This window comes from Yersinia sp. KBS0713, assembly GCF_005937895.2.
Classification (GTDB): domain Bacteria; phylum Pseudomonadota; class Gammaproteobacteria; order Enterobacterales; family Enterobacteriaceae; genus Yersinia; species Yersinia bercovieri.
On the sequence record NZ_CP042173.1, the window covers coordinates 3,103,896 to 3,161,566 of the forward strand.

The window sequence follows — 57,671 nt, forward strand, 5'->3', positions numbered from 1 at the left end:
TTGTGATTGCCCAACAATTACCCCGTCACGGCCTCACTACTGCGCGGTGACCGCAATATTCTCCTGCTGAAAACTGTCCCGTAAGCGGCGGGCGAACGCCAGGGCATGAGCGCCATCACCGTGCACGCAAACCGTATCGGCCTGCACCGCGACCCAACAGCCATCACGAGCCTGAACCTGATGACGCTGCACCATGGCTAAGGTTTGTGACAGCGCCAAATCGTCACTCTCAATGAGGGCATCGGGTTGGCTGCGCGGCACTAAGGTGCCATCGGGTTGATAGCGGCGATCAGCGAACACCTCCTGCCGCGTGACGAGACCGGCCCGCTGACCGGCGCGGATCAACTCACTGCCCGCTAGCCCGACGAGGTGCAAGGAGGAGTCGACCGCTTTCACTGCCTGAGCAATAGCATCTGCCAGCGCAGGATCAACGGCGGCCTGGTTGTACAACATGCCGTGGGGTTTTACATGCTGCATCACTCCCCCTTCCGCCTTGACGATAGCCGCCAGCGCACCCAACTGATAAATCACTTGGGCATAGACGGTTTCAACTGGGAGCTGCATCGCGGTGCGGCCAAAATTCTCGCGATCAGGGAAGCTGGGATGTGCGCCGATAGCTACGCCATATTCGATGGCCCAGCGCACTGATTGGCGCATAGTCTGCGCGTCGCCAGCATGAAAACCACAGGCGATATTGGCCGAACTGACCAACTGCAACAGCGCCTGATCATTAGCGCAGCCTTCACCTAAATCGGCATTTAAATCAATCTTCATTTGGCCTCCACGGCATCGAAACCTTTCTGCAAGCCCCACTCAATTTGTTGCAGGAAATGCTGCTGTTCTGATTTTGCCCGCAGCGCCTCTTCGACGGTACATGGCACAAAATGCACCGGTTCACCGAGTCTAATTTGCGCTAAATGGTAGAGATCAGCCTCGATCACGCAGGCAATACGCGGGTAACCACCAGTGGTCTGCGCATCCGCCATCAGCACAATCGGCTGGCCGTTATGGGGCACCTGCACCACACCGGGCAATAAGCCGTGGGACAACATTTCGCGGGAGGTTGTGCGGGCTAATTCACGGCCCGTCAGACGATAGCCCATCCGGTTACTTTGCGGGCTAAGCTGCCAGGCCTCACGCCAGAAAGCGCCCTGCGCAATATCGTCGAATTGATGATATTCCGGCCCCGGCACTGCGCGAACACGGTTACCGAACAGCAGTTGTTTGATGCCCACAGATTCACGGGGCAACCGTGTCGGCTTACCCAATGGCAGGACATCGCCCTCTTTAATCAATCGCCCTTGATAACCGCCAAAACCCGCTTTCAAATCAGTGCTGCGCGATCCCAACATCTCCGGCACATCAATGCCGCCAGAGATAGCCAGATAGCTGCGCATCCCACGGTGTGGCACACTGAGTTTGAGCTGTTGCCCCGGCTTGACCGGATAACGCCAGCCAGTCCATAGCAGTTGGTCATCAAGCCGCGCATCACAACCAGCCCCCGTCACCGCTAGCCAACCCGCCTGAGTAAATTCAGCGGCAAATTGTCCTAGGGTGATCTCCAGCCCGGCAGCATCAGCCTCATTGCCCACCAACATATTGGCCATTTTCAGCGCCGGTAAATCGAGCGCCCCGCCCTGACTGATCCCTAATCGGCGGAAACCGCCACGGCCACTGTCTTGCACCGTGGTGTAAATACCGGAACGAATAATCTTCAGCATACGCCCCCCTTTAGCGGCAGAAAGCGCACATTATCCCCTGGGCGTAGCAAGGTTGGCGGCATCTCCAGTGGGTTAAATAGTGCCAGCGAGGTGCGGCCGATAAGCTGCCAGCCGCCGGGGGTCGCCAGCGGATAGATGCCCGTTTGGCTGCCACCAATCCCGACAGAACCGGGGGCGACCACCAGCCGTGGCTCCGCGCGCCGTGGGGTAGCGAGCTGTTCCGGCATCCCACCTAAGTATGAGAAACCCGGCTGGAAACCGAGGAAGTAGACGATATAGCTCGCCCCGGCATGGCACTCGACCACCTGACGCTCAGTCATGCCGGTATGGCGCGCCACTTCAGCCAGATCAGGGCCGGCCTCGCCGCCATAGATCACCGGAATAGTGATATCGCGGGACTCAGGGAGTAATGACTCACTCTCTTCCCACCAGCGCTGGAGTTTTTCGATAGCGTCCAGCGCCCTATTTTGCGGATCGGCTAGCAATAAGGTGAGATTATTCATGCCGGGGATCGCCTCAAGGACATCCGGATGATGAATCAGTCGATCAGCCAAACCCCAAATTCGTTGCTGGCTTGCTAAGGTTACCGGCGGTTCCAGCTCCAGAACTACCGCACTTTCTCCTAGTAAATAGCATCGTGCTCGTTGCACTCACATTCCCCTGATTAATTTAGAATTTCTATTTTCATTTTCGTTGGATAACTAACAGTAATAAGTACATATTTATGCGTTAGCGCCTGGCCGCTGTCAATAGAGCCTAATTAGCCGCTAGTGGCAAATAACCACCAGGCACAGCATAAAGAGTAAAATTAACCGCTGATAACGGCAGGTTTTCTAGTTTTTTGATGCGGGTAGACAGCAGAAACTGATTTTTTTCTTATTTAGAATCAGTATCAAACGAGAAAATCTTCTTAAAAATTGCAGACTTAACACTAAGTTGCGATGAGATGACTGTTTTAAACGCGCTGAAACAGGATAAAACCTTATTCCATGAGTGGTTAACTACGCGATTAAGTGAGATAAATGCATCAATAACAGCAATGCACCGATGAAAATCATCAGTGCATTCTGCATAAGAGGGCAAAAATGAGGTCAGGCGGGGTTGGGAATATCAATAAAGATAACCTCAAGTTTATACTCTGAGGCTAACCATTCACCCAGCGCCTTGATGCCATAGCGCTCAGTGGCATGATGCCCTGCCGCATAGAAATTCACCCCCATCTCTCGGGCAATATGAATGGTTTGTTCAGAAACTTCGCCCGTTATAAATGCATCCACCCCAAACTCAGCGGCTTGCTGAATGTATCCCTGCCCGCCACCACTACACCAGGCAATACGACGGATCTCTGCTGGTGCATGATCGCCACAATGCAGCACCTCACGGTTCAAGATTTTTTCCAGACGTTCACGTAAAATCACCGCATTTAGCGGCTGTTCAAACTCGCCATAGGGCAGCAAGGGGTCAATTTCACCCAGCACCCGAATGCCGAGTAACTGCGCCAGCTGTGCGTTATTGCCCAACTCAGGGTGGGCATCCAGCGGTAAGTGGTAGCCATACAGGTTGATGTCGTGGGTAAGCAATGTTTTCAAACGGTTACGTTTCATTCCGCGCACCACCACCGGTTCGTTCTTCCAGAAGTAGCCGTGGTGCACTAAAATAGCATCCGCCTGTTGCCCCACTGCCGCATCCAGCAGTGCCTGACTGGCGGTAACACCGGTCACGATGCGCCGTACATCTTGACGCCCCTCAACCTGCAACCCATTGGGCGCATAATCCTGAAAAGCCGCCGCATTAAGTTTGTTATTGAGCTGCATTTCTAATTCAGTATTACGCATGATGTCACTCTCCTTAAAGATAAAAAATGGCTAGAACTGCTGGCGATCCCCTTGCGCCATCAAAATAAAATTCACCCCCATATCATTGCCTTGCTGCAACTCACTGGCGATGGATTGCCGTACATCCTGCCCCTGCTGGAGTGAGGGTTTTATATGGCTAATCACCACCGGCAGACCTTTTAAGGGCTGACCTTCGCCGCTCTGCTTTTCCAGATTTTTCAACTCTTTTAGCAACCATTTTGGGGTCATATGGCCGTACAGCTTGCCGTCACTTACCGCGTTCGGGTAGGAGACTTCAATAATCATCCCTTTCAGTTGCTGCTGTTTGACCTTCTCAGCCAGCTTGCGCCACACCGTATCCAGATTTTTTGACTTCTCTATCTCATCCGGGCCGGTATCGCCAAAATAGGCAAAAGCGGCATTATTACTGCTAATCAGCAGCATCGAAGAGGGCGACTTATCATGGCTCAGCGGGTACATCTCACCGGTTAAGCGCGTAAGTCCGAGGCTCACCGGCTGGGCTGGGCGCACCATTTGCATCCGGTAAGTGCCCAAACGGGTGCCACTGCCACTGTCGGTAAAATTGGGCCAGACGCGCCAGTTAAAATAGTAGTTCCTCAGCACATCAATGGTATCAGCCGAGGCATAAATGGTTTTTTTGCTGTCCTCCGGTGAACCAATAATCAGGCCGGATACATGGTCAAGATGGGCGTGGCTGATGAAATAGCTATTAATGCGTTGGCGGAAGATATAGCCCTGCCGGGTCAATGGCGCGGCCATTTCATCGGTAATATCAGGGAAACTGCCCTTCTCCAACGCCTTGGCAATGCCCGGTAACACTGAACCGGCATCCAGCGCCAAATAGAGTGGCTGGCTATCATCACGAATCAGATAGGAGGTCAGGTTGCCATCGGTGACGCCGCCATCGACGCCAAGTGCTACCACCTCAAAGCCCGCCGCAGCCAGTGAGCTATACAGGCTAAGGGATAAAACCAGCCCCGTGTTAAGCGCCATTTTGGCCCTATTATGGCGGCATAACATGGCGTTAGCCGAAGAATTTAACAAAAACATGAAGGCTCCTTGTGATTAGGCTTCCTTGCTGCCATCCCGCTTAGCGGCGTCAAATGCCGCGAGTGTCGCCAATCTAGCCAGCTTATGATCCACCAGCGGTGGTGGGTAATTCAGATGTTGCTGTTGCCGCTGCGCCCAGCGCCAGGGCTGATGAATATCACTGTCTGGCACCGCCGCCAGTTCCGGCAACCAACGGCGAATAAAGGTGCCCTCTTTATCAAAACGCTCTCCTTGCGTGGTGGGATTGAAAATACGAAAGTAGGGGGCCGCATCCGTACCCGTCGAGGCCGCCCACTGCCAGCCACCATTATTAGCTGCCAAATCGCCATCCAATAATTGAGACATAAAATAGCGCTCGCCGTGCCGCCAATCGATCAGCAGATCTTTGACCAGAAAACTGGCGCTAATCATACGCAGGCGGTTATGCATCCAGCCGGTTTCATTCAGTTGCCGCATTGCGGCATCGACAATAGGATAACCCGTCTGCCCCTGCTGCCAGGCGATTAATTGCTGTTCTGAGTGATTCCATCTTACTGCATCAGTCCAGCCAATAAAGGGATGATGCTGACATAAACGGGGATAGGCCACTAATAGATGACGATAAAACTCACGCCAGATCAACTCATTAAGCCAGGTAAAAGCCCCACTGTCACTCCTCTCCAGCAGATCAGGGCACTCGGCCCGCAGGCGGTTAAAGCATTGACGGGGTGAAACTATGCCTAGCGCTAAATAAGGAGACAAACAGCTAGTTCCGGCAATGGCGGGCCGATCACGCTGTTGCAGATAGTCCTGAACCTGCTCACGGCAGAAACTGCGCAGGCGCTGCAATGCCGCCTCCTCACCTGCCGGGAATAATGAGTTGTCGACCAAGTGCTGCGGATAATCAAATGGCTCAAGCGGCGATAATTCGACAGCGCCTGAGTTTTGCCGCGCTTGCGGTGCGGGTACACAACGGCAATCACTCATCATCAGCCGCTGAATAAAGGCGCGGCGGAACGGGGTAAATATTTTGTACATCTCATGGTTGCCGGTCTGGACGCTCCCCGGCGGCAATAGCACACTGTCATGGAAACTATGGCAAGCAATTGACTGACGATTTAGTTGCGCCGTGAATGCCTCATCCCGCCGCCGCTCGTTCAACTCATACTGTTGATTGTAAAACAGCGCATCAACTTGCTGCTGCTGACAAAAATTATCCAGCCAGGCAATAGATTCCTGAAAATCATCACACTGATGATAGTGCAGCGGTATCCCGCGACTGGCCAGTGCCCCCTGTAACAGTTGCAGATTTTGTTGCAAAAATGCCGCCTGCCGCGGTGCCATATCATGTGTCGCCCACTGCTTAGGTGTGGCGATAAATACCGCTATCACCCTGGCGTGCTCATCCTGACAGGCCGCATATAGGGCTAGATTATCAGTGACGCGTAAATCATTACGCAACCAAACCAAATGGGTAACCATGCCCTATCCTTGCGGTGAATAAAAGCTAAAGTAGTGCTGCCCGGAGAGATAATCATTCGGGAACTCAATCAGATAAGCCATTAGTTGGGTGACAGGGGTACTCAGGGGCAATTCACCCAGCCGATATTGGTCGATAAGCTGCGCCAGCGCTTGCCGCTGGGGTGAATTGAGGTGAGGCCGGAAATAGCCCTGCACATGCATGAGCACATTGGTGTGATTAGCGGTGGTGGGCTGATGAGAGAGTAAATGCAGCAATCGCTGGCGATACTCCGCAGTAAAATCAATAAGTGAAGGCCATTTATCCATTGAGGCAATAAAAGGGCCAATTTCGCGGTATTCAGGCTGCGAATGTGCCAGCAACACCAATTTGTAGCGGCTATGAAATGCCATCAACTTGCCACGGGTCATACCCGCCACACAGAGTGCATCAAGTTCATCGCGCGCATAACAATATTCACTACTGTGCACCACCTGATTGCTTTGCGGCATCCTATTCTCCATCAACCTTTGTTGTCTTGTGCCTCACTTGATTGATTTCATCATAACAGTTGTTGCCAAAGAAGCAGGGATTGGTTGATCGCGTTACTCATCTGCCCCTGGCGCAGGCAATAAAAAACCCGCGAGCATTAACTCGCGGGCTATTCACTTTACAGTACGTTTATCGTCGCAAAGCCTGCTGGCTCAGCCATCAATAAAAATCTTGTGCCGCCATTTCAGACTGTGCTAACCAGACCGGCTTATCACTGGTTTTCGCCCAGACACGGTGCAGGTAGCTGTAGAAACGGGCGCGATCTTTGCGGAAAAGCATCACTGGCAGCGCCAGTAAGCCCGCCAGAATCACGGCGCTGCGGCGCAAGAGAACCTGATGTAATGGGTATGCATTGTACATGGACATAACGATCCTCCTCTAAAAACGCCTTCGTATCATGGATGGCCAACTGTTCGCTAGGCCAATTTACCGCGAGGCGCTGAAAGTTAAATAAGATAATTGGTAACTGGACAAAATTTTACCGCATTGATTGAAACTTTACCACTCATCCGACCACTAATAGCGCATAAAAATCGATAGAAATTGTCACTTCTGTAATTTTGTTACATCAAGGTTAATTTAAAGCCACTTACTCGTTGCATTATCGTTATGCACTATCTGGTTATTAGCAATTGGCTATCACCTTTTTCAAGCTGAATAAATTACACCCACTTGATGTACTTTTTTTGACCATTTTTATACTTTTTTTACACCCCACCCCACTTTTTTATCAAGAACTTTTCGCCCAACTTCCTAAGCTGCTGTTATCAAATCGTGAGTGACCAAAACTGGGTTATCAAAACATGCGCTGTGGAGGTGTATTGTGAGTTTCAGCATCATGGGTGGTGCGCTGCTGGTTCTGCTGCTTCTGGGCTATCTGGTTTATGCCCTGTTTAATGCGGAGGACTTTTAAATGGCGGCATCAGGATTTCTGCTTATCGCCAGTTTCATGCTGGTGTTGTTGGTGCTCTCCCGTCCGTTGGGGGGCGTTTTGGCACGCCTTATCGAAGGCGAACCTTTTGCGCCATTACAAAAAATCGAGGCCGGTTTATGGCGCTGTAGTGGGGTAAAAAATGCGGAGATGAACGGCTGGCAATATGCGCTGGCGATCCTCAGCTTTAACTTGCTGGGCATTGTGCTGCTCTTTGCACTGCTTATGGCGCAAGGCTCACTGCCGCTGAATCCTGAAAAGATGCCGGGTATGTCGTGGCATCTGGCACTGAACACCGCGGTCAGCTTCGTCACCAACACCAACTGGCAAGCCTATAGCGGCGAAAATACACTCAGTTATCTGAGCCAAATGGCGGGGCTGACGGTACAAAACTTCCTCTCTGCCGCCACCGGTATTGCTGTCGCTTTTGCGCTGATTCGGGCTTTTGCCCGCCATTCTGCGGCCACACTCGGCAATGCCTGGGTCGATCTGGTGCGCATCACTCTATATGTCTTACTGCCGATTGCGCTGATCATCGCACTGATTTTTGTCAGTCAGGGCGTGTTGCAAAATCTGGATAGCTACCTGCACATCACCACCCTGGAGGGGGTAAAACAGACCTTGCCGATGGGGCCGGTGGCCTCGCAGGAAGCTATTAAGATGCTGGGGACCAATGGCGGCGGCTTCTTTGGTGCTAACTCGGCACATCCGTTTGAGAACCCAACCGTGTTCAGCAACTTTGTGCAGATGTTGGCTATTTTCCTGATCCCTTGCGCACTCTGCTTCGCCTTCGGCCAGGTGGTCGGGGATAACCGTCAGGGCCATGCGCTGATCTGGGCCATGTCGCTAATCTTTGTCGTCGCCGTGGTGGTGGTGATGTATGCCGAGCTGGCCGGTAACCCGCACTTAACTCAACTGGGTGCCAACAGCAATATCAATATGGAGGGCAAAGAGTCCCGCTTCGGTATTCTCGCCAGCAGCATGTATGCCGTGGTGACGACCGCCGCCTCTTGCGGAGCGGTTAACGCCATGCACGACTCCTTTACCGCCCTCGGTGGCATGGTGCCGATGTGGCTGATGCAGATTGGTGAGGTGGTGTTCGGCGGCGTCGGTTCAGGTTTGTACGGCATGTTGCTATTCGTGCTGCTAACCGTGTTTATTGCTGGCTTGATGATTGGCCGCACCCCTGAATATCTCGGCAAGAAAATTGACGTTTTTGATATGAAAATGACCGCGCTGGCGATTCTGGTCACCCCTGCTGTCGTGCTGCTGGGCACCGCACTGGCGCTCTGTACCGATGCCGGCCGCGCCGGGATCCTCAACCCCGGTGCCCACGGTTTTAGCGAAGTGCTCTACGCCCTCTCCTCTGCGGCCAACAACAACGGCAGCGCCTTTGCCGGCCTGAGTGTTAACACGCCGTTTTATAACCTGCTGCTCGCCGCGGCAATGTTCCTGGGGCGATTTGGGGTGATTCTGCCGGTATTGGCGATTGCCAGTTCGCTGGTGGCGAAAAAGCGCCAACCTGCGGGTAACGGCACCCTGCCGACTGCCGGGCCACTGTTTATCGGTTTGCTGGTCGGTACGGTGTTATTGGTCGGCGCATTGACCTTTATCCCTGCGCTGGCCTTAGGCCCGGTCGCTGAGCATCTGCAAATCTGGTTACCACATTGAATAGGTTACTCAAGTCAGTGATTCGGGGTCGCGAGCATCGCTACCCCCTGCGGCTTCAGTGCCAAGAGTATTGCTAAGAGAGAATAACGATGACTCACAAACAACGCGCGATTTTTGAACCAGCACTGGTTCGTACAGCGCTGCTTGATGCAATGAAGAAGCTGGACCCGCGCGTCCAGTGGCGTAATCCGGTGATGTTCGTGGTCTATCTGGGCAGTTGGCTGACCACCCTGATCTGGCTGGCGATATTGAGCGGGCAAACCGCCGGTAGCGCCACCTTTACCGGCAGTGTCGCCCTGTGGCTGTGGTTTACCGTGCTGTTTGCCAACTTTGCCGAAGCACTGGCCGAGGGGCGCAGCAAAGCGCAGGCTGAGAGTCTGCGTGGGGTGAAAAAAACCAGTTGGGCCAAAAAACTCTCGGCAGCCCGCTTTGATGCACCACATGAGAGTGTTTCTGCCGACAGTCTACGCAAGGGTGACCTGGTGCTGATCGAGGCCGGTGACACTGTGCCCTGCGATGGCGAAGTGCTGGAGGGCGGCGCATCGGTGGATGAGAGCGCCATTACCGGTGAATCTGCCCCGGTTATCCGCGAATCTGGCGGCGACTTCTCCTCCGTCACCGGCGGCACGCGCGTGCTGTCCGACTGGCTGGTGGTCGAGTGCAGTGCGAATCCGGGTGAAACCTTCCTCGACCGCATGATAGCCATGGTCGAAGGGGCAAAACGTCGCAAGACGCCAAACGAAGTGGCGCTGACCATCTTACTGATCGCGCTGACCATCGTCTTTTTACTGGCGACAGCGACACTCTATCCATTCTCCGTGTTCAGCGTCGAGGCAAACCAAGCCGGTCATCCCGTGACCATCACCGTGCTGGTGGCACTGCTGGTCTGTCTTATCCCCACCACCATTGGCGGCTTGTTATCCGCGATTGGCGTGGCGGGGATGAGCCGGATGTTGGGGGCCAACGTGATAGCCACCAGTGGGCGCGCGGTGGAAGCTGCCGGTGACGTTGATGTGCTGCTGCTGGATAAAACCGGCACCATCACTCTGGGTAATCGCCAGGCGTCAGAGTTCTTGCCCGCGCCGGGAGTCACCGAGCAGCAACTGGCGGATGCCGCGCAGCTCTCTTCGCTAGCTGACGAAACACCGGAAGGCCGCAGTATCGTGGTGCTGGCTAAACAGCGGTTTAACTTGCGTGAGCGGGACCTGCACAGCCTGAATGCCACCTTTGTGCCCTTCTCGGCGCAAACCCGCATGAGCGGTGTTAACGTGCAGGATCGGATGATCCGCAAAGGGGCGGTCGATGCAATTCGCCGCCATGTGGAGTCTAATCAGGGCCACTTCCCGCGCGCCGTGGATGATGCGGTAGAGTATGTTGCCCGCACCGGCGGTACACCGCTGGTAGTGGCGGATGGGCCACGGGTGCTGGGGGTGGTGGCGCTAAAAGATATCGTGAAAGGCGGCATTAAAGAGCGTTTTGCAGAACTGCGCAAAATGGGCATTAAAACCGTGATGATCACCGGTGATAACCGCCTGACGGCCGCCGCCATTGCCGCAGAAGCGGGCGTGGATGATTTTCTGGCAGAAGCTACGCCGGAAGCTAAATTGGCATTGATTCGTCAGTATCAGGCAGAGGGTCGGCTGGTGGCGATGACGGGCGACGGCACCAACGACGCGCCAGCACTGGCACAAGCAGATGTGGCGGTGGCGATGAACTCCGGGACTCAGGCGGCCAAAGAGGCGGGCAACATGGTGGATTTAGACTCCAACCCGACCAAGCTGATTGAGGTGGTGCATATTGGCAAACAGATGCTGATGACCCGTGGCTCCCTGACCACCTTCAGTATCGCCAACGACGTCGCCAAATATTTCGCCATCATCCCGGCGGCCTTTGCCGCGACCTATCCGCAGCTCAACGCCCTGAATGTGATGCAGTTGCACTCCCCCGCCTCGGCAATCCTGTCGGCGGTGATCTTTAACGCACTGGTGATTGTATTTCTGATCCCACTGGCGCTAAAAGGGGTCAGCTATAAGGCGATGAGTGCCGCCGCCCTGCTGCGCCGCAACCTGTGGATCTATGGTCTGGGGGGGCTGCTGGTGCCCTTTGTCGGTATCAAAGTGATCGACCTGGTGCTAACAGCATTAAATTTGGGCTAGGAAAATCACGTTTTCGTCAAGGCCACTGTCACCGTTGATGGTGGCCCGTTTTAAGCGCTAAATTGAGGTAATAAAAGATGTCATCGACCACAAATATGTCATCAATAGCCCGCCACTCATATCTACGGCCAGCCTTGGTGCTACTGCTATTACTGACACTGATCACCGGCATCGCCTACCCGCTACTGACCACCGGGCTGGCTAAATTAATGTTTTCCCAGCAAGCTAAGGGGTCGCTGGTCATGTTGGGTGATGAGGTGATAGGTTCCAGTTTGATCGGCCAGAACTTTACTCAGCCGGGTTATTTTAGCGGCCGCCCATCAGTCACCGCAGAGATGCCTTATAATCCAATGGCCTCAGGTGGCAGTAATTTGGCGATCAGCAATCCGGCGCTGGAGCAGGCTATCAGTGAGCGGGTTAAATTACAGCGTCAAGCCAATCCTACGCAAACAGGCCCAGTACCGGTTGATCTGGTCACCGCGTCTGGCAGTGGTTTGGACCCCAGTATTTCGCTGGAAGCCGCCTATTATCAAGCGCCCCGCATTGCGGCCCTGCGCCAAATGCCGCTGTCTGAGGTGAAACAATTGATTGATAGCAGCACACAGAAAGCGACACCTAATTTCTTCGGTGAATCAGTGGTCAACGTGCTGAATCTGAATATGGCACTGGATGCTCAGAGTCACGTATCGGCAAAACCTTAAGGATCTAATCATCATGGATGCAGAACCAACCCGCCCAGACCCCGACAGCCTGCTCGCGGCCGCCAATGAGAAGCCCCGTGGCCGGTTGAAAGTCTTTTTTGGTGCCTGTGCCGGGGTGGGTAAAACCTACGCCATGCTGCAAGAGGCCCAGCGCCTGCGTGCTCAGGGGCTGGATCTGCTGATCGGGGTGGTGGAGACACACGGGCGCAGCGAAACCGCCGCGTTGCTAGAGGGGCTAACCATTCTGCCGCAAAAGCGTATCCCTCACCGCAACCGTCAGATCCGTGAGTTTGATTTAGATGCCGCACTGGCCCGCCATCCGGCACTGATTTTGATGGATGAGCTGGCCCACAGTAATGCCCAGGGTTCCCGTCATCCCAAACGCTGGCAAGATGTGGAAGAGCTGCTGGATGCCGGTATTGATGTGCTGACCACCGTGAATGTGCAGCATCTGGAGAGCCTGAATGATGTAGTCGGCGGCGTGACAGGTATCCGCGTGCGGGAAACCGTGCCCGATCATATGTTTGATGAGGCCACGGAGGTGGTCTTGGTGGATCTCCCCCCCGATGATCTGCGCCAGCGCCTAAATGAGGGCAAAGTGTACATTTCCGGTCAGGCAGAGCGGGCCATTGAACATTTTTTCCGCAAAGGCAACTTAATCGCCCTACGCGAACTGGCCCTACGCCGTACCGCTGATCGGGTTGATGACCAGATGCGGGCCTTCCGTGACACCCAGGGGCGCGAGCGCGTCTGGCACACCCGCGACGCCATCTTATTATGTATCGGTCACAACAGCGGCAATGAAAAACTGGTGCGCACCGCCGCCCGACTGGCGGCCCGATTGGGCTGTATCTGGCATGCGGTGTATGTGGAAACCCCACGTCTACATGGCCTGCCGGAAGCCCGGCGGCGGGCTATCTTGCGCACACTTAAGCTGGCGCAAGATCTGGGGGCGGAGACCGCCACACTCTCGGAACCCAGTGAAGAGAAGGCCATACTGCGCTACGCCCGTGAGCATAATCTGGGCAAAATCATTATTGGCCGCCGGGTAGAGAAACAGTGGAAACTGCGCGGCAGCTTTGCCGACCGCCTCGGTAAGTTAGGGCCGGATTTAGATCTGGTGATCATCGCGCTGGAGGATGATGATCGTGTCGCCAGTGTCGCGAAAGAGAGTGACTCACGCCCCTTCACGGAGAAGTGGCGTATGCAGCTACGTGGCTGTATTGCGGCCATCGGCTTATGTGCCGTGATCACTCTATTATCACAATGGTTAATGCCCGGATTCGATCAGGCCAATCTGGTGATGGTTTACTTGCTCGGCGTGGTCATTATTGCGCTGTTCTATGGTCGCTGGCCCTCGGTATTGGCGGCATTTATTAATGTGGCCAGTTTCGATCTGTTTTTTGTGCAGCCACATGGCTCGCTGGCGGTCACTGATGTGCAATATCTGGTGACTTTTGGTGTGATGCTCATTGTCGGGATCGTGGTGGGTAATCTGACCGCCGGAGTGCGCTATCAGGCCAGAATTGCCCGTTATCGTGAGCAACGCGCCCGCCATCTGTACGAAATGTCACGTGAGTTAAGCCGCGCTCTCACCCCGGCTGATATCGCCAAAACCAGCCGTCATTTTCTCTCCAGCAGTTTTCAGGCCAAAACGGGCCTGTTGCTACCACAGGAGGAGGGGCGCTTACAACAAATTGCCACCGATGATGGCGGCACTCTCTCCGTTGACGAGGCCATTGCGCGCTGGAGTTTTAACAAAGGTGCGCCGGCTGGCGCGGGCACAGATACCCTGCCGGGGGTGCCCTATCAACTGCTACCGCTCACCGCGTCCAAACAGACCTTCGGTGTACTGGCGATTGAACCGGCTAACTTGCGCCAATTGATGGTGCCGGAGCAGCAGCGCTTGCTACAAACCTTTACCAGCCTGATTGCCAACGCGCTGGAGAGGCTGCATCTGGCGCGCAGCGCCGAACTGGCAAAACTGGATGCCGAGCGGGAGCAACTGCGCAACTCACTGCTGGCGGCACTCTCCCACGATTTGCGCACTCCACTGACCGTGCTATTCGGTCAGGCGGAGATACTGACGCTAGATCTGGCCGCTGAGGGTTCGCCCCATGCTCCACAGGCTAACCAGATCCGTCAGCAAGTGCTCAGCACCACCCGACTGGTCAATAATTTACTGGATATGGCGCGCATTCAGTCTGGCGGTTTTAATCTGCGCAAAGAGTGGCAGTCACTTGAGGAGATAGTCGGCAGTGCACTGCATATGCTGGAAACCACCCTCAGCCATCATCAGATTCGTGTCGAGCTGCCAGATAAGATGGTGCTGATCAATTGTGACGGCAGCTTACTAGAGCGGGTGTTTATTAACCTGCTGGAGAATGCCCATAAATATGCCGGGAATGTCGCGCTACTGGGCATTCGTGCGGTGGTGCAAGGTGAATGGCTGAATGTGGAAGTGTGGGATAACGGCCCTGGTGTCACTCCTGGGCAAGAGCAGCTTATTTTTGATAAATTTTCCCGTGGAAACAAAGAGTCGGCCATTCCTGGTGTCGGCTTGGGATTAGCCATTTGTCGTGCCATCATTGATGTGCATGGCGGGCGGATCTGGGTTGAGAAAAGCCAGGATGGCGGTGCCAGCTTCCACTTTACTTTGCCGCTGGAAGCCGCACCTGATATTGATGCCGATAACGTTGATATCGAGTACATTGATACAGCAAATGACAATACTAATACCAATACTAATACCAATACCAAGAACAGTGGCACAAACAAGCTATTGAGCTAGCCGTAAGGAGAAGCGACCATTTCCACCACCAATATCCTGATTGTTGAAGATGAAAAAGAGATCCGCCGCTTTGTACGTATTGCGCTGGAGAGTGAAGGCTGGCGGGTATTTGAGAGTGATACTCTGCAACGGGGCCTGATTGAAGCGGGCACCCGTAAACCTGATCTGATCATTTTGGATTTGGGGCTGCCCGATGGCGACGGCCTGACCTATATTCAGGATCTCCGTCAGTGGAGTGCTATTCCGATTATTGTGCTATCAGCCCGCAATAGCGAGGAGGATAAAGTGGCCGCGCTGGATGCCGGTGCTGATGACTATCTGAGCAAACCTTTTGGTATCAGTGAATTACTTGCACGAGTGCGGGTTGCTTTGCGCCGCCATAGTGGTGGCAGCCAGGAGAGCCCGTTGGTGAATTTTGCTGATATCAGCGTCGATTTAATCAACCGCCAGGTCACCCGTGCCGGCGAAAACCTGCACCTGACCCCCATTGAGTTCCGCCTGCTCTCAGCCCTGCTCGCTAATGCCGGCAAGGTGATAACCCAACGCCAGCTACTCAGCCAGGTCTGGGGGCCTAATTATGTCGAACACAGCCATTACCTGCGCATTTATATGGGTCACTTACGCCAGAAATTAGAAGCAGACCCTACCCGCCCCAAACACCTGCTCACTGAAACCGGTGTCGGCTATCGCTTTATTCTTTAGCTCAAAAATCTATATTAGTTACAGCGCCCATACTCTCCATTCATTCGCGGCGCGCATTAAATCACACCATTAATAATAGATTTAAAGATAAATCTAATGATTATTAATTTAAAAAAAATCAATCATAGGATAATAATATAAAAAACACACCAAAGGAAAACATCATGACTGACATAATCCACGAACAAAAAATATATGAAATAACCCCTAATCATCACTCTGATAAATACAAGAAAATAACCAAATCAATCGATAACAAGAATAATATCACGTTAAAATTTTACAATATAAAATCAAATGAATTATCTTTTGATAAAGAAGAAAATGAACACTTTATTTACATCACAGACAGTACTATAACTACAGGCAACAACATCACTGACACACTTAAATTAAATGAACTCATAGCAAGTGAAGTCAAAGAAATAGAGTCTATCACATTCATATTCTGTGATCCTGACGGAAAAGAAGAGAGTTCATTAGAAATAGGAGCTGGCATTGATGGATATAAATTAATGAAGTTCATCCATATACACAATACAATATTCTTCGGCGGAAACTACCGTTATTTGACCACAACTGACAGTCGACAAAGTATTACCTATGAACATCAAGAGATCGATTTCTCTTCTAGTGCCAGGAAAACTGTAATCCTTGGAGAAGATTACAGTAATAATATTATCGCGAGCCGTCAAGATGACACTATAAAAAGCCATGATGGAGACGACACAATAGATGGCGGCGCTGGTGATGATATTATTCATGCGGGTGGCGGCAATGATAATATTACTGGTGGTACCGGAAATGACACAATACACGGCGGGCAAGGTGATGACACAATAGATGGCGGCGCTGGTGATGATGTTATTTCTGCGGGTGGCGGCAATGATAATATTACTGGTGGTACCGGAAATGACACAATACACGGCGGGCAAGGTGATGACACAATAGATGGCGGCGCTGGTGATGATGTTATTTCTGCGGGTGGCGGCAATGATAATATTACTGGTGGTACCGGAAATGACACAATACACGGCGGACAAGGTCAATATGTTATTCACGGGGGAAGCGGAGATGATATAATATATGGTGAACAAGGGCAGGGTACTATTTATGGGGACGATGGGGATGATACTATTTATGTGGGCGCAGGGCGTTGGGGAAGTATTATTAACGCGGGGACAGGTAATGATTATATTGTTGGTAGTATCCAAAGTGATAAAATAAGCGGTGGAGAGGGTAATGATACTATTTTTGGGGGTGATGGTGCAGACACAATTTCAGGTGGCGCAGGCACAGACATTATACATGGCGGAGATGCCATGGATTATCTGATGGGCGACGACGGTAACGACTATATTTCTGGCGATGCCGGTGGTGAACATTCCTCCACTGGTAATCATCTTTTTGGCGGTAGTGGTAACGACATGATTTTTGCTGGCGATAGCGGTGACCAGATAGAGGGCGATAGAAATAACCCTGAGGATAATGGGCGAAATAATAGAGGTAACGACCATCTGTTTGGCGGTAAAGGTAATGATGAGTTAATCGGGGGGAGAGGTAATGATTTCTTAGCTGGCGGTCATGGGGATGATACATATCAATTCTTTTGTGACGATGGTGTTAATATAATAAATGAAGAGTGTGAAGGTTACAACACTATTGTATTTAAAGATTATTTTTACGAAGAACTACTGATAACAAGACATGGTTCAAATCTGTTATTTACCAGTCGTAATCAAGGGGATAGTTTACGTGTACTCATTAAGGACCAAATAGTTGGTAATAGCTAGAAAATTAAGACGTTTTTGACAAAAGATCACTCCGTAAATGGTAAGCTTATGCCTCACTCAATGGACTCTCGCTATTTTATTGCTGAACACCCTAATCAGGGGCAGATTACAGATTCAACCGTCAATGATATGCTAAATAGAGAACGTGAATATGGCATTAACAAAGTATCCTCTATTTTCAATCCAGAACACTTAAAGTATAATAGTGAAATAAACCTCGCTATGCTGAGACAGGCAATATCACAACAACAAGAGTCGCAATCAACTAGTGAATTTTCATCCCCCTCTTTTATACCAAAGAATGTCGTTAATTTTCTCACCTCCCTGAATCAATAATAGCGCTCATTTATTGCTGAAAAGAAGATGGGCAAATAGTGTTTCAGGGCGTAGTATCGGCCTTTTGCTATAAAACAGGTGTTATACGTGATGAGTACCTGGTTAATCTATGCGCTGCTATCTGCCCTCACCGCCTCTCTGGTGGCAATATTGGGTAAAATAGGTCTGCAACATTTAGATGCTAATACCGCCACCGCCATACGTGCGGTAGTAATGGCACTGTTTTTAGTGGGCGTGGTGGTAGTTCAGGGTAAATTCAATCTGGTCGGTGCCATTTTGGCCGATAAAAAAGCCCTGCTATTTGTGGTATTGAGTGGCGTCGCCGGTGCATTATCCTGGCTGTTCTATTTTATGGCCATTAAAAATGGCAATGTTTCGCAAGTCGCCCCCATAGATAAGCTGAGTGTCGTTTTCGCCGTGATTCTGGCCTTTATTCTCTTTGGTGAAAAAATCTCGCTCATTGCTGGATTGGGGGTCGCGTTGATTACCGCTGGCGCTTTGATGGTGGCATTGGGCTGATTGGCTATATTGAACACAGTAAAAAGGCAGCGCTTAGGCTGCCTTTTCCATTATGGATATTGCCCGCTATTTAGCGCCAGCCAATACATCGCTGACAATATCAACGGCTTCCTGCTCTATCTTTTCGCGGTGTTCTGCGCCAAGGAAGCTTTCACAGTAAATTTTATACGCCTCTTCGGTGCCAGATGGGCGGGCGGCGAACCAGCCGTTGTCAGTCATCACCTTCAGCCCGCCAATCGACGCGCCATTACCCGGTGCGCTGGTTAAACGCGCGGTGATAGGATCACCTGCCAACATACTCGCGGTCACCATTTCAGGTGACAACTTAGCCAGCGCATTTTTCTGCGCCTGGGTTGCCGGAGCTTGAATACGGTTATAACTTGGCGCACCAAAACGTTGCGCTAACTCATCATAGTGATGCTGTGGATTCTTGCCGGTCACTGCCGTGATTTCCGCCGCCAGCAGACACATGATGATGCCATCTTTGTCGGTAGACCAGGGGGTGCCGTCAAAGCGCAGGAAGGATGCCCCGGCACTCTCTTCGCCACCAAAACCAAAACTGCCATCGTGCAACCCGTCTACAAACCATTTGAAGCCGACGGGCACCTCCACCAGCTTGCGGCCTAAATCAGCCACCACTCGGTCAATCATCGCACTGGAAACCAGCGTCTTACCCACAGCCACATCAGCGCCCCATTGCGGGCGATGCTGGAACAGGTAGTTGATCGATACTGCAAGGTAATGGTTCGGATTCATCAATCCGGCCGGCGTGACAATGCCATGGCGGTCATAATCGGGATCATTAGCAAAGGCTAAATCAAATTTGTCGCGCAGCGCCAGCAGCCCCGCCATCGCCGATTCTGATGAGCAATCCATGCGGATCACACCATCATGGTCAAGATGCATAAAGCGGAAAGTCTGATCGATAGAGTCGTTAACTAGCGTCAGATCCAACTTATAGTGCTCACCAATGCGTTGCCAGTAGGCAATACCTGAGCCACCGAGCGGATCGACCCCCAATTTCAAACCCGCGCGCTGAATGGCAGGGATATCCACCACATCGCCCAAGCCCTCAACATAGGGTTGGATCAAATCTTGTTCACACAGATGATTGCCGCGCCAGGCTCTATCCAGCGTCTGACGTTTCACCCCTTCTAAATGCAGGCTAAGTAACTGGTTAGCGCGCTTTTCAATCACTGAGGTCAGATTGGTATCTGCCGGGCCACCATTGGGTGGATTGTACTTGATACCACCATCTTCAGGCGGGTTGTGGGAGGGCGTGATAACAATGCCGTCAGCTAGCGCTTTACCCTGTAGGTTATGGCAAAGAATGGCATGTGAGATTGCGGGGGTCGGGGTGAAACCATTCTCTTGTTGCACCACCACATCCACGCCATTCGCCGTCAGCACTTCCAGCACCGAAATAAAGGCCGGTTCCGACAATGCGTGGGTATCTTTACCCACATAACAGGGGCCAGTTATGCCGTGTTGATGGCGAACTTCCGCAATCGCCTGCGCGATAGCCAGAATGTGCGCTTCATTAAAACTGTGACGTAATGAACTGCCACGGTGCCCAGAGGTGCCAAATTTGACCGCATGGGCTGGGTTTTCTGCATCCGGCTGCAATACATAGTATTGCGACGTCAACTGAGCAACATTAATCAAATCGCTTTGCTGAGCTGCTTGCCCAGCACGAGGGTGGTTAGCCACAATAACGACTCCTATATACCCGTTATCTTTCAAGCTACAGATATCCTGGCCGCGCTTGCTTACGGCCCTCCTGCATATTGAAATCTATTGGGCACAGTTTCAACGAAATTAGATAGTTCCGCACACTTTATCAGTCAGATCCGGCGGGAACTGCATTGCCAACATGATGTGTTGCACCATGCTGCGTTTACGCTCGGTATTGGTATTGGTAATCACCCAGTATGGCGTACCGGGGAGATGTTTGGGCTTGGTATGTGTCCCATTTTGCAATAACGTCTGCTGATCACCCGCAAAATAGACCCGAGTGCGGCCATGTAGTGATTCAGTCGCCTCAGTAAAGGCGTGAGCATCCAGTGTGTAGAGCGTTGATAGCACTAACATAAAGCGGTTAACCGCCCTATTTTGCTCGGCATATTCATCGGATAGCAGCAGTTCGCGCACCGCACGAACCCGATCCCGTGGTGCTGGAGCCGCCGCCACTTTCGCCGCATCATCAGTGGTTGCTGAACTCACTACCGGCTGACCTGCGGTAAATTTCAACATACGCCGTAAAATATCGGACGCACTTTCGCCAATGTGTTGCGTATGACTGGCAATATAGCGATAAAGCTCTTCGTCGAGTTCAATAGTTTTCATCATTATCCAGTACGGTTTTCTACTTTCTTATGCATATCCAAGGATTATAAAGTCAAAGTGCGCTAACGAGTACCTTTATCATGGCATTATTGGGATAATAACCCGCACCGCCAGTAGCCACTCAACAATCCACATCTATTTGATAAGCATATCTCTATAAACATATGTCTGATAAACATATGCCTGATAAAATCGTGGCGCAGCACACCTTCGCTCAGTCATGATACCCTAACCAGAATATCTCTCAGCATGAACTTCGCCATGAAATTAAACTTCCGCTTACAAAACGCACTTTCTCCCACCCCGTCACTGCCAATCATTCTGATCCATGGATTATTTGGTAACCTTGATAACTTGGGGGTATTGGCCCGCGACCTGCAAAAAGAGCATAACGTTATTCAGGTTGATCTGCGCGATCACGGTTTATCACCCCGTTCGCCTCAGGTGAACTACCCGGATATGGCGCAAGATGTGCTGGAGTTGATGGACCAGCTTGCGATAGAGAAAGCGATAATTATTGGTCATTCGATGGGTGGAAAAGTCGCAATGGCACTGACGGCAATAGCTCCGGATCGCATTGCAAAAGTGGTCGCGATTGATGTCGCCCCGGTCAATTATCAGGTGCGCCGCCACGACTCTATTTTTACAGCGCTCAATGCCGTAAGTGCCGCCGGTATCACTCAGCGTCAGGAGGCCGCTCAACTGATGCGTGAGTCAATAAAGGAGGAGGGGGTTATCCAGTTTTTGCTGAAGTCATTTCAGAATGGCGAGTGGCGGTTTAACGTGCCTGCGCTGTGGGACCAATATAACAATATTGTCGGCTGGCAGCCCATCCCACCCTGGCCCCACCCTATTTTGTTTATTCGTGGTGAATTATCGCCCTATATCCAGGATAGCCATCGCGATGATATTGCCCGCCAATTCCCGCAAGCCCGCGCCCATGTCGTCGCCGGAACCGGTCACTGGGTACATGCTGAAAAACCTGACTCTGTCTTGCGAGCTATCCACCGCTTTATTGATGATAATCCAGCGGCCAAACAGCACACTGAATAAAAAAAACAGAGCGCGCCTTGGATGTTGATTAAAAATTATACCCTGGGGAAAAGAAATGTATTTCCTGTGGAAAAATTGTGCAAAAAAGAGCGAATTAGCCCAATCTAATCACAGTAAAGCATTGTCGTTGCTCGGTTGGCTGGGGTATTATGGCGCGCTATAAATTTGCTGCGGTGTTTGGCAGCAAATGCAAATTCAGGCTGCTGACATAGAGGTTATTCAATGCGTTCTATCTATGTTCTAAGCTTGGAATGTGTAAACCAAATCATCAAGAAAGGCTACGCCACGCTTTCTGATGTCACTCCCTTGTAGTACCGCGACCTATGGCAAAAGAACAAACGGATCGCACGACGCTGGATCTGTTCGCAGATGAACGCCGTCCGGGGCGCCCGAAAACAAACCCATTATCCCGTGATGAACAGCTTAGAATTAATAAGCGAAATCAACTACGGCGCGATAAAGTACGTGGCTTACGACGCGTGGAACTGAAGATTAATGCCGATGCCGTCGATGCTCTCAACAGCCTTGCTGAGCAGCGTAACATCAGCCGCAGTGAACTGATTGAACAGATGTTACTGGCTCAATTAGCCCATGATCAAGAGGGGTTTTAACCCTATCAGTTACCACCACGGCGTGGCGTAATCCCTTACGCCACGCCGCTATTCCTAGAAAGTTTCCCAGTTGGCGTTGCTGTCTGCCTTGGCAGCGACAGGTGCCAGTTTTAATGGATTCGCCCGAGGTTTCACTGCTGGTTTTGCCCGCGCATCATCTGATTGTAATTTAAATACCGCCACTGCTCGGTTTAGCTGCGTCGCCTGCTCTTCCAATGAAGCCGCAGCACGCGAAGCTTCCTGCACCAAAGCAGCATTCTGCTGGGTCACGCTGTCCATCTCTGCCACCGCTTGCCCAACCTGACTAATGCCCTTACTTTGCTCATCAGAAGCCGAGGCTATCTCTCCCATTAAGTCGGTTACATTAGTGATCGAACGAACGATTTCATCCATGGTGACACCGGCACTCTCCACCAATGCCGACCCACTTTTCACTCGGTTGACCGACTCGGTAATCAAGCCATCAATCTCTTTCGCCGCCTGCGCACTGCGCTGTGCCAAATTACGCACTTCACTGGCGACCACCGCAAAACCACGGCCCTGCTCACCCGCTCTGGCCGCTTCAACTGCGGCATTCAACGCCAAGATATTGGTCTGGAAAGCAATACTGTTAATCACGGTGGTAATATCCGCGATTTTGCGCGAACTGGCAGAGATCTCATCCATGGTGTGCACCACGTCAGCCACCAGCGCCCCGCCTTTTTTCGCCGTGATGGAGGCACTCGCCGCCAGTTGACTGGCGTGATGCGCATTATCAGCATTATGTTTTACGGTCGCGGTTAACTGCTCCATGCTAGCTGCCGTCTCTTCCAGTGCGGCGGCCTGCTGCTCGGTGCGAGACGACAAATCGGTATTGCCCGCAGAAATTTCGGCCGCGCCGTGATAAATCCCATCCGTACTGCTACGGATAGCCTCTACGGTATTGACCAAACTGGTTTGCACATCGCGCAATAGCGGGAATAGCTGCCCAACGCAGTTACGCCCAAAATCGACGATAGGCTGCCCAAGCTGACCGGAAGCAATAACCCGAAAATGCGCACGGATCTCATCCAGCGGACGCACCAGATTGGCCAATAGGTAGCGGTCAGTAGCCAGTAAAATCACCAGGCCGGCCACCAATGCAGAGATAAGTGTTATGCTGCTCACTTTTGTCAGTTGCGAGAATTGCACTTTCGCCACGCCAATGGCCTTTGAAGCCGCCTGATTAAAACCCTCGGCAACCGCGCCATATTGGCGGCTTAATGCAGGCACCGTTTTTTTCGCCAGATCTTGATAAGCAGCGATATTGTTATCCATTGCGGCCTGATAAAGCGGCATCACCCCCTGCTCAATTAATCCACTCCATCCATCAATCACTCCAGCGACTAAAGCAGGATCAATCTGTGCATGGTCGATAGCTTTAAACTCGGCGAGTCTTTTCTTCAGATTTTCCAGCGCGGCACTGGACGATTTTAGCTCTTTATCCGCATCGGCCAGGTTACCGCTTTGGCGATAATCGACTGCGCGGGCAAGACGGGTCACCATGCGGAAATATTGATCCGTCCCCTGATTAACTAAATTCATATTCTCAACCAACACCGTATTCGCGTTAGATGATTGTGTGAGTTGATTCAGTGATAACAATGTATAGGCAGATACGCCGCCCCAGAGCAGGCAAAAGGCGCCAAGCACCCATAATAGCGCTGCTCTGATAGTAATATTTTTTAAAAACTGCATGTTCGTTCCCCTTATATATCGGATGGTTACCGTTAGAGACTCTGGTGTTATTTGATGACCGAAAAGCAATAAAGGACGTTCCATACAGCTAACGACAACTCCTTTCCGGCAAATTTTCATCTGACGGTTTCCCCCTGGCACCGCTAATTGCAACCTTGCGGTTACACAACGGTTATCGGCAATGAGGTTATAAGGTTGAGCAACTCACAAAAATTTAATATCGCATAAACTTGATACCCGCCCGGCAGGGTTTTCTGGCATGATGCTGCGCTATGAAATGTGTTATATTATTGGGCAGAAAGCGCAATAATCTGCATAAATATTTGAATTTATAAGGTATTAAGTTATATGGCGACTGTAGGCATTTTCTTTGGCAGCGATACTGGCAATACCGAAAACATTGCCAAGATGATCCAAAAGCAACTGGGCAAAGATGTTGCTGAGGTTCACGACATTGCCAAAAGCAGCAAAGAAGATTTAGAAGCCTTCGATATCCTGCTGATCGGTATCCCAACTTGGTATTACGGCGAAGCACAATGTGACTGGGATGATTTCTTCCCGACACTAGAAGAGATCGATTTCAACGGCAAGCTGGTTGCCCTATTCGGTTGCGGTGATCAGGAGGACTACGCAGAGTATTTCTGTGATGCGATGGGCACCGTGCGCGACATCATCGAACCACGTGGTGCCGCGATTGTCGGTCACTGGCCAACAGCCGGTTACCACTTCGAGGCCTCCAAGGGCCTGGCTGATGATGATCACTTTATCGGTTTAGCCATTGATGAAGATCGCCAACCGGAACTGACGAATGAACGTGTTGATGCTTGGGTAAAACAGATCAGTGAAGAGATGAATTTGTCTGAAATCACCGGCTAATACGCCATCCCGAAAACGCTGTGGTGTATTGAGCATCGCCCAGCGTTTTCGTTGCTTTTCATCCCTTTCACCCTTCTCTGTTAAGCAGCCCACAGATCCACATCTTCATTCGTGAAAAATAAAAATAAGTCGCTACAACTTTTTAACGTTATCGCTAGCGAACATAAACTAAAATGATGCTACACCCCCATTCATCAATACACCGCATGATTAATCTGGCAAAGTGTGCAATTATATCTTTGTTAACAACCACGGTTTTCATTTGGGGCGAGCAGTTCTATAATGAGACGTAATTGTAATTATTACGCCACGGATGTCATAGGCTGAACAGCCTTAATTTGAATCGATAGTAACAGGACTGAATCCGCATGACTGACAACAACAAAGCCTTAAAAAACGCTGGCCTTAAAGTAACACTGCCCCGGCTGAAGATTCTGGAAGTGTTGCAAGATCCGGCGTGCCACCACGTCAGCGCGGAAGATCTTTATAAAAAGCTGATCGATATCGGTGAAGAGATTGGTCTGGCGACGGTTTACCGCGTACTGAATCAATTTGACGATGCCGGTATTGTGACCCGCCACAATTTCGAAGGCGGTAAATCAGTCTTTGAGTTGACGCAGCAACATCATCACGATCACCTGATTTGCCTGGATTGTGGCAAAGTGATCGAGTTTAGCAATGAAGCGATTGAAACTCTTCAACGTGAAATTTCTAAGCAACACGGTATCAAGCTGACCAATCACAGTCTCTATCTGTACGGCCACTGTGAATCCGGCGATTGCCGTGAAAACGAGTCTGCGCACGATAAAAGATAATGCCGCATTATCGCATTGATCTTATAAAGATTTTAAGCACTGAAAAAAACCCCGGCAAGCCGGGGGAAAACCATCAACTCAACTTCACTTAATTTTGTTTACCACAAAACAGGGTAAACAGCAGATAACAACAGACACAGCGATTTGAAACCCATCATCAGACTTTAACTGGCTCGGCCCGGCTATGACGTTTACCATCCGGGCTGGTTGAGCGGATCATTACATCACCACTGACTTTAGGTTGCACTTTGGCATCATACTGCTGCCATTGCTTACCACCATCAGTGGAGTACTGGATAATCAAGCCCGGTAAGGAGATATTAGCCTCCAATAGACCCGCGACCACTCGTGCTCCCGGTACCGGCAGCCGGTAAGCGATGCCCGCTTTATCCAGTTTCGCCAGTTCACGTTGACCCATAATGTTGGCAAAACGCTGCCAATCAGTGTCCAACGCCTTGGTATCCACCAGATGCGTCTCGCCGCCTCTGTACTCCCGACCCGCTTGATAATCTTGCTCCCATGACGCACGATGCCAGGCGCGCTCCGCCAGCGGTAATGCCCGTGGGAAGATCATGTACTCCATCTGCTCATCGGTACGGACAGTTTCATTCCACGACTGACCGGAGATACCGTGCACACCAGGCCATGGCTTGTCGCTCTTCGCACTGAAGTGATTACCATCGCGATCAACAGAGGTTTCGGCGTTTTGCGGCATGTTGTCTGGGGCGAAACTGAACACTTTCTCCTCGTCATTAAAGCGGGTTGCCCAGTAGTAGCCACGTTCGCTCGGGTTAACTTCATACGGCATGTCGAAGTAGACATAATCCGGGTTGGACGCCACCACTTCGTAGCCTTTATTGGCCCAATCATTGATTGAGTCGGCACCGCCCCAGAACAGGGTGTCCCAGAAGTTGACACCAACACGTTTGGTCGCAAACTCTTTCGCGTCTTTGGCATCCTTCAAGCCATCCTGCCACGCTTGCATTTTTTCGATGCCATGGGCATTAACCAATTTACTCACTTCAATGGCGAAGTAGCTGGAGAGATGCTCCACATCCTGAACTTTGCCCTGCTTGACCATCTCTTGACAGACCTGCGACTTGGCCCATGGCTTATCTTCAACACTCTTATCAATGATGCCTTTGCCCGGCTCAATTGGGCCGTTTTTGTCCTGGAACCCCGACCCCAGACGGATATTTTTCGCCTCATCACCGCCAAAGTGCCAGGTGGTCAGCGGCATACCAGCCTCTTTGTGCATCTGAGCCATTTCGCCAATCACTTTATCGACAAAGCGCTTAGAGGAGTCCAGACATGGGTTCAGATAACTTTTGCGCTCATAGAACTGCACCGAGGTGGTGTTGGAGTCATCGGTAGGATCCAGCAGGCGGAATTCATTAGCCTCTTTCTCTTTACCCTGCTTCATCAGATTGTTGTAGCGGGCCTCCATGGAAACGACCGCGGCACGAGCATGGGCTGGCATGTCAATTTCAGGAATAACATCAATCTGGCGCGCTTGGGCGTATTTCAGGATCTCGATGTAGTCATCGCGGGTGAAATGGCCGCTCCCCAGATTACTGCTATCCGGGCCAGACCCCAGCTGCGGCAACAAACAGCTGTTTTCAGTCAAGTCGTGACAACGTTTGCTGCCCACATCGGTTAACTCTGGCAGGCCTGGGATCTCAATGCGCCAACCCTCATCGTCGCTTAGATGGAAGTGGAATTTGTTCAGCTTGTAGGCGGCCATCTGGTCCAGTAAACGCAGCACCGCCTCTTTGGTTTTGAAGTTACGGCCAACATCGAGGAAGAGACCACGGTATTCAAAGCGCGGGGCATCTTTTGCGTCTAGCGTGGCGATTTTTTGGCTGCCGTCAGTGGGCACTAAAGAGAGGATTGATTGCAAACCATAGAACACACCGGAGGGATCAAAACCAATGACCTGTGCGCCTTTGTCACCAATTTTCAGCTCATAGGCACCGGAAACCGCTAAGTCGCCTTTAAACACCGCCGGTTGAATCGAGGTTTTTATCGGGAAGCCCGTGGCGTTCAGTTTCAGGCCGAGTAATTCGAAACGCTGCTGTACCACCTCGGCAGCCGGTTTAGGTAAAGCGCTCAGATCCAGTGCCACGCCCTGGCTCAAATTCACGTCTTGCGGATGAATTTTGACCTCCATTGGCGTCGGAATAATCTGCCCGCGTAGGTTTGCTGCCGTTAATGTTTTCACCGCTTCATTTTTGACGAAACGGGACTCCGGCGTCATCAGCACGTTATTGTCATCTTTGGTACGTTTCCACTGATCGCCCGTAAATTGGGTTAGATATTCGTTGATATCTTCAGTGTCGGTACTTTTCAGCACCTTGGGTTTCGCATCGCCGGAGGTGGCATACCAGCGCGGCATAAAGTCAGTGGCAAACAGCTGCCAATATTCACCCGTTATCGGGATTTCAACCGCCTGATTGGCAGGAAAACCGGCGAATTTAGCCGTAGGTTCAATTTTATGCAGGTCACCGGTCAGGTGTGTGATGCTGAATTGATCGTTATCTACCGTCAGAATTTGGCGAATGCTGTGGAAGTAAATGGCCCAATCCCGGCCTTTGATCTCATCCCCGGTGTTGGTCAGAGTTATCATTACTTGGTTGCAAGATGCCCAATCAGCCCCCAACCTGGCGCAATCAACACCACTCTCACCAGCACGGTTATCCAATACTTTATAGTTAACTTTCAAGGTGCTGAGCTGGTCAACAATCTGTTGATTGGCGGTGTCCGCATTGGCGGCCCCCATCAAGCCGAAGGTCGCGGTGATCGCCGCTAACGTATTTAATTTGAATCTGTTCATCACTAACCTCATCCGTAATTAATAATTGCAGCCAGAGTCACTACTGGAAGTATTGCTGCTGGCTGAATTATTGTTAGCTTAATTGCTACTCTCAGAATGGTTTCAAGCTTAGTTATTGGCGCGAATTTCTTGCCAAAGTTTTCCGCACTGCGCCTCATAGGCCTGACCATTACCGGTATGCGCCGCGTCAATACAGCGCTGATAATCCAATACCCGAACCGTCTCTTTCTCAGTAAAAGCTTGATGCGCTCTCTCTTGTTTCAAGACATTCAATACCGCTTTGCAGGGGATTAATCTCTCCGGCGAGCCTTCACTGGCATTGATACAAGCGCTGTATGCTTGCTTCAGCTTAGTGTCTTCCGGTTGAGCCGGCGCTTGCGGCGCACAGGCACTCAATCCCAATACCACGGCAATAATAAAAAGCGTTTTCTTCATAGCAGGTGCTCCATTATGACCCCGGAGTGGTTACCGGGGAGGGCAATCAGAAGATGGTAAATGGTGCAATTACGATGAATTTAACGTCTTTCTCATCCTGGAACACATTGCCGAAACCACCGCCAAAGCTTGGAATATTGGTATGGTTGTCGTACATGGTGTAATGCAGTTTGAATAGGGTGCCTTTCGCCCGACCCTCTTGCAGCGTGTAGAGCACATCAAAGTTCCATGCGGACTCTTTCAGGCGGGTATTTTGGTCGAATTTGGGGTTACTGCTTGGTTTTGCATCCCAGCCATAGGCATAGGAAGTCCCCACTGACCAACCCGCTAAGTTCCAGTTTTTCAGGTCATACATCACGCCACCAAACAGCGCTTTTTCGCCGTTGGCGTTGAAGTCAGAACGAGAATCCCACCAAACGTCCAAACGGCCGTTGGAGGTCGCATAACCTGGGGTCATACGTTGCAGGAAGTAGCCTTGGTTGCCTTCAGCTTTGGCCCAAGTCCCTTCCAAACGCAGGTCAAATGGCCCGGTGGTGTAACCCAGAGTTAATGCTTGCAACCAGGCTAAGCCGTCATAGACGTCATTCACATTGCTGGCACCACCATCAACTTTGTCTTTCGCGCCGTAGAACTGGTAAGAGGTACGCAGATCATTGCCCGCAACCGGGAAGGCGTACGAGGCTTTGGCAAAATACTGATCCATGTAGTCTTTGGCCTGGCCGAATGCCGCTTCCATCACCAGCTTATTTTTGAAGTCGTATTTGGCACCGATTGAGTGCAGGTAACTCACGCCGGTCAAACCATCCGCCTGACGGAAGTTGTACATATTCTGATACCACGGCGCTTTATATTCATCGGTCCACATGTAGGACATGGACAGTGCACCCGCTGTATCAAAATCGAATTTCGCACCGCCTTCAGCACCACGATAAGTCCCGGGCATGAAGCTCCAGTGTGGTGCTAACAATGTCTGCCCTGTCGGTTGGATATAACCACCACGCGCCCAGAAATCACCAAATTTGAATTTGGCTGCCGCCTTATACACGCTGACGCCACTCTTATCGCCAGTCCATTTTTCATCCCAGCGAGTTTTAGCATCACTGAAACCAATTTCGTTTGGTGCTGCCGGGCCACTGTTGGTCATTTCAACTGCACCGAAAGCGGCCAGGTCGATACCAAACATGTCTGCCGCGTAGCCGGATGAGAAGTCCAGATTGGCGTTAAAGGTGGAGTGATGCAGGTTAGCAACATATTTGCCATACTCTGCACTGCCCGGCGTTAAATCCTTACGGTCACGCTGACGCTGCCAATAATAGATACCGCCAGTCAGTGACGAATCATCCACAAAGCCTTCAGCCCTGGCCTCTGGGGTTGCCATAAACCCCGTTCCTAACAATGCGCCCGCGACAGCGAGCACTAACGTTTTACGTTTAGCATCGTGCGTAACCATAAGAAAAAATTCCTCTTTGACATCACATTTAAAGTGCTTTGCCTATGTCCACCACAGCTCACAGGTTCAGCCTCAAAAAAACCCTAAGTGGGTAAAATTTAGCTGGGGAGAGATCTCCACCAGCTGTTACTTATTTAAAAAAACGTCTCTTTCGATAAACGCTCTGAAGATTGCTGCTGGGATACAGACTATTTTTCGCGACGCGAATTATCAATTAAAAAAGTCAATAATTATTCAAAGTATGACAACGAGCACATAACTGTGAAAAAATATTACAGAACTCACAAAAGCTTTAAAAACAATGCATAAGCTTCTCAGTGAACTCAAAAATCGTCTCTCATTGACATCTTGAATGGTTTCAGCAAATACAATAAAACACGGAATATTCCAGTGGAAAATCACATTATTTCCCTGGTTAATTTGTAAAGCGAATATTTAAGAAAGACTTACAGATCGCCACGTCATCACGCGCAAAGAGGGTAATCAGTCGATATTGACCAAAAGAAAATGCAGAAAAGAGGAAATTGAATAGGCGGGTCTAATGTTTAATAAACAAAACAAAGGGTATTTTTAAGCATAAAAAAGGCGTGGACTTAGCCACGCCAATTAAGTTGAATCTAAGTGCTAAAGCTTAGTTTGTCGCTTTGGCAGCCCAGGTATCACGCAAACCTACTGTGCGGTTAAAGACCAGCGCATCAGGGCGGGAGTAGCGGCTATCAGCACAGAAATAACCTTCACGTTCAAACTGATAGGTTTTCTCTGGCACAGCACTCGCCAGGCTTGGCTCAACGAAGCCCTGACGGATAACCAAAGACTCTGGGTTAATCGTCGACAGGAAATCTTCTGCGGCTGCCGGGTTTGGTACACTAAACAAACGGTCGTATAAACGAATTTCCGCAGGCAAGGCATGTTTAACCGAAACCCAGTGAATAACGCCCTTCACTTTACGGCCATCTGCGGGATCTTTATTTAATGTTTCGGCGTCATAGCTGCAATAAAGCGTCGTAACATTACCTTCAGCGTCCTTCTCGACACGTTCAGCTTTAATCACGTAAGCATTGCGCAGGCGCACTTCTTTGCCCAGTACCAAGCGCTTATATTGCTTATTCGCCTCTTCGCGGAAGTCAGCGCGATCAATATAAATCTCGCTATCAAATGGAACCTGACGGGTGCCCATATCCGGATTATTCGGATGATTTGGCATCGTCAACCACTCTTCACCAGCCGCACGGTTTTCGATAATCACTTTGATCGGATCAAGAACCGCCATAGCCCGTGGAGCATTTTCGTTCAGATCATCACGGATACATGACTCCAGTGACATCATTTCAACGTTGTTATCCTGCTTGGTCACACCAATACGGCGGCAGAATTCGCGGATAGAGGCTGCGGTGTAACCACGGCGACGCAAGCCAGAAATAGTCGGCATACGTGGGTCATCCCAGCCCTCTACAACCTTCTCTGTCACCAGTTGGTTCAGCTTGCGCTTAGACATAATGGCGTATTCGAGATTCAGGCGGGAGAACTCATATTGGCGCGGATGGCACTCAATGGAGATATTATCCAGCACCCAATCATACAAGCGGCGGTTATCCTGGAACTCCAACGTACAGAGTGAATGGGTGATCCCTTCAATCGCATCAGAAATGCAATGGGTAAAGTCATACATCGGGTAGATGCACCACTTGTTACCCGACTGGTGGTGTTCAGCAAATTTAATGCGATACAGCACCGGATCACGCATCACAATAAAAGGTGACGCCATGTCGATTTTGGCACGCAGACACGCGGTGCCTTCAGCAAAGCCGCCAGCACGCATTTTTTCAAACAGCGCCAGGTTCTCTTCCACACTGCGGTCACGATACGGGCTATTTTTACCCGGCGCAGTCAGTGTGCCGCGATATTCGCGCATCTGCTCAGCTGTTAACTCATCCACATAGGCCAGACCCTTGTTAATCAGCTCTATTGCGTACTGGTACAGTTGATCAAAATAGTCTGAGGAGTAACGTACATCACCGCTCCAGGTGAAACCTAGCCACTCTACGTCGCGCTTAATAGATTCAACGAATTCGACGTCCTCTTTCACCGGGTTGGTGTCGTCAAAACGCAGATTGCATTGGCCGTTATAATCTTGTGCGATGCCAAAATTCAGGCAAATGGATTTCGCATGACCAATATGCAGGTAGCCGTTTGGCTCCGGCGGGAAGCGGGTATGAACCGACGTGTGTTTGCCGCTGGCTAAATCTTCGTCAATGATCTGACGGATAAAATTACTCGGGCGGGCTTCTGCCTCACTCATTGTTCTATTCCTCAATGCAAACGCAACAAATATAACCGCATATAATCCAACAAGCCCGGCCCGGAAACAACCGTTTGTTACCGCAAACAAAACAAAAAACGGGAAGAGATTGCTCTCTTCCCGCTGCTTTGATGAAAACTTAGGTCAGGTGCTCAGGAGTTCAGCGCCCCGGTGAACTGATTATTTGCCACGAATCTCAAACAATTGGCTTTGACCGGCGACCACAGTGTCACCTGCCAGAAGCGAGATACCGGCGTAATCATCAATATTGCTAACCACAACTGGGCTAATCATTGAGCGCGCATTGGCATTCAGGTAAGCCAGATCCAGCTCCAGCACTGGCTGACCGGCAACCACAGTGGCACCCTCTTCAACCAGGCGGGCAAAGCCCTGACCATTGAGTTTCACCGTATCAATCCCGATATGAACCACAATTTCAGCGCCGGTTTCAGTCTCCAGACAGAAGGCATGGTCAGTATTGAAGATTTTAACGATGGTGCCGTTGGCCGGAGAAACCACCATTTTATCGGTAGGACGGATGGCAACACCCTCACCCACAGCTTTACTGGCGAAGGCTTCATCAGGAACCTGCTCCAATGCCACCACCTCACCGGTAATAGGCGAAACCAAGACTAATGAAGCGGTTTTCGCGCTGTTAATGACCGCCTGAGGCTGGGCCGCAGCAGGTGCAGCAGTGCTGCTTGCCGCAGGAACCGGGCCACCCGCTAACACGGCACGCATGGCTGAAGCAATCAGTTCCGCACGAGTACCGACAATCACTTGCACACTCTGCTTATTCAGACGAATCACACCTGACGCCCCTAAACGCTTCGCCACATTGTCATTAACCAATGCAGAGTCTTTCACGTTCAAACGCAGGCGAGTAATACAGGCGTCGATGCCAGTCAGGTTATCTGAACCACCAATAGCACCGATATAGCGACGAGCCAGGCCATTGATTTCACTTTCGTTAACCGCAGGCGTGTTATTTATATTCACGTCATAACCATCCTCCTCGCTACCCTCAACCGCCAGTTCACGGCCTGGTGTCAGCAAGTTGAATTTCTGGATAGTGAAACGGAACACCACGTAGTAAATGGCGAAGAACACCAAACCTTGTGGGATCAGCATGTACCAGTGTGTCGCCAGCGGGTTACGGGATGAGAGCACCATATCCACCAAACCGGCGCTGAAACCAAAGCCCGCGATCCAATGCATACTCGCAGCGATGAACACGGAGATGCCGGTCAGCACGGCGTGGATGAAGTACAGCACTGGTGCAACGAACATGAAGGAGAACTCAAGTGGTTCAGTGATACCGGTGAAGAAGGCGGCAAACGCCCCCGCCAGCATGATACCTGCCACTTTCGCTCTATTTTCCGGACGTGCGCAGTGATAAATCGCCAATGCCGCACCCGGTAAACCAAACATCATGATTGGGAAGAAACCGGCCTGATAACGACCAGTGATACCCACTACCGCTTTACCGGCGTCGATAGACTGTTGGCCACCCAGGAAGTTAGGAATATCGTTAATACCGGCAACGTCAAACCAGAACACCGAGTTCAGGGCATGATGCAGGCCGACGGGAATCAATAAACGGTTGAAGAAGGCATAGATACCCGCGCCCACAGAACCCATATCTTTGATGTATTCGCCGAAGGTCACCAATGCGTTATAAATCAGCGGCCAAACGTACATCAGGATGAAAGCGACAACAATCATCAAGAAAGAGGTCAGAATCGGAACCAGACGGCGGCCACTGAAGAAGGAGAGCGCTTTTGGTAACTCAACGCTGCTAAAGCGGTTGTACAACTCAGCGGAGATGATACCTACCAGGATACCCACAAACTGGTTGTTGATTTTGCCGAAGGCTGCTGGAACCTGATCAACCGGGATCTTTTGAATCATCGAAACCGCAGCTGGCGAACACAGCGTGGTTAAGACCAGGAAGCCGACAAAGCCGGTCAGTGCAGCAGCACCATCTTTGTCTTTTGACATACCGTAAGCCACACCAATGGCGAACAGCACGGACATGTTGTCGATAATCGCGGCACCGGATTTGATAAATAATGCCGCTAGCGCATTATCACCCCCCCAGCTAACGGGGTCGATCCAATAACCAACACCCATCAATATTGCAGCCGCAGGCAGCGTGGCCACAGGGACCATCAAAGCCCGGCCTACTTTTTGCAAGTAACTAAGAATATTCACTTTTCCCCCTATTCGTCCGATATCGGACCCTTTAAGTAGTTTATTTATTTTTTACTCACTACCTTTTAGAAAAACGCATTGCACACTTTTATTTATTCACCGCATGTATGACTCATTGTGGAGTGTAAAAAAATTATTTCGTAACGCAAATTAAAACCCCCTATTTTGTGATAAATGTCACCAAAAACCAGTGAAAAAGCATCAATACACTAGCCAGGATACAAAACTTATTTTATCATTCGAAAAATGAACAAAGCATTGTACCAGCGCATGAGTCAAAATCTGAGTTACGCTTAGCTGGATGACTCAAACCGCGTAGAGTATAGCCACTATTAGCAATCCTAAGAGGTGCACGATGAGACTTATCCCACTGAAAAACACCACAGAAGTTGGTAAATGGGCAGCACGTCATATAGTTAACCGTATTAATGCGTTCAAACCAACTGCTGAGCGCCCGTTTGTTTTGGGTCTGCCAACCGGTGGTACACCGATGGAAGCTTACAAACACTTGGTCGCGATGCATAAAGCCGGCGAAGTCAGCTTCAAAAATGTTGTTACGTTCAACATGGATGAGTATGTCGGCTTGCCGCAAGAGCACCCGGAAAGCTACTACACCTTTATGCACACTAACTTCTTCGATCATGTTGATATCCCTGCCGAAAACATTAACTTGTTGAATGGTAACGCGCCGGATATCGATGAAGAGTGCCGTCGTTACGAAGCGAAAATTAAGTCTTACGGCAAAATCAACCTGTTTATGGGTGGTGTCGGCGTTGACGGCCATATCGCCTTTAATGAACCCGCCTCCTCTCTGGCTTCCCGCACCCGTATCAAAACCCTGACGCAAGAAACCCGCATCGCTAACTCACGCTTCTTTGGTGGTGATGCAAATCTCGTGCCTAAATATGCACTTACAGTGGGTGTGGGTACATTGCTGGATGCGGAAGAGGTGATGATTCTGGTAACCGGCCACGGTAAAGCTCAAGCGCTACAAGCCGCTGTTGAAGGTAGCATTAACCACATGTGGACCATCAGTTGCCTGCAACTGCATGCCAAGGCCATCATGGTGTGTGACGAACCTTCCACTATGGAATTGAAAGTTAAGACTGTAAAATACTTCCATGAATTGGAAGCTGAAAACATCAAAGATCTTTAATCGTTATCAGGGGGCTAAGATGTACGCTTTAACTCACGGCCGTATTTATACCAGCCATGAAGTATTGGATAATCATGCTGTAGTCGTGGCTGATGGATTGATCGAACGTATCTGTCCTGTCGATGAACTTCCGGCTGGTATTGAGATACGTGATTTGGGTGGTGCCATTCTGGCCCCCGGTTTTATTGATGTTCAGTTGAATGGTTGCGGCGGCGTGCAATTCAATGACTCTCTTGAGGCCATCTCAGAAGAGACGCTGGATATCATGCAGCGCGCTAATGAAAAATCAGGTTGCACCAGCTTCCTGCCAACACTGATTACTTGCAGTGATGAATTTATGAAGCACGGCGTTGATGTCATGCGCTCATACCTGCAAAAAAACCAGCATCAAGCACTGGGCCTGCATCTGGAAGGGCCGTATCTTAACCCGTTGAAGAAAGGCACCCACAATCCGGCGTTTATCCGTAAACCTAGCGCCGAAATGATTGATTATCTCTGTGCCAATGCTGATGTGATTACCAAACTCACTCTGGCACCAGAAATGGTTGATGCAAAATATATTCAACAGCTAACAGAAGCGGGCATTTTAGTTTCTGCGGGTCACTCAAATGCCACCTATAAACAGGCCCGTAAAGGGTTCGCCGCCGGTATCCGCTTTGCGACGCACCTTTATAACGCAATGCCGTACATTACGGGGCGTGAGCCAGGTTTGATCGGGGCAATTTTTGATACGCCTGAGGTTTATACTGGCGTTATCGCGGATGGTCTGCATGTTGATTGGGCCAATATCCGTAGCGCAAAACAGCTGAAAGGTGACAAGCTGGTTCTGGTCACCGATGCCACCGCGCCGGCAGGAGCTGAAATTGATCAATTTATTTTTGCTGGTAAAACAATATACTATCGCGATGGCTTATGTGTGGATGAGAATGGCACACTAAGCGGTTCGGCACTGACGATGATCGAAGCGGTTCGAAATAGTGTTGAGCATGTTGGCATCGCGCTAGATGAAACATTGCGCATGGCGACACTTTATGCGGCCCGCGCCATTGGCGTGGATAAGCAGTTAGGGAGTATTGAAGTCGGCAAAGTAGCCAACCTGACTGCCTTTACCCGCGATTATAAAATCACTAAAACCATCGTTAACGGTAACGAGGTTTTAAAATAAGCGAGTAATTTTATTGATGAGCACCGGCGGACAGTCACAAATTGGTAATGTGGATCTTGTGAAGCAACTCAATGGTGCCGTAGTTTATCGGCTTATTGATCAGCAAGGCCCGATTTCGCGCATTCAGATTGCCGATCTCAGCCAGCTAGCCCCCGCCAGTGTCACCAAAATTACCCGCCAACTGTTGGAGCGCGGGCTGATCAAAGAGGTCGATCAGCAAGCCTCCACCGGTGGTCGTCGCGCTATATCCATCGTCACAGAAAACCGTCAGTTCCATACCATTGCCGTCCGTCTTGGCCGCCATGATGCCACCATTACCCTGTTTGACATGAGCGGCAAGTCACTGGGTGAAGAGCACTATTCGTTGCCCGAACGCACGCAAGAAACACTGGAACATGCACTGTTCAATATCATCAGCCAGTTTATTGAAGCTTATCAGCGCAAATTACGTGAACTGATCGCCATTGCCGTCATCCTCCCTGGGCTAGTCGAGCCAAGCAAAGGCATCGTGCGCTATATGCCCCATATCAGTGTCAGCAACTGGCCGTTAGTCGAAAATCTGCAAAAACGGTTCAATGTCACCAGCTTTGTGGGTCATGACATTCGCAGCCTGGCACTGGCCGAGCACTATTTTGGTGCAACCCGCGACTGCGAAGACTCCATATTGGTTCGCCTGCACCGAGGAACCGGAGCTGGGATTATCGTCAACAGCCAGATCTTCTTAGGCAGCAACGGCAACGTGGGGGAGATCGGCCATATCCAGATAGACCCCCTGGGTGAGCGCTGTTATTGCGGCAACTTTGGTTGTCTGGAAACCGTCGCCTCCAATGCGGCAATTGAAAACCGTGTGCGTCACCTGCTCACACAGGGCTATCCAAGCAAGTTAACACTGGATGATTGTCATATTGGTGCTATTTGCAAAGCGGCTAATCGGGGTGATTTACTGGCCAGTGAAGTGATTGAGCATGTGGGTCGCTATCTGGGCAAAGCCATCTCTATCGCCATCAACCTATTTAATCCGCAAAAAGTCGTGATTGCTGGTGAAATCATCGAAGCCGACAAAATTCTGCTTCCTGCCATTCAGGGCTGTATTAACACGCAAGTGCTGAAAAACTTCCGCCACAATCTACCGATAGTCACCTCGCAACTTGACCATCAATCCGCAATCGGTGCTTTTGCTCTGGCGAAGCGCGCCATGTTGAATGGTGTCTTGTTGCAGCGCTTGTTAGAAAACTAACCCGCTGATAAGGAAGTTGCATGGTCGATCCCCTAATCGGCCATGTTATAGTGACTCATTACCGCGCTAAAAGAGTAAGTTAAACAATGACAATTAAAAGCGTTATATGTGATATCGATGGTGTGTTGCTGCATGACAATAAAGCGATAGCCGGGGCCAATGATTTTTTGGCTCGCGTACAAAATGCCGGAATGCCACTAGTTATCCTAACCAACTACCCATCACAAACCGCACAAGACCTGGCTAACCGTTTTATCACCGCAGGGCTTGATGTGCCGGAAAGTGCGTTTTACACCTCAGCCATGGCCACTGCTGATTTCCTGCGCCGTCAGGATGGTAAAAAAGCCTATGTCGTTGGCGAAGGCGCATTAGTTCACGAATTGTATAAAGCGGGCTTTACCATCACGGACATCAATCCAGATTTTGTGATTGTCGGTGAAACTCGCTCTTATAACTGGGATATGATGCATAAAGCCGCCTATTTTGTCGCCAATGGCGCACGCTTTATTGCCACCAACCCAGATAGCCACGGCCACGGCTTCGCGCCAGCCTGTGGTGCGCTCTGCGCCCCGATTGAGAAGATCTCTGGTCGCAAGCCATTTTATGTTGGTAAACCTAGCCCGTGGATCATCCGCGCCGCACTGAATAAAATGCAAGCGCATTCAGAAAGCACCGTTATTGTGGGTGATAACTTGCGCACTGATATTCTGGCGGGTTTCCAGGCGGGTCTTGAGACGATTTTAGTCCTGTCAGGTGTTTCAACCTTGCCAGATATCGAAGCCATGCCATTCCGCCCGAGTTACGTTTACCCTTCTGTTGCCGAAATCGATATTATCTAATCCCTGCTGGCGGCGATAGCCGCCACGCCCTTTTGCCTCTCACTCCCTTTTTTAGTGCAATGCACCAAAGTTTCTTGCCATTCCTCCCTGTTTTAGCGCATTTTCTTTGTATACACCGCCGCCGTGCCAGCTATTGCGCTAAAACAGTAGCAGAGTAAATTGGCGTGTTTTTTGCATCTATTTAGGACATACAGCTTAATATTATTCGGATGACTGCATCGTCATGGGGCATAGCTTGCATCAATCACAAGCAACTGTGCGCACAACAGTTCCAGCGATGAACGACTCAAATTCAACATCATCACCGCCAAAGCAGAGAAGTTAGGGAGATTATTATGTGTTCTATTTTCGGGGTCCTCGACCTTAAAACCGACCCCATTGAACTGCGCAAAAAAGCGCTGGAAATGTCTCGTTTAATGCGCCACCGTGGACCGGACTGGTCTGGTGTGTGGGCAAATGATAAAGCAATTCTCGCTCACGAACGTCTATCCATTGTTGACGTTAATACCGGCGCCCAACCTCTGCTTAATGAGGCGCGCACCCATATTCTGGCGGTCAACGGTGAGATCTATAACCATCAGGCATTGCGTCAGCAATATGGTGACCGATACGCATTCCAAACTGGCTCAGACTGTGAAGTTATTTTGGCGCTGTATCAGGAGAAAGGGCCTGAATTCCTTGATGATCTGCAAGGTATGTTCGCTTTCGTCTTATACGATACCGAAAAAGACGCTTACCTGATTGGCCGTGACCATCTGGGGATTATCCCGCTATATATGGGCCACGACGAACACGGCAACATGTATGTCGCCTCTGAAATGAAAGCACTGGTTCCAGTTTGCCGCACCATCAAAGAGTTCCCGGCGGGCAGCTATCTGTGGAGCCAGGATGGCGAAATCCGCGAATATTATCATCGCGACTGGTTTGATTTCGATAACGTAAAAAATAATGTTACCGATAAAGTACAACTGGCTAACGCATTAGAGGACGCGGTAAAAAGTCACCTGATGTCTGACGTCCCTTATGGCGTGCTGCTATCTGGTGGCTTGGACTCCTCCGTTATCTCGGCTATCACCAAAAAATTTGCTGCCCGTCGAGTCGAAGATGATGAACGCAGTGAAGCCTGGTGGCCACAACTGCACTCTTTCGCCGTGGGTTTGATTGGCTCACCGGATTTGCGTGCAGCGAAAGAAGTCGCTAACCACTTAGGCACTGTGCACCATGAAATTCATTTCACCGTGCAAGAAGGTCTGGATGCAATTCGTGATGTGATTTATCACATTGAAACCTATGACGTCACCACGATCCGCGCCTCGACACCAATGTATCTGATGTCCCGTAAAATCAAGGCGATGGGCATTAAAATGGTGCTGTCTGGCGAAGGTTCTGACGAAGTATTTGGTGGTTACCTCTATTTCCACAAAGCGCCAAACGCCAAAGAGTTGCATGAAGAGACCGTGCGTAAGTTGCTGGCCCTGCATATGTTTGACTGCGCCCGCGCCAATAAAGCGATGTCCGCCTGGGGCGTTGAAGCCCGAGTGCCCTTCCTGGATAAGAACTTCCTCGATGTTGCGATGCGTATCAACCCGCAGGACAAAATGTGCGGCAATGGCAAAATGGAAAAACATGTCCTGCGTGAATGTTTCGAATCCTATTTGCCACACAGCGTTGCATGGCGTCAGAAAGAGCAATTCTCCGATGGCGTGGGGTATAGCTGGATTGACACATTAAAAGAGAAAGCCGCTGAGCAAGTCACTGATCAACAGATGGAAACTGCTCACTTCCGTTTCCCGTACAACACGCCATCGTCAAAAGAGGGTTATCTGTATCGCGAAATTTTTGAAGAGCTGTTCCCGCTGCCAAGTGCGGCTGAGTGTGTTCCTGGCGGCCCGTCAGTGGCGTGTTCATCAGCTAAAGCTATCGAATGGGATGAATCATTCAAAAATATGGATGACCCATCAGGTCGCGCGGTAGGTGTCCATCAGGACGCTTATAAATAACTGAATTAAATTACGGATAATCAATCTATCCGTCTCAACATTACTGCTAGCAAGGTCGCCTTTGGCGGCCTGAGGTTATTGACAAAGTGCTGGTTGCGGAGAGAACAGCTAGATCGTAAAGACGCCGTAAATCCTTCCCTGGAGGCTCGAGCCGCGCCATCCCTGGCGCGGACGCTTTACTCGTCTACCCGTCCTCTCCATTCCAGATCGCGTCATCGGGGTTTGTCAGCAGTCTGAGGTCGCCTTTGGCGGCCTTGTTTTTTTATGTGGGATAAACCGTCTGCGGTCAAATACTCAGAATCTCGCCAATGACCCCTTTTGCTGGCAAATTCAATAATTAATTACCATTTTCGTTCATTTAATCACCAGACTGTTCACAAGCCAAACAAACGAACCCTTTCAGCCCTTTTTCGGGAAAAAATTAGTTGACGCAATTCGGCCATATACGCATAATGCGCCCCGCAACGCCGATGAAGGTAATGCGAAAAAAGATGGCTACGTAGCTCAGCTGGTTAGAGCACAGCACTCATAATGCTGGGGTCACAGGTTCGATTCCCGTCGTAGCCACCATCTTTTTGCGGGAGTGGCGAAATTGGTAGACGCACTAGATTTAGGTTCTAGCGCCGCAAGGTGTGCGAGTTCAAGTCTCGCCTCCCGCACCATTATTCGTTCATCGGTTTGTCACAGCGGATGGGATATCGCCAAGCGGTAAGGCACCAGGTTTTGATCCTGGCATTCCCAGGTTCGAATCCTGGTATCCCAGCCATCTCTTTTGATGGTGAGTTGTAGACAGCAAGGTTGTGGTGTAACAAAAAGATTTGTATTTCAGTTGGGATATCGCCAAGCGGTAAGGCACCAGGTTTTGATCCTGGCATTCCCAGGTTCGAATCCTGGTATCCCAGCCATACAATTTCTTAAGAATAAAGATTTTAGGATGGCTACGTAGCTCAGCTGGTTAGAGCACAGCACTCATAATGCTGGGGTCACAGGTTCGATTCCCGTCGTAGCCACCATCTTTTGGGGTATCGCCAAGCGGTAAGGCACTGGATTCTGATTCCAGCATTCCGAGGTTCGAATCCTCGTACCCCAGCCAAATTTAGAAAAGCTCGCTTCGGCGGGCTTTTTGCGTTTTAGATTTCCCCCCTTATCCTTGCGGTATAACTGAGCCGGGCCATAGAGCAGTGACCCGCCCCCCGTAATCTTGCGCTCAACGTCAAAAGAGAGAACCAAAATTATTAGGTTGCAGACAAGCCTCAACGACGCTATCCCAAGCGGTGAGCGGTGAAACTTTAACAACCGAAATCAGTCGCCCTACAACCCCAATGCATACTTCAATGCATGTTCCTTCAGTTTGCCCGCGCGTTGAGCCGCCATCAGCGCTAAATTACGTACAAACTTCACTGGCGGTAGATCATTGCTAAAGGCGGTGTAAAACAGATCCATACCACTTTGCATAATCAGATTATCGGTACGTCGGCGGCGCTGGTAACGCAGTAATACCTGTTCACTATGCCAAGGTTCCGCCACTTCACGGGCCTGATTCAACACATTAAGCAGCGCATCAACATCTCGATACCCCAGATTAACCCCCTGCCCGGCTAGCGGATTGATGGTATGGGCGGCATCTCCTAGCAAGGCTAACCCCGGCTGTACATAGTGCTGCGCATGACGACGAACCAGCGGGAAAGAGCCAGCGGCGATCGCCTTAACAGCCCCCAAGCGGGATGGGAAGGCTGCCGCTATCTCCTGATTCAATTGCACCATCGGCATCGCCTGAAGCTGGCGAATACGTTGTGGGCTGTCATACCAGACCAACGATCCCCAGCGATCAAACAGCGGCAGGAAAGCACGAGGGCCAGAGGGGGAGAACTGCTGCCAGGTGGTCTCTTGCTGAGGGGTATCGGTCTCTACCGTAATCAGCATACAGGAGTGGCGATATTGCCAACCACTGGTGCCAATACCCACTAAACGGCGCACCAGAGAGTTGGCACCATCAGCGCCTATCACTAAATGGCCCTGTATCTCTTGCTGTGCATCTAACGTGATTTTCCAGTAGTCATCTACTCTGACCATAGTTTGCAGCCGTGACGGGCACAGCAACGTCAAATTGTGGCACTCTGCCATCTGTTGCCACAGTGCTAACTGCAAAACTCGGTTTTCAACCATAAAACCCAGTTCAGGTAACGAGAGTGATGCTGCATCAAAGATAACTTGCGAGCCAGGCTGCTCCCAGGTCTCCAGCCGACGATAGGGGGCATAGCGCATCTGTTGCACCCTTGACCAGACTCCGAGCTGCTTGAGCAATGCCACCGAGGTACAACCAATGGCGGAAACCCGTAAATCCGGCACGCTATTGGCATCAAACGGAGCCGGTGCCTCATGCTCCAATAGCGCCACTGACCAGCCAGTTTGTGCCAGCCCTAACGCCGCAGCTGCACCTACCATGCCGCCACCGACGACCACAACATCATAATTTGGTTGCGATTTATTCATTTTAGTTGTGCTTTAAAAGTTAAAATCGTACTTGCATAGGCAAGTATTCTGTTTGTCATGAGTGTACCGGATTTTTCACCCTGCATCAGAATAAGTAAGCCGTTATGCGGTGGTCATCGCACCGGCAAATGACTACAATATCCTTTAACGACTGAGCCTTTATGCTAACCACGACTCAATTGCGGGGCACCACTCTCGCTTGCAGACACTGCACAAAATGCCACGCGATGTGATTTTTATGATGAATAATCTAATGACTAAAAAACTGCACATCAAAACCTGGGGCTGCCAGATGAATGAGTATGATTCATCTAAAATGGCTGATTTGCTGGCCAGCACCCATGGTTACCTCTTAACAGAGACTCCCGAAGAGGCCGATTTACTGCTGCTGAATACCTGCTCAATTCGCGAAAAAGCCCAAGAGAAGGTCTTCAGTCTGCTGGGGCACTGGAAATTACTAAAAGAGAAAAATCCCGAACTGATCATTGGTGTTGGCGGTTGTGTAGCGTCACAGGAGGGGGAGCATCTGCGCCAGCGCGCGCCCTGCGTCGATATTATTTTCGGGCCACAAACCCTGCATCGCCTGCCAGAGATGATTAACCACGTCCAGGGTAGCCACAGCTCAGTGGTGGATATCAGCTTCCCTGAAATTGAAAAATTTGACCGCCTGCCAGAGCCTCGCGCCGAAGGCCCGACCGCCTTTGTCTCTATCATGGAGGGCTGTAATAAGTACTGCACTTTCTGCGTGGTGCCATACACCCGTGGCGAGGAGGTCAGCCGCCCAAGTGACGATATTCTTTTTGAAATCGCGCAGTTAGCAGCTCAGGGTGTGCGGGAAGTCAATCTGCTCGGCCAGAATGTGAATGCCTATCGTGGCGCCACCTATGATGGTGATATCTGTAGTTTTGCCGAGCTATTACGCCTGGTTGCTGCCATAGACGGCATTGATCGCGTGCGCTTTACCACCAGCCACCCGATTGAATTTACTGACGATATCATTGATGTTTACCGTGATACCCCAGAGCTAGTGAGCTTCCTGCATCTGCCCGTACAGAGTGGTTCTGACCGTATTTTGACCATGATGAAACGCGCCCATACTGCGCTGGAGTACAAAGCTATCATCCGCAAACTGCGTCAGGCGCGACCCGGCATCCAAATTAGTTCTGATTTTATTATCGGTTTCCCCGGTGAAACTCAGCAAGATTTTGAGCAAACCATGAAACTGGTGGCGGATATCCGTTTTGATACCAGTTACAGCTTTATTTACTCTTCGCGCCCCGGTACACCAGCGGCAGATCTGCCAGATGATGTGTCGGAAGAGGAGAAAAAACAGCGGCTACATATTCTGCAACAGCGCATCACTCAACAGGCGATGGAGATCAGCCGCGAGATGATTGGCACTGTGCAGCGCATTCTGGTGGAAGGCCCCTCCCGTAAAAATGCCATGGAGCTGGCCGGTCGCACTGAAAATAATCGGGTGGTGAATTTTGAGGGGACACCGAGCATGATCGGTCAATTCGTTGATGTAGAAATTATTGACGTTTATGCCAGCTCACTGCGCGGTATCTTGCGGCGTACCGAACAGCAGATGGATCTGCGAGTTCATGAGTCACCGCAATCGGTTATTGCACGCACACGCAAAGAGAATGAGATTGGCGTGGTGCAGTATCAACCCTGATAGTGAACGCCCTGATCCCCAATTATGCGAGTTAACTCGCATCAGTAGGCGCTGCATTGTCAGTGCCTATTTTATTTTGGTGTGAGGCTGCGCAGATTCAGACTTTTTAAGTTGCACCACCCAGCAACCGCTATTTGAATAGGCACGGAAAGCCGCAAACTTGCGTCTGCGTCGTGTACCATGAATAATTCCCAAATGACATGTATGATTGACGTTATATCGATAAATGATATACCCAGAGGAACGCAGTGACTCAGAGAAACAGTTTGCACGTAGTGACACAAGAGATCTTGCTGGAACCCGCCGATAATCAGCGCCTGCTGAGTTTATGCGGCCCTTTTGATGACAACATTAAGCAGTTGGAGCGCCGATTAGGGATCGAAATTAATCGGCGTGATAATCGCTTTAAGTTAGTCGGTAAGAGTATCTGCGTGGTTGCCGCGGCAGATATCCTGCGCCATCTGTATGTTGATACCGCCCCGATTCGGGGGGTTATCCCAGATATCTCGCCAGAAGGTATCCACCTCGCGGTGAAAGAGAGCCGCGTGCTGGAGCAAACCGCCGAAAGTGTGCCGGATTACGGCAAGGCGGTGAATATCCGCACTAAACGTGGGATGGTCAAACCGCGCACACCCAATCAGGCGCAGTACATTGCCAATATTCTCGATCACGATATCACCTTCGGCATTGGCCCAGCCGGTACCGGCAAAACCTATCTGGCGGTTGCCGCAGCGGTCGATGCACTGGAGCGCCAGAATGTGCGGCGTATCTTGCTGACCCGACCGGCAGTTGAAGCGGGCGAAAAGCTGGGCTTCTTACCCGGTGACCTGAGCCAGAAAGTGGACCCTTATCTGCGCCCACTGTATGACGCCCTGTTTGAAATGCTGGGCTTCGAGCGGGTTGAGAAATTGATTGAACGTAACGTAATTGAAGTCGCGCCGCTGGCCTATATGCGGGGTCGTACTCTGAATGATGCATTCATCATTTTAGATGAGAGCCAGAACACCACCATCGAACAGATGAAAATGTTCCTGACCCGTATGGGCTTCAACTCCAAAGCGGTGATTACTGGTGATATCACGCAAACTGACTTACCGCGCCACCAGAAATCGGGCTTAAGCCACGCCATTGAGGTGCTGTCTGGGGTAGAAGAGCTGAGCTTTAACTTCTTCCATAGCGAAGATGTGGTGCGCCACCCAGTGGTCGCACAAGTGGTTATCGCCTATGAAGCCTGGGAAGCTGCGGAACAAAAACGCAAAGATGCCATTGCCGAACAACGTAAGCGGGAAAATCATACCCCGTCTGAGCAGGAGGCTCCGTGAGCCAAGTGATACTCGATTTACAAATTGCCTGCGCCAATAGCCAGGGTTTACCCACAGAAGCCGATTTTCAGCAGTGGCTGGAAGCCGTGCTACCTCAGTTTCAAGAGGTCTCGGAAGTCACCATCCGCCTGGTGGATGAAGCAGAAAGTCATCAGTTGAATCTGACCTATCGTGGCAAAGATAAATCGACCAATGTGCTCTCTTTTCCGTTTGAGGCCCCGCCTGAAATTGAACTGCCACTATTGGGTGATTTAATCATCTGTCGTCAGGTTGTTGAGCAAGAAGCTGTCGAACAAGAGAAAGCACTATTTGCTCATTGGGCGCATATGGTTGTTCACGGCAGTCTCCATCTGCTAGGGTATGACCACATCGTTGACGATGAAGCAGAAGAGATGGAGTCGATTGAGACTGAAATCATGCAGAGCCTGGGTTACCCAGATCCCTATATTTCAGAGAAAGAGTCCGACTAAACCGTCAGCCGCGTGAATTTACCGCGGCTGAAATGATGATCACTTAATATGGGTAAACTTAACTAAAACGCCATGAGCGACGACCACTCACAAAACAATGATAGCCCCAGTCCCAAGAAAGGGTTCTTTACTCTTATCCTTAACCAGTTATTCCACGGTGAACCTAAAAACCGCGGCGATCTGGTAGAGCTTATCCGTGATTCTGAACAGAACGATCTGATCGATCCCGATACCCGAGACATGCTGGAAGGCGTGATGGATATCGCCGAACAGCGCGTACGGGACATCATGATCCCCCGTTCTCAGATGGTCACATTAAAGCGTAATCAAACGCTGGATGAGTGTCTGGATGTGATTATTGAATCTGCTCACTCCCGCTTTCCAGTGATCAGCGAAGACAAAGATCACATCGAAGGTATCCTGATGGCCAAGGACCTGCTGCCGTTTATGCGCACAGATTCTGAGCCATTCAGCATTGATAAAGTCTTACGGCCGGCGATTGTGGTGCCAGAGAGTAAGCGCGTCGATCGGATGCTGAAGGAGTTCCGTTCTCAACGCTATCACATGGCCATTGTCATTGATGAGTTTGGTGGCGTTTCAGGGCTGGTGACCATTGAAGATATTCTTGAGCTGATCGTAGGCGAAATAGAAGATGAGTATGACGATGAAGAGGACAGAGATGTCCGTCAACTCAGCCGGCACACCTATACGATCCGTGCGCTGACCCAAATTGAAGATTTCAATGAAGTGTTTAACACCCATTTCAGTGACGATGAAGTGGACACTATCGGTGGTTTGGTCATGCAAGCGTTTGGCCACTTACCTTCCCGAGGTGAAACCATTGAAATTGAAGGTTACTTATTTAAAGTTGCCATGGCGGATAGCCGACGTATCATTCAGGTTCACGTAAAAATCCCGGATGATGCTCCGCAACCCAAACTGGAAGAATAAATCCTCGATGCCTATTGCTTCATACCTTCAACGCCAGTGGGTTCGCGCCCTACTGGCGCTATTTTTTGGCGCCTGCGGTACGCTGGCCTATTCGCCATTCGATCACTGGCCGGCGGCTATCGTTTCGCTATTTGGCTTACTCAGCCTGACACTGAATCGCAGCACCAAACAAGCCGCACTTATTGGTTTTTGTTGGGGGATGGGGCAGTTCGGCACCGGTATTAACTGGGTGTATGTCAGTATTGCCGAATTTGGCGGTATGCCGACGGCAATCAATATCTTCCTGGTGGTACTACTCGCCGCATATCTGTCGCTCTACACCATGCTATTTGCCGGAGTATTAGCGCGCATCTGCCCAAAAGCGACCTGGTGGCGGTTAGCCATTGCCGCACCGGTAGTGTGGCAACTGACTGAGTTCCTGCGCGGCTGGGTGTTGACCGGCTTCCCGTGGCTACAATTTGGTTATAGCCAGATTAATGGCCCACTACAGGGGATCGCGCCGATTCTCGGTGTTGATGGCATCACATTTATGTTGATGGCAATCAGCGGGTTACTGGTCTATGCCGGCTATCAACGCCGTGTCACTGCTGCGCTGATTGCGCTGGCGCTGCTGTTGCTGCCATGGCCGCTGCGCCAGTTGCACTGGTTCACACCAGAGCCTGAACGCGCGGTTAATATTGCGATGGTGCAGGGTAATATTGCTCAGTCAATGAAATGGGACCCCAAAGTCCTGCTGACCACGCTACAAATTTATCTGGATGAAACCCGCCCGTTTATGGGGAAAGCCCCCATTATCATCTGGCCGGAGTCGGCCATTCCCGATATTGAAACCGATCAAGCCCCCTTCTTGACCATGGTCGATAGCTTGATGCGGGCAAATCACAGCAGCCTGATTACCGGGATTGTTGATGCTCAACGTCGTCCAGAGGGCACGGGTTACCACTTCTTCAACAGTATCATTGTGTTGGGGGGTAAAGAGCCATACCAATATCCAACCCGCAATCGTTATAGCAAACACCACCTGGTTCCCTTTGGTGAGTTTGTGCCGCTGGAGTCCCTGCTGCGCCCATTGGCCCCATTCTTTGATTTACCGATGTCATCATTTAGCCGTGGGGGTTACGTACAACCACAGCTCAATGTCGCCGGATTTAACCTAACGGCCGCCATCTGCTATGAAATCGTGCTGGGCCAGCAAGTAAGGGATAACTTTAACCCTGATACCAACTTCCTGCTGACTATCTCAAATGATGCATGGTTCGGTCACTCTATTGGCCCCTGGCAGCATTTCCAGATGGCACGTATGCGGGCGCTAGAATTGGGCCGCCCTTTGCTGCGCAGCACTAACAATGGTATTACTGCGGCAGTAGGCCCCAGTGGTGAAGTGCTGGCGCAGCTGCCGCAATTCACTCAGCAGGTGCTTGAAGTGAAAGTCACGCCCACGACAGGTATCACACCTTACGCCCGTTTTGGCTCATGGCCGCTGTGGATCATCACACTGGTTCTTGGGGGATTAACCCTCTATCGTGCGCTGCGCTGCCGCGCTGACAAGAAGTGCCAGGCTGATAAAAAATAGCGCCTCGTGCGGGCATGTCATCAACATGCCCGTAGCCTCACTTTTGCTCCCCCACTGTCGGTATTGCGAATCGTTATCACGGCTGTTATCTTGCCGTCTGGTACAAATAATTAGCATGATTTGCAATTTGAGAGCCTTATGTCACTGAATCCTGAATTTATCCTCACCACCGAAGCGCAATTAAATGAGCATTACGCCGCTCCTAATAAAAATGTACTGAAAAAACAAATAGATCACATTGATGATTACGCCAAAAAGCTGATCGCCGCTGCGCCTTTTGCCGTGTTGGGTACACTGGGTGCCAATGGGATAGACTGCTCGCCAAAAGGCGGGGAGCCGGGCTTTATCCATGTACAGGACAGCAAAACCTTGATGCTGCCAGACCGTGCGGGGAATAACCGCCTGGATGGTATCCGCAATCTGCTGCATAACCCGTTTATCGGCATTTTGTTCCTGATCCCAGGCTGGACGGAAGGTTTTCGGGTGAATGGCCGCGCAAAAATTTCGGTTGATCCGGCGCTTTGTGAGCGCTTTAGCCAAAACGGCCACCCTGCCCGCACTGTCTTAGTGATTGATGTGGATGAGGTATTTATCCATTGTGGCCGCGCAATCACCTTTGCCGACTTGTGGAATCCTGAAAAACATGTGGGGAAAGAAGATATTCCAACGGCATTAGAGGTATTTAAGGCCCATCTGGCACTCAATAATCATCAGTTAAGCTGACCCACAATAAGCAGTCGCCACCTGGGCACTGACTCATTAGCCTTCCTCCGATTTATCGCCGATAGCCCTCAATAAGCAGGGCTTTATCCTGCTGGTATCCCTGCGACTGGCACAGACCTTGCATTGTTTCTAATCATAATGTGTTAACTATCGGCAAATACCGGTCAACCATTTAGCTATTGTAGGGTATTGCCGCAGTAGGCACACAAAGGTTAGTTTCGAATGAAGGATCGCGGTTTTTCGCCCGCACATTTATAGGGCGCATTACGCACCACTACAGTGCATGGATGTTTTGTTGCCTCTATTTGGTGCGATTTGCGTCTCAAAAAACAAACATTTATTCATCATTTGCATAACAATTTGCTATTTTTTAAAGATAATCTGATACAAGTAACAGCGAAAATCGCGTGTTGGCCAACAAAACATCGGTGGTTGTACCACCAAAACGAAACAAACCGATTTTTCGCCTAATAACATTTAGCTGCACACCGTTTTTTGTACGATATTTTTGTATGACATTGTTTTTAAACACAACATTAAGCAATAAAACAACAGCAAAGGAGTTGGACCATGCATATGCGTAAATTGGCGTTAGCGCTACTGTTAGCTGGGATGGCAAGTGGCGTAGCCCAAGCAGAAGAAGCGGCAGCACAACCCGCAGCGAAAGCGGAAGCCTCCGTCGATACTCTGAAGAAGATTAAAGACAGTGGCGTTATCGTGGTGGGTCATCGTGAGTCTTCCGTTCCCTTCTCTTATTATGATAATCAGCAGAAAGTGGTGGGTTATGCACAAGATTATTCTGATCTGATCGTTGATGCCGTTAAGAAAAAACTTAACGCGCCTGATTTGCAGGTAAAACTGATTCCGATCACGTCACAAAACCGTATTCCACTACTGCAAAACGGCACCTTTGATTTCGAGTGTGGTTCTACCACCAATAACCTGGAACGTCAGCAGCAAGCTTCGTTCTCTAATACCATTTTTGTTGTCGGCACCCGTTTGCTGACCAAAAAAGGTTCTGAAGTTAAAGATTTCAAAGACTTGGCAGGTAAAACTGTCGTGGTCACGTCCGGAACCACATCTGAAGTTCTGCTGAATAAGTTGAATGAAAAAGACAACATGAATATGCGTATCATCAGCGCCAAAGACCACGGTGACTCTTTCCGCACATTGGAGAGTGGTCGCGCAGTCGCCTTTATGATGGATGATGCATTGTTAGCTGGTGAACGTGCCAAAGCGAAGAAACCAGACCAATGGGATATCGTCGGCACCGCGCAGTCTCAGGAAGCTTACGGCTGTATGTTGCGGAAAAATGACCCCGCGTTCAAAGCACTGTTGGATGAAACCATCGCCACCGCACAAACTTCGGGTGTAGCGGAGAAGTCATTTGACCGCTGGTTCAAAAATCCAATTCCACCTAAAAATCTTAACCTGAATTTCTCACTGTCTGATGAAATGAAGGCGCTGTTCAAAGCACCTAACGATAAAGCATTGAACTAACAATAATAATCAGGGCGGGCACTGCCTGCCCTACTGATTGATGATGGACCGATTGGGATACAGGATGCGGGGTGGCCGTTCCCCACTCCGCATTTTTTTGTTCACCCTCGGGAGGCCGCAACGCATTGAATCATCAGTCATCAGGATGGCTTATCCATCCTCTTAAGGGAGTTCGTTATGTCAATAGACTGGAACTGGGGCATTTTCTTGCAAGCTGCCCCTTTCGGCAATACCACCTATCTCGGCTGGATTTGGTCCGGCTTTCAAGTCACCATCGCGTTGTCACTGTGCGCATGGGTGATCGCCTTTTTCATCGGCTCGCTGTTTGGCATTTTAAGAACTGTACCCAATCGAATTCTGTCAGGAATAGGCACCTGTTACGTTGAACTATTTCGTAACGTCCCCTTGATTGTACAATTCTTTACCTGGTATCTGGTGGTCCCGGAGCTGTTGCCAGTTGACATCGGCATGTGGTTTAAAAGTGAGCTGGACCCCAATATACAGTTCTTCCTCTCTTCCGTGATTTGCCTTGGCTTATTTACTGCCGCACGGGTTTGCGAACAGGTACGGGCAGGGATCCAATCACTGCCTCGGGGGCAGAAAGCGGCCGGTCTGGCAATGGGGTTAACCCTGCCACAGACTTATCGTTATGTTTTATTGCCTAATGCTTACCGGGTGATTATTCCCCCGATGACCTCAGAAATGGTTAATCTGGTTAAAAACTCAGCGATCGCCTCAACAATCGGTCTGGTGGATATGGCGGCACAAGCGGGTAAATTGCTGGATTATTCAGCTCACGCTTATGAGTCCTTCACCGCCATCACTCTTGGTTATGTGCTGATCAACGCCGTGATCATGCTGGTGATGCGATTAGTTGAGAAGAAAGTGCAGTTACCCGGCAATCTGGGGAGTAAATAATGTACGAATTTGATTGGAGTTCTATCGGCCCCAGCATTCCTTACCTACTGCAAGGCTTGGTTGTTACCGCCAAGATAACCCTGACCGCTATCGTATTTGGGATTATCTGGGGGACAGTTCTGGCGGTAATGCGCCTGTCACCGATTAAAGCCATCAGCTGGTTTGCCACCGTCTATGTCAACGTGTTCCGCTCTATTCCGCTGGTGATGGTGCTACTGTGGTTCTATCTGGTGGTCCCGAGCTTATTACAAAATGTGCTGGGCTTATCACCAAAAACTGATATTCGGTTAATCTCCGCCATGGTAGCCTTTTCGCTGTTTGAAGCGGCCTATTACTCAGAAATTATCCGTGCGGGTATCCAAAGTATCTCCCGTGGGCAATCTTCTGCCGCTCTGGCGTTGGGCATGACACAAGGCCAGTCGATGAGATTGGTTATCCTGCCCCAAGCTTTCCGCGCCATGGTGCCGCTGCTGTTAACTCAGGGAATAGTGTTATTTCAGGATACATCACTGGTGTATGTCCTTAGCCTGGCCGATTTCTTCCGCACCGCCACCAATATTGGCGAGCGGGACGGGACTCGGGTCGAAATGGTGCTGTTTGCCGGTTTGGTTTATTTCGTTATCAGTATTGCCGCATCGATGCTGGTTAACTATTTGAAGAAAAGGACTGTTTGATGATTTCCCTGAAAAATGTTTCTAAGTGGTACGGCCACTTTCAGGTGCTGTCTGACTGCACCACCGAAGTTAAAAAAGGTGAGGTCGTGGTGGTCTGCGGCCCTTCTGGCTCAGGTAAATCAACCTTAATTAAAACCGTGAACGGGCTGGAACCTATTCAAAAAGGCAGCATTACGGTTAATGGTATTGGTGTGAATGATAAAGGGACCAATTTGGCGCAGTTGCGTTCCAAAGTGGGCATGGTGTTCCAACATTTCGAACTCTTCCCACACTTGTCGATCATTGAAAATCTGACACTGGCGCAAATCAAAGTGTTGGGCCGCGATAAAGCCGCAGCCCGTGAAAAGGGCCTGAAACTGTTAGAGCGTGTCGGCCTGACTACCCACGCCGACAAATTCCCTTCTCAGCTATCGGGTGGCCAGCAGCAACGTGTGGCGATTGCGCGCGCACTCTGTATGGACCCCATTGCAATGCTATTTGACGAACCGACTTCAGCCCTTGATCCAGAAATGATCAATGAAGTGCTGGATGTGATGGTCAAACTGGCACTGGAAGGGATGACCATGATGGTGGTGACCCACGAGATGGGCTTTGCCCGTAAAGTGGCTAACCGGGTTATCTTTATGGATGAGGGGAAGATCGTCGAAGACAGCAACAAAGATGATTTCTTTAACAACCCAAAATCTGATCGCGCCAAAGACTTCCTGGCAAAAATTCTGCATTAATTGCTGTACTGCCCCTCCTCAACTGAGAGAGGGGCAGATCCTACTTCGCAGGGCTAAGGCTGGAATGGTCGGCGATTGAATTGGTCATGACCACATTTTGGGCAGAGCGGCAGCACTTCTGGGGTATAGAAGGCCAGGTGGTGATGGCACTTTTCACAGACCAAATTCCCTAGCCCGACCACCTCACCGCTGTGATAAACCCCATGGTGGCTGACATCTTTAAACACTTCACGCCACTCTAGCTGAGTTTTATCGGTGATATCAGCCAACTCCTGCCATAAACTCTCTTTAATGACCCGCATAAAGACGCTGTCACTGAATTCATCCTTGCTCTCTTCATAGCTACGTGCAAACTCCTCCAGATCACGGCGCACCGCCTGAATTATCTGCTCAACTTCACTGCGGGTTAACTCTTCAACGGCATCCAGCCGCTGTTCAGCGCTGTCCACCAGCTTATCGATATCACGTTCACCATTTTTCAAGCGTTCAGTCAGTGATGTCACTAACTCGCGATAATATTGAGCTACCTTGTTCATATTGTCTCCTCGATCCACGGGTGTGATAAAGCACAGTTGTGATAAAGCAAAGTTGTGATGAAACAAAACAGTCAGCAGGCGAACTCCCTACAGCTGGTGACTCTCTGACTTTTGGGTTTCAAGCCTGTTACTTAGATAATAAAGTTAACGTTAATAATTTTAGTCGTAAATGACTAAGGTCACTGTACCCGCAGGTTGTTTCTCCCCCACTTTGGTGATTTCTGCCATCCACTACGCAGAAAAAACCGCCTGTAGGGTGCTGAGTGTTGTTGCCGCTGCCGCTTATCGGCTATGCTATGCGGATCTCTCTTTATGATATGAAACAGATGATGCTACAGGCGTAGCTGTTTTTCACTATAGGACCACTGGCCGCCATGCAAGAGCAATACCGCCCAGAAGATATCGAAACGCAAGTACAACTTCACTGGCAAGAGAAGCAGACGTTTAAAGTCACTGAAGACGCTAGCAAAGAAAAATATTACTGCCTATCTATGCTGCCGTACCCTTCAGGGCGTCTACATATGGGCCACGTTCGTAACTACACCATTGGTGATGTTATCTCCCGCTACCAACGTATGCTGGGCAAGAACGTGTTACAACCGATTGGCTGGGATGCATTTGGCCTGCCTGCGGAAGGCGCTGCGGTAAAAAACAACACCGCGCCGGCCCCCTGGACTTACGACAATATTGAATACATGAAGAACCAGTTGAAACTACTGGGCTTCGGCTACGACTGGGATCGTGAAATTGCCACCTGTAAACCTGACTACTACCGTTGGGAACAGTGGTTCTTCACCAAGTTGTACGAAAAAGGCATGGTCTACAAAAAGACCTCGGCGGTTAACTGGTGTCCACACGATCTGACCGTGCTGGCTAACGAGCAAGTGATCGACGGTTGCTGCTGGCGTTGTGATACCAAAGTTGAACGTAAAGAGATCCCACAGTGGTTTATCAAAATCACCGATTACGCTGATCAGTTGCTTAATGATCTGGACACGCTGGAAAGCTGGCCTGAGCAGGTGAAAACCATGCAACGCAACTGGATTGGCCGCTCCGAAGGCGTTGATATCGTTTTTGAGGTGCTGGATAGCGAAGAGAAACTCTCCGTTTATACCACCCGTCCAGATACCTTTATGGGCGTAACCTATCTGGCGGTTGCTGCCGGCCACCCTCTGTCACTGCAAGCGGCTGAAACCAACCCTGCACTGGCCGATTTTGTTGCTGAATGCCGTAACACCAAGGTTGCCGAAGCTGAAATGGCTACCATGGAGAAAAAAGGCATGGCGACCGGTCTCTACGCCATCCACCCGCTGACTGGCGAGAAACTGGCTATCTGGGCTGCTAACTTTGTCTTGATGGATTACGGCACTGGCGCAGTCATGTCCGTTCCAGGCCACGATGCCCGTGACTGGGAGTTCGCCACCAAATACCACCTGCCAATCAAAGCGGTTATTTTGGCCGCAGACGGCAGCGAACCAGATGTCACCAAAGAGGCCCTGACCGAAAAAGGCACCCTGTTCAATTCTGGCGAGTTTGATGGCCTGAATTATGAAGATGGCTTTAATGCTATTGCCGACAAACTGGTCGCACTCGGTGTTGGCCAGCGCAAAGTCAATTACCGCCTGCGTGACTGGGGTGTCTCCCGTCAGCGCTATTGGGGTGCCCCAATCCCAATGGTGACACTGGAAGACGGCACTGTGGTGCCCACACCAGAAGATCAACTGCCGGTTATTCTGCCAGAAGATGTGGTGATGGACGGTATCTCCAGCCCAATCAAAGCTGACCCTGAGTGGGCTAAAACCACCGTCAACGGCATGCCGGGCCTACGTGAAACCGATACCTTCGATACCTTTATGGAGTCATCCTGGTACTACGCACGCTACACCTGCCCACAATTTGATGAAGGTATGCTCGACCCCGCCGCCGCTAACTACTGGCTGCCGGTCGATCAGTATGTCGGTGGTATTGAACATGCCATCATGCACCTGATGTACTTCCGTTTCTTCCACAAATTGCTGCGTGATGCAGGTCTGGTGGATTCCGACGAGCCAGCCAAGCGCCTGCTGTGTCAGGGCATGGTATTGGCTGATGCCTTCTACTACACCGGCACTAGCGGTGAACGTATTTGGGTTTCGCCTGTGGATGCTGTCGTCGAGCGTGATGATAAAGGCCGCATTATTAAAGCGACCGATGCTGAAGGCCATGAACTGGTGTATGCCGGCATGAGCAAAATGTCGAAATCGAAAAATAACGGTATAGACCCGCAGGTTATGGTAGAGAAATACGGTGCGGATACCGTACGCCTGTTTATGATGTTTGCATCCCCGGCAGAAATGACGTTGGAGTGGCAAGAGTCTGGCGTTGAGGGAGCAAACCGCTTCCTGAAACGTGTCTGGCGTCTGGTCTTTGATCACACCGCAAAAGGCGCAACTGCCCCGTTGGATATTGCCAACCTGACGAATGAGCAAAAATCCCTGCGTCGTGACCTGCACAAGACGATTGCCAAGGTCACCGATGACGTGGGTCGCCGCCAAACCTTCAATACCGCCATCGCAGCGGTAATGGAGTTGATGAACAAGTTGGGCCGCGCCCCTCAAGAAACGGAGCAAGACCGCGCTCTGCTGCAAGAAGCATTACTGGCAGTGGTGCGTATGCTTTATCCATTTACCCCTCACGTCTGCTTCACTTTGTGGCAAGCGCTGGGTGGCGAAGGTGATATTGATACCGCACCATGGCCAATCGCCGATGAACAAGCGATGATCGAAGACTCTAAATTAGTTGTCGTACAGGTTAATGGTAAAGTGCGTGGCAGAATTACAGTGCCTGCCGATGCCACTGAAGAACAA

47 protein-coding genes and 6 tRNA genes (1 of these 53 only partly in view) are annotated in these 57,671 nt (G+C 50.5%); 35 read left to right on the forward strand and 18 right to left on the reverse strand.

Annotation, left to right across the window (positions count from 1 at the left end):
- Positions 1-36: 36 nt before the first annotated feature.
- The 8 genes from pxpA to FFE93_RS14795 all read right to left on the reverse strand — a co-directional run bounded on the left by pxpA (position 37) and on the right by FFE93_RS14795 (position 6,983).
- Positions 37-774, reverse strand: a complete 738-nt coding sequence (gene pxpA / locus FFE93_RS14760; protein WP_032899111.1) for a 5-oxoprolinase subunit PxpA — start codon at positions 772-774, stop codon at positions 37-39.
- Positions 771-1,721 carry a 5-oxoprolinase subunit PxpC gene (gene pxpC / locus FFE93_RS14765; protein ID WP_057647547.1) on the reverse strand — a complete coding sequence of 317 codons (951 nt, stop codon included), beginning with the start codon at positions 1,719-1,721 and terminating at the stop codon, positions 771-773. Before pxpC ends, pxpA begins: the two co-directional genes overlap by 4 nt.
- Positions 1,715-2,371, reverse strand: a complete 657-nt coding sequence (pxpB, locus tag FFE93_RS14770) for a 5-oxoprolinase subunit PxpB (RefSeq protein ID WP_005279648.1) — start codon at positions 2,369-2,371, stop codon at positions 1,715-1,717. The genes pxpC and pxpB overlap by 7 nt, the downstream gene beginning before the upstream one ends.
- Positions 2,372-2,812: 441 nt before the next feature.
- Positions 2,813-3,556, reverse strand: a complete 744-nt coding sequence (locus FFE93_RS14775; protein WP_054872443.1) for a type 2 GTP cyclohydrolase I — start codon at positions 3,554-3,556, stop codon at positions 2,813-2,815.
- Between the two features lie 30 nt (positions 3,557-3,586).
- On the reverse strand, positions 3,587-4,597 hold the full coding sequence (locus tag FFE93_RS14780) for an MBL fold metallo-hydrolase (RefSeq protein WP_172666411.1): 1,011 nt from the start codon (positions 4,595-4,597) through the stop codon (positions 3,587-3,589).
- Between the two features lie 45 nt (positions 4,598-4,642).
- Positions 4,643-6,088, reverse strand: coding sequence for a deoxyribodipyrimidine photo-lyase (gene phrB, locus FFE93_RS14785; RefSeq protein ID WP_054872444.1), 1,446 nt, complete (start codon positions 6,086-6,088; stop codon positions 4,643-4,645).
- A 3-nt stretch (positions 6,089-6,091) separates the two neighbouring features.
- Complete coding sequence (locus FFE93_RS14790) at positions 6,092-6,577, reverse strand: YbgA family protein (protein WP_057647539.1); 486 nt, start codon at positions 6,575-6,577, stop codon at positions 6,092-6,094.
- Between the two features lie 199 nt (positions 6,578-6,776).
- Positions 6,777-6,983: a YbfA family protein gene (locus tag FFE93_RS14795; RefSeq protein WP_032898490.1), complete on the reverse strand. Its 207-nt coding sequence runs from the start codon at positions 6,981-6,983 to the stop codon at positions 6,777-6,779.
- Positions 6,984-7,440: 457 nt separating this feature from the next.
- Here FFE93_RS14795 and FFE93_RS14800 point away from each other — a divergent pair, with 457 nt between their 5' ends.
- The 9 genes from FFE93_RS14800 to FFE93_RS14840 all read left to right on the forward strand — a co-directional run bounded on the left by FFE93_RS14800 (position 7,441) and on the right by FFE93_RS14840 (position 18,217).
- Positions 7,441-7,530: a K(+)-transporting ATPase subunit F gene (locus FFE93_RS14800; RefSeq protein WP_032898491.1), complete on the forward strand. Its 90-nt coding sequence runs from the start codon at positions 7,441-7,443 to the stop codon at positions 7,528-7,530.
- Entirely contained in the window at positions 7,531-9,219 is a 1,689-nt protein-coding gene (gene kdpA, locus FFE93_RS14805; RefSeq protein WP_049599473.1) for a potassium-transporting ATPase subunit KdpA, read from the forward strand.
- Between the two features lie 89 nt (positions 9,220-9,308).
- The gene (gene kdpB / locus FFE93_RS14810) at positions 9,309-11,375 is read left to right on the forward strand and encodes a potassium-transporting ATPase subunit KdpB (RefSeq protein ID WP_005277095.1); all 2,067 of its coding nucleotides are present in this window, start codon (positions 9,309-9,311) and stop codon (positions 11,373-11,375) included.
- A gap of 77 nt (positions 11,376-11,452) precedes the next feature.
- Positions 11,453-12,076 carry a potassium-transporting ATPase subunit KdpC gene (kdpC, locus tag FFE93_RS14815; protein WP_057647534.1) on the forward strand — a complete coding sequence of 208 codons (624 nt, stop codon included), beginning with the start codon at positions 11,453-11,455 and terminating at the stop codon, positions 12,074-12,076.
- A 13-nt stretch (positions 12,077-12,089) separates the two neighbouring features.
- The gene (kdpD, locus tag FFE93_RS14820) at positions 12,090-14,867 is read left to right on the forward strand and encodes a two-component system sensor histidine kinase KdpD (RefSeq protein WP_186367660.1); all 2,778 of its coding nucleotides are present in this window, start codon (positions 12,090-12,092) and stop codon (positions 14,865-14,867) included.
- Between the two features lie 18 nt (positions 14,868-14,885).
- Positions 14,886-15,569, forward strand: coding sequence for a two-component system response regulator KdpE (gene kdpE / locus FFE93_RS14825; RefSeq protein WP_032898492.1), 684 nt, complete (start codon positions 14,886-14,888; stop codon positions 15,567-15,569).
- Between the two features lie 164 nt (positions 15,570-15,733).
- Positions 15,734-17,362, forward strand: a complete 1,629-nt coding sequence (locus FFE93_RS14830; protein ID WP_138775387.1) for a calcium-binding protein — start codon at positions 15,734-15,736, stop codon at positions 17,360-17,362.
- Between the two features lie 48 nt (positions 17,363-17,410).
- Positions 17,411-17,698, forward strand: a complete 288-nt coding sequence (locus tag FFE93_RS14835) for a hypothetical protein (RefSeq protein ID WP_138775388.1) — start codon at positions 17,411-17,413, stop codon at positions 17,696-17,698.
- Between the two features lie 90 nt (positions 17,699-17,788).
- Entirely contained in the window at positions 17,789-18,217 is a 429-nt protein-coding gene (locus tag FFE93_RS14840; protein ID WP_032898493.1) for an EamA family transporter, read from the forward strand.
- Positions 18,218-18,283: 66 nt separating this feature from the next.
- Here the strand turns inward: FFE93_RS14840 and pgm are convergent, their stop codons facing one another.
- Positions 18,284-19,927 (reverse strand): phosphoglucomutase (alpha-D-glucose-1,6-bisphosphate-dependent), encoded by a 1,644-nt coding sequence (gene pgm, locus FFE93_RS14845; RefSeq protein ID WP_005277117.1) that lies wholly within the window; start codon positions 19,925-19,927, stop codon positions 18,284-18,286.
- A gap of 108 nt (positions 19,928-20,035) precedes the next feature.
- The gene (gene seqA, locus FFE93_RS14850; RefSeq protein WP_032898494.1) at positions 20,036-20,563 is read right to left on the reverse strand and encodes a replication initiation negative regulator SeqA; all 528 of its coding nucleotides are present in this window, start codon (positions 20,561-20,563) and stop codon (positions 20,036-20,038) included.
- Between the two features lie 261 nt (positions 20,564-20,824).
- Between seqA and ybfF the strand changes: the two genes are divergently transcribed.
- Positions 20,825-21,616 carry an esterase gene (ybfF, locus tag FFE93_RS14855; RefSeq protein WP_032898495.1) on the forward strand — a complete coding sequence of 264 codons (792 nt, stop codon included), beginning with the start codon at positions 20,825-20,827 and terminating at the stop codon, positions 21,614-21,616.
- Positions 21,617-21,939: 323 nt separating this feature from the next.
- Positions 21,940-22,227, forward strand: coding sequence for a LexA regulated protein (gene ybfE, locus FFE93_RS14860; protein ID WP_005277127.1), 288 nt, complete (start codon positions 21,940-21,942; stop codon positions 22,225-22,227).
- A 54-nt stretch (positions 22,228-22,281) separates the two neighbouring features.
- Here the strand turns inward: ybfE and FFE93_RS14865 are convergent, their stop codons facing one another.
- Positions 22,282-23,943 carry a methyl-accepting chemotaxis protein gene (locus tag FFE93_RS14865; protein ID WP_054872448.1) on the reverse strand — a complete coding sequence of 554 codons (1,662 nt, stop codon included), beginning with the start codon at positions 23,941-23,943 and terminating at the stop codon, positions 22,282-22,284.
- A 348-nt stretch (positions 23,944-24,291) separates the two neighbouring features.
- On the opposite strand from FFE93_RS14865, the gene fldA reads away from it, so the two are divergent.
- On the forward strand, positions 24,292-24,819 hold the full coding sequence (gene fldA / locus FFE93_RS14870; RefSeq protein ID WP_005277133.1) for a flavodoxin FldA: 528 nt from the start codon (positions 24,292-24,294) through the stop codon (positions 24,817-24,819).
- A gap of 368 nt (positions 24,820-25,187) precedes the next feature.
- Entirely contained in the window at positions 25,188-25,634 is a 447-nt protein-coding gene (gene fur / locus FFE93_RS14875) for a ferric iron uptake transcriptional regulator (protein WP_004875622.1), read from the forward strand.
- Between the two features lie 157 nt (positions 25,635-25,791).
- On the opposite strand, the gene FFE93_RS14880 is transcribed toward fur, so the two are convergent.
- From FFE93_RS14880 to nagE, 5 genes are all read right to left on the reverse strand, one after another.
- Positions 25,792-28,467 (reverse strand): beta-N-acetylhexosaminidase, encoded by a 2,676-nt coding sequence (locus FFE93_RS14880; RefSeq protein WP_138775389.1) that lies wholly within the window; start codon positions 28,465-28,467, stop codon positions 25,792-25,794.
- 108 nt (positions 28,468-28,575) lie between these two features.
- Entirely contained in the window at positions 28,576-28,902 is a 327-nt protein-coding gene (gene chiQ / locus FFE93_RS14885; RefSeq protein ID WP_005277139.1) for a ChiQ/YbfN family lipoprotein, read from the reverse strand.
- A gap of 46 nt (positions 28,903-28,948) precedes the next feature.
- Positions 28,949-30,352 (reverse strand): chitoporin ChiP, encoded by a 1,404-nt coding sequence (gene chiP / locus FFE93_RS14890; RefSeq protein ID WP_005277144.1) that lies wholly within the window; start codon positions 30,350-30,352, stop codon positions 28,949-28,951.
- Positions 30,353-30,983: 631 nt separating this feature from the next.
- Positions 30,984-32,651 (reverse strand): glutamine--tRNA ligase, encoded by a 1,668-nt coding sequence (gene glnS, locus FFE93_RS14895; RefSeq protein ID WP_005277148.1) that lies wholly within the window; start codon positions 32,649-32,651, stop codon positions 30,984-30,986.
- A gap of 180 nt (positions 32,652-32,831) precedes the next feature.
- Entirely contained in the window at positions 32,832-34,865 is a 2,034-nt protein-coding gene (gene nagE / locus FFE93_RS14900; RefSeq protein WP_138775390.1) for an N-acetylglucosamine-specific PTS transporter subunit IIBC, read from the reverse strand.
- A gap of 355 nt (positions 34,866-35,220) precedes the next feature.
- On the opposite strand from nagE, the gene nagB reads away from it, so the two are divergent.
- From nagB to FFE93_RS14955, 11 genes are all read left to right on the forward strand, one after another.
- On the forward strand, positions 35,221-36,021 hold the full coding sequence (gene nagB, locus FFE93_RS14905; RefSeq protein WP_005277154.1) for a glucosamine-6-phosphate deaminase: 801 nt from the start codon (positions 35,221-35,223) through the stop codon (positions 36,019-36,021).
- Between the two features lie 19 nt (positions 36,022-36,040).
- Positions 36,041-37,186 (forward strand): N-acetylglucosamine-6-phosphate deacetylase, encoded by a 1,146-nt coding sequence (gene nagA, locus FFE93_RS14910; protein WP_005277157.1) that lies wholly within the window; start codon positions 36,041-36,043, stop codon positions 37,184-37,186.
- A 16-nt stretch (positions 37,187-37,202) separates the two neighbouring features.
- Positions 37,203-38,423 carry an N-acetylglucosamine repressor gene (locus tag FFE93_RS14915; RefSeq protein WP_005277160.1) on the forward strand — a complete coding sequence of 407 codons (1,221 nt, stop codon included), beginning with the start codon at positions 37,203-37,205 and terminating at the stop codon, positions 38,421-38,423.
- 86 nt (positions 38,424-38,509) lie between these two features.
- Positions 38,510-39,262 carry an HAD-IIA family hydrolase gene (locus tag FFE93_RS14920; RefSeq protein ID WP_005277163.1) on the forward strand — a complete coding sequence of 251 codons (753 nt, stop codon included), beginning with the start codon at positions 38,510-38,512 and terminating at the stop codon, positions 39,260-39,262.
- A gap of 335 nt (positions 39,263-39,597) precedes the next feature.
- Positions 39,598-41,262 carry an asparagine synthase B gene (gene asnB, locus FFE93_RS14925; protein ID WP_138775391.1) on the forward strand — a complete coding sequence of 555 codons (1,665 nt, stop codon included), beginning with the start codon at positions 39,598-39,600 and terminating at the stop codon, positions 41,260-41,262.
- 493 nt (positions 41,263-41,755) lie between these two features.
- A tRNA-Met gene (locus FFE93_RS14930) sits at positions 41,756-41,832 on the forward strand.
- Positions 41,833-41,839: 7 nt separating this feature from the next.
- A tRNA-Leu gene (locus tag FFE93_RS14935) sits at positions 41,840-41,924 on the forward strand.
- A 29-nt stretch (positions 41,925-41,953) separates the two neighbouring features.
- Positions 41,954-42,028 (forward strand) — tRNA-Gln (locus FFE93_RS14940).
- 64 nt (positions 42,029-42,092) lie between these two features.
- Positions 42,093-42,167 (forward strand) — tRNA-Gln (locus tag FFE93_RS14945).
- Between the two features lie 31 nt (positions 42,168-42,198).
- Positions 42,199-42,275, forward strand: a tRNA-Met gene (locus tag FFE93_RS14950).
- 5 nt (positions 42,276-42,280) lie between these two features.
- Positions 42,281-42,355: transfer RNA gene (locus tag FFE93_RS14955), tRNA-Gln, on the forward strand.
- Between the two features lie 218 nt (positions 42,356-42,573).
- On the opposite strand, the gene ubiF is transcribed toward FFE93_RS14955, so the two are convergent.
- Positions 42,574-43,755, reverse strand: coding sequence for a 3-demethoxyubiquinol 3-hydroxylase (gene ubiF / locus FFE93_RS14960; RefSeq protein ID WP_005279090.1), 1,182 nt, complete (start codon positions 43,753-43,755; stop codon positions 42,574-42,576).
- A 253-nt stretch (positions 43,756-44,008) separates the two neighbouring features.
- Here ubiF and miaB point away from each other — a divergent pair, with 253 nt between their 5' ends.
- The 10 genes from miaB (at position 44,009) to FFE93_RS15015 (ending at position 54,289) form a co-directional block, all read left to right on the forward strand.
- Positions 44,009-45,433 carry a tRNA (N6-isopentenyl adenosine(37)-C2)-methylthiotransferase MiaB gene (gene miaB, locus FFE93_RS14965; RefSeq protein WP_032898956.1) on the forward strand — a complete coding sequence of 475 codons (1,425 nt, stop codon included), beginning with the start codon at positions 44,009-44,011 and terminating at the stop codon, positions 45,431-45,433.
- Positions 45,434-45,681: 248 nt separating this feature from the next.
- Positions 45,682-46,755, forward strand: coding sequence for a PhoH family protein (locus FFE93_RS14970; RefSeq protein ID WP_186367661.1), 1,074 nt, complete (start codon positions 45,682-45,684; stop codon positions 46,753-46,755).
- Positions 46,752-47,225, forward strand: coding sequence for an rRNA maturation RNase YbeY (gene ybeY, locus FFE93_RS14975; protein ID WP_032898946.1), 474 nt, complete (start codon positions 46,752-46,754; stop codon positions 47,223-47,225). The genes FFE93_RS14970 and ybeY overlap by 4 nt, the downstream gene beginning before the upstream one ends.
- A gap of 72 nt (positions 47,226-47,297) precedes the next feature.
- Entirely contained in the window at positions 47,298-48,176 is an 879-nt protein-coding gene (corC, locus tag FFE93_RS14980; protein WP_004873307.1) for a CNNM family magnesium/cobalt transport protein CorC, read from the forward strand.
- Between the two features lie 7 nt (positions 48,177-48,183).
- The gene (gene lnt / locus FFE93_RS14985; protein WP_138775392.1) at positions 48,184-49,749 is read left to right on the forward strand and encodes an apolipoprotein N-acyltransferase; all 1,566 of its coding nucleotides are present in this window, start codon (positions 48,184-48,186) and stop codon (positions 49,747-49,749) included.
- A gap of 138 nt (positions 49,750-49,887) precedes the next feature.
- On the forward strand, positions 49,888-50,472 hold the full coding sequence (locus FFE93_RS14990) for an MSMEG_1061 family FMN-dependent PPOX-type flavoprotein (RefSeq protein WP_005279099.1): 585 nt from the start codon (positions 49,888-49,890) through the stop codon (positions 50,470-50,472).
- Between the two features lie 570 nt (positions 50,473-51,042).
- Positions 51,043-51,972, forward strand: a complete 930-nt coding sequence (locus FFE93_RS15000) for a glutamate/aspartate ABC transporter substrate-binding protein (RefSeq protein ID WP_005279100.1) — start codon at positions 51,043-51,045, stop codon at positions 51,970-51,972.
- Between the two features lie 177 nt (positions 51,973-52,149).
- The gene (locus FFE93_RS15005) at positions 52,150-52,890 is read left to right on the forward strand and encodes an amino acid ABC transporter permease (RefSeq protein WP_004873312.1); all 741 of its coding nucleotides are present in this window, start codon (positions 52,150-52,152) and stop codon (positions 52,888-52,890) included.
- Positions 52,890-53,564 carry a glutamate/aspartate ABC transporter permease GltK gene (gene gltK, locus FFE93_RS15010; RefSeq protein WP_032898950.1) on the forward strand — a complete coding sequence of 225 codons (675 nt, stop codon included), beginning with the start codon at positions 52,890-52,892 and terminating at the stop codon, positions 53,562-53,564. The genes FFE93_RS15005 and gltK overlap by 1 nt, the downstream gene beginning before the upstream one ends.
- On the forward strand, positions 53,564-54,289 hold the full coding sequence (locus FFE93_RS15015) for an amino acid ABC transporter ATP-binding protein (RefSeq protein ID WP_004873313.1): 726 nt from the start codon (positions 53,564-53,566) through the stop codon (positions 54,287-54,289). Before gltK ends, FFE93_RS15015 begins: the two co-directional genes overlap by 1 nt.
- A gap of 53 nt (positions 54,290-54,342) precedes the next feature.
- Here FFE93_RS15015 and FFE93_RS15020 read toward each other — a convergent pair whose 3' ends face one another.
- On the reverse strand, positions 54,343-54,825 hold the full coding sequence (locus FFE93_RS15020) for a zinc ribbon-containing protein (RefSeq protein WP_005279103.1): 483 nt from the start codon (positions 54,823-54,825) through the stop codon (positions 54,343-54,345).
- Between the two features lie 374 nt (positions 54,826-55,199).
- Here FFE93_RS15020 and leuS point away from each other — a divergent pair, with 374 nt between their 5' ends.
- On the forward strand, positions 55,200-57,671 hold the 5' portion of the coding sequence (leuS, locus tag FFE93_RS15025; protein WP_054872453.1) for a leucine--tRNA ligase. Its footprint extends 111 nt past the window's final position; 2,472 of the gene's 2,583 nt are visible here — the first part of the coding sequence; the start codon lies at positions 55,200-55,202; its stop codon lies off the right edge, out of view.

Bases quoted from the DNA above. Each gene is read 5' to 3' on its own strand.
- FFE93_RS14775 (WP_054872443.1), bottom strand. From the start codon at position 3,556: ATGCGTAATACTGAATTAGAAATGCAGCTCAATAACAAACTTAATGCG.
- FFE93_RS14780 (WP_172666411.1), bottom strand. From the start codon at position 4,597: ATGTTATGCCGCCATAATAGGGCCAAAATGGCGCTTAACACGGGGCTG.
- fldA (WP_005277133.1), top strand. From the start codon at position 24,292: ATGGCGACTGTAGGCATTTTCTTTGGCAGCGATACTGGCAATACCGAA.
- FFE93_RS15015 (WP_004873313.1), top strand. From the start codon at position 53,564: ATGATTTCCCTGAAAAATGTTTCTAAGTGGTACGGCCACTTTCAGGTG.
- FFE93_RS14920 (WP_005277163.1), top strand. From the start codon at position 38,510: ATGACAATTAAAAGCGTTATATGTGATATCGATGGTGTGTTGCTGCAT.
- FFE93_RS14835 (WP_138775388.1), top strand. From the start codon at position 17,411: ATGCCTCACTCAATGGACTCTCGCTATTTTATTGCTGAACACCCTAAT.
- lnt (WP_138775392.1), top strand. From the start codon at position 48,184: ATGCCTATTGCTTCATACCTTCAACGCCAGTGGGTTCGCGCCCTACTG.
- FFE93_RS14915 (WP_005277160.1), top strand. From the start codon at position 37,203: ATGAGCACCGGCGGACAGTCACAAATTGGTAATGTGGATCTTGTGAAG.
- pxpC (WP_057647547.1), bottom strand. From the start codon at position 1,721: ATGCTGAAGATTATTCGTTCCGGTATTTACACCACGGTGCAAGACAGT.
- kdpA (WP_049599473.1), top strand. From the start codon at position 7,531: ATGGCGGCATCAGGATTTCTGCTTATCGCCAGTTTCATGCTGGTGTTG.
- glnS (WP_005277148.1), bottom strand. From the start codon at position 32,651: ATGAGTGAGGCAGAAGCCCGCCCGAGTAATTTTATCCGTCAGATCATT.
- gltK (WP_032898950.1), top strand. From the start codon at position 52,890: ATGTACGAATTTGATTGGAGTTCTATCGGCCCCAGCATTCCTTACCTA.
- asnB (WP_138775391.1), top strand. From the start codon at position 39,598: ATGTGTTCTATTTTCGGGGTCCTCGACCTTAAAACCGACCCCATTGAA.
- ubiF (WP_005279090.1), bottom strand. From the start codon at position 43,755: ATGAATAAATCGCAACCAAATTATGATGTTGTGGTCGTCGGTGGCGGC.
- FFE93_RS14790 (WP_057647539.1), bottom strand. From the start codon at position 6,577: ATGCCGCAAAGCAATCAGGTGGTGCACAGTAGTGAATATTGTTATGCG.
- nagB (WP_005277154.1), top strand. From the start codon at position 35,221: ATGAGACTTATCCCACTGAAAAACACCACAGAAGTTGGTAAATGGGCA.
- pxpA (WP_032899111.1), bottom strand. From the start codon at position 774: ATGAAGATTGATTTAAATGCCGATTTAGGTGAAGGCTGCGCTAATGAT.
- FFE93_RS14865 (WP_054872448.1), bottom strand. From the start codon at position 23,943: ATGCAGTTTTTAAAAAATATTACTATCAGAGCAGCGCTATTATGGGTG.
- corC (WP_004873307.1), top strand. From the start codon at position 47,298: ATGAGCGACGACCACTCACAAAACAATGATAGCCCCAGTCCCAAGAAA.
- FFE93_RS14830 (WP_138775387.1), top strand. From the start codon at position 15,734: ATGACTGACATAATCCACGAACAAAAAATATATGAAATAACCCCTAAT.
- miaB (WP_032898956.1), top strand. From the start codon at position 44,009: ATGACTAAAAAACTGCACATCAAAACCTGGGGCTGCCAGATGAATGAG.
- FFE93_RS15020 (WP_005279103.1), bottom strand. From the start codon at position 54,825: ATGAACAAGGTAGCTCAATATTATCGCGAGTTAGTGACATCACTGACT.
- FFE93_RS14840 (WP_032898493.1), top strand. From the start codon at position 17,789: ATGAGTACCTGGTTAATCTATGCGCTGCTATCTGCCCTCACCGCCTCT.
- fur (WP_004875622.1), top strand. From the start codon at position 25,188: ATGACTGACAACAACAAAGCCTTAAAAAACGCTGGCCTTAAAGTAACA.
- FFE93_RS14880 (WP_138775389.1), bottom strand. From the start codon at position 28,467: ATGAACAGATTCAAATTAAATACGTTAGCGGCGATCACCGCGACCTTC.
- ybfF (WP_032898495.1), top strand. From the start codon at position 20,825: ATGAAATTAAACTTCCGCTTACAAAACGCACTTTCTCCCACCCCGTCA.
- FFE93_RS15005 (WP_004873312.1), top strand. From the start codon at position 52,150: ATGTCAATAGACTGGAACTGGGGCATTTTCTTGCAAGCTGCCCCTTTC.
- FFE93_RS14795 (WP_032898490.1), bottom strand. From the start codon at position 6,983: ATGTCCATGTACAATGCATACCCATTACATCAGGTTCTCTTGCGCCGC.
- phrB (WP_054872444.1), bottom strand. From the start codon at position 6,088: ATGGTTACCCATTTGGTTTGGTTGCGTAATGATTTACGCGTCACTGAT.
- chiP (WP_005277144.1), bottom strand. From the start codon at position 30,352: ATGGTTACGCACGATGCTAAACGTAAAACGTTAGTGCTCGCTGTCGCG.
- FFE93_RS15000 (WP_005279100.1), top strand. From the start codon at position 51,043: ATGCATATGCGTAAATTGGCGTTAGCGCTACTGTTAGCTGGGATGGCA.
- kdpC (WP_057647534.1), top strand. From the start codon at position 11,453: ATGTCATCGACCACAAATATGTCATCAATAGCCCGCCACTCATATCTA.
- nagA (WP_005277157.1), top strand. From the start codon at position 36,041: ATGTACGCTTTAACTCACGGCCGTATTTATACCAGCCATGAAGTATTG.
- FFE93_RS14990 (WP_005279099.1), top strand. From the start codon at position 49,888: ATGTCACTGAATCCTGAATTTATCCTCACCACCGAAGCGCAATTAAAT.
- kdpD (WP_186367660.1), top strand. From the start codon at position 12,090: ATGGATGCAGAACCAACCCGCCCAGACCCCGACAGCCTGCTCGCGGCC.
- chiQ (WP_005277139.1), bottom strand. From the start codon at position 28,902: ATGAAGAAAACGCTTTTTATTATTGCCGTGGTATTGGGATTGAGTGCC.
- ybfE (WP_005277127.1), top strand. From the start codon at position 21,940: ATGGCAAAAGAACAAACGGATCGCACGACGCTGGATCTGTTCGCAGAT.
- seqA (WP_032898494.1), bottom strand. From the start codon at position 20,563: ATGAAAACTATTGAACTCGACGAAGAGCTTTATCGCTATATTGCCAGT.
- kdpB (WP_005277095.1), top strand. From the start codon at position 9,309: ATGACTCACAAACAACGCGCGATTTTTGAACCAGCACTGGTTCGTACA.